48 protein-coding genes and 4 pseudogenes (3 of these 52 running past the window's edge) are annotated in these 57671 nt (G+C 60.5%); 33 read left to right on the top strand and 19 right to left on the bottom strand.

The annotated features are described in order from the left end of the window. The 13 genes from C5J22_RS02460 to C5J22_RS02400 form a co-directional block, all read left to right on the top strand. On the top strand, window positions 1–255 hold the 3' portion of the coding sequence (locus C5J22_RS02460) for a DUF2169 domain-containing protein (RefSeq protein ID WP_105437002.1). It extends 2964 nt beyond the left edge of the window; 255 of the gene's 3219 nt are visible here — the last part of the coding sequence; its start codon lies off the left edge, out of view; its stop codon occupies window positions 253–255. Further along, window positions 248–1363 (top strand): pentapeptide repeat-containing protein, encoded by a 1116-nt coding sequence (locus C5J22_RS02455; RefSeq protein WP_105437001.1) that lies wholly within the window; start codon window positions 248–250, stop codon window positions 1361–1363. Before C5J22_RS02460 ends, C5J22_RS02455 begins: the two co-directional genes overlap by 8 nt. Before the next feature lie 2 nt (window positions 1364–1365). Next, on the top strand, window positions 1366–1770 hold the full coding sequence (locus C5J22_RS30970; protein ID WP_172746000.1) for a PAAR-like domain-containing protein: 405 nt from the start codon (window positions 1366–1368) through the stop codon (window positions 1768–1770). Window positions 1771–1816: 46 nt separating this feature from the next. Next, window positions 1817–3343: a type VI secretion system Vgr family protein gene (locus C5J22_RS02445; RefSeq protein WP_105436999.1), complete on the top strand. Its 1527-nt coding sequence runs from the start codon at window positions 1817–1819 to the stop codon at window positions 3341–3343. A 33-nt stretch (window positions 3344–3376) separates the two neighbouring features. Next, entirely contained in the window at window positions 3377–4387 is a 1011-nt protein-coding gene (locus C5J22_RS02440; RefSeq protein WP_105436998.1) for a hypothetical protein, read from the top strand. Between the two features lie 56 nt (window positions 4388–4443). Beyond that, window positions 4444–5091 (top strand): DUF3540 domain-containing protein, encoded by a 648-nt coding sequence (locus tag C5J22_RS02435; protein ID WP_105436997.1) that lies wholly within the window; start codon window positions 4444–4446, stop codon window positions 5089–5091. A 16-nt stretch (window positions 5092–5107) separates the two neighbouring features. Continuing rightward, window positions 5108–7072, top strand: a complete 1965-nt coding sequence (locus C5J22_RS02430) for a lipopolysaccharide assembly protein LapB (protein ID WP_105436996.1) — start codon at window positions 5108–5110, stop codon at window positions 7070–7072. Window position 7073: 1 nt separating this feature from the next. After that, window positions 7074–7442 carry a hypothetical protein gene (locus C5J22_RS02425; protein ID WP_105436995.1) on the top strand — a complete coding sequence of 123 codons (369 nt, stop codon included), beginning with the start codon at window positions 7074–7076 and terminating at the stop codon, window positions 7440–7442. A gap of 140 nt (window positions 7443–7582) precedes the next feature. Beyond that, window positions 7583–8371: a hypothetical protein gene (locus C5J22_RS02420; RefSeq protein ID WP_172746490.1), complete on the top strand. Its 789-nt coding sequence runs from the start codon at window positions 7583–7585 to the stop codon at window positions 8369–8371. Next, a complete protein-coding gene (locus C5J22_RS02415; protein ID WP_172746489.1) occupies window positions 8361–10484 on the top strand; it encodes an MFS transporter in 2124 nt (707 codons plus the stop codon). The genes C5J22_RS02420 and C5J22_RS02415 overlap by 11 nt, the downstream gene beginning before the upstream one ends. A gap of 22 nt (window positions 10485–10506) precedes the next feature. Next, entirely contained in the window at window positions 10507–11541 is a 1035-nt protein-coding gene (locus tag C5J22_RS02410; protein WP_105436992.1) for an ABC transporter substrate-binding protein, read from the top strand. 36 nt (window positions 11542–11577) lie between these two features. Next, window positions 11578–13653 (top strand): hypothetical protein, encoded by a 2076-nt coding sequence (locus C5J22_RS02405; RefSeq protein WP_172746488.1) that lies wholly within the window; start codon window positions 11578–11580, stop codon window positions 13651–13653. Next, complete coding sequence (locus C5J22_RS02400; protein ID WP_105436990.1) at window positions 13653–15347, top strand: PP2C family protein-serine/threonine phosphatase; 1695 nt, start codon at window positions 13653–13655, stop codon at window positions 15345–15347. The genes C5J22_RS02405 and C5J22_RS02400 overlap by 1 nt, the downstream gene beginning before the upstream one ends. A gap of 782 nt (window positions 15348–16129) precedes the next feature. Here C5J22_RS02400 and C5J22_RS02395 read toward each other — a convergent pair. From C5J22_RS02395 to C5J22_RS02365, 7 genes and pseudogenes are all read right to left on the bottom strand, one after another. After that, window positions 16130–16602, bottom strand: a pseudogene (locus C5J22_RS02395) (transposase); the annotation flags it as partial. A 13-nt stretch (window positions 16603–16615) separates the two neighbouring features. Beyond that, on the bottom strand, window positions 16616–17500 hold the full coding sequence (gene purU, locus C5J22_RS02390) for a formyltetrahydrofolate deformylase (RefSeq protein WP_105436989.1): 885 nt from the start codon (window positions 17498–17500) through the stop codon (window positions 16616–16618). A 114-nt stretch (window positions 17501–17614) separates the two neighbouring features. Beyond that, complete coding sequence (locus C5J22_RS02385) at window positions 17615–18697, bottom strand: ABC transporter permease (protein WP_105436988.1); 1083 nt, start codon at window positions 18695–18697, stop codon at window positions 17615–17617. 21 nt (window positions 18698–18718) lie between these two features. Next, on the bottom strand, window positions 18719–20272 hold the full coding sequence (locus C5J22_RS02380) for a sugar ABC transporter ATP-binding protein (RefSeq protein WP_105436987.1): 1554 nt from the start codon (window positions 20270–20272) through the stop codon (window positions 18719–18721). Between the two features lie 63 nt (window positions 20273–20335). Beyond that, complete coding sequence (locus tag C5J22_RS02375; RefSeq protein ID WP_046635218.1) at window positions 20336–21259, bottom strand: sugar ABC transporter substrate-binding protein; 924 nt, start codon at window positions 21257–21259, stop codon at window positions 20336–20338. Between the two features lie 112 nt (window positions 21260–21371). Next, the gene (locus C5J22_RS02370; RefSeq protein WP_105436986.1) at window positions 21372–22184 is read right to left on the bottom strand and encodes a TIM barrel protein; all 813 of its coding nucleotides are present in this window, start codon (window positions 22182–22184) and stop codon (window positions 21372–21374) included. A gap of 155 nt (window positions 22185–22339) precedes the next feature. After that, window positions 22340–23371, bottom strand: coding sequence for a LacI family DNA-binding transcriptional regulator (locus tag C5J22_RS02365; protein ID WP_105436985.1), 1032 nt, complete (start codon window positions 23369–23371; stop codon window positions 22340–22342). Window positions 23372–23543: 172 nt separating this feature from the next. Between C5J22_RS02365 and C5J22_RS02360 the strand changes: the two genes are divergently transcribed. From C5J22_RS02360 to C5J22_RS31900, 6 genes are all read left to right on the top strand, one after another. Further along, a complete protein-coding gene (locus C5J22_RS02360; protein ID WP_105435518.1) occupies window positions 23544–24635 on the top strand; it encodes a fatty acid desaturase family protein in 1092 nt (363 codons plus the stop codon). Window positions 24636–24679: 44 nt separating this feature from the next. Beyond that, window positions 24680–24994 carry a MocE family 2Fe-2S type ferredoxin gene (locus tag C5J22_RS02355; protein ID WP_105402533.1) on the top strand — a complete coding sequence of 105 codons (315 nt, stop codon included), beginning with the start codon at window positions 24680–24682 and terminating at the stop codon, window positions 24992–24994. Window position 24995: 1 nt separating this feature from the next. Next, window positions 24996–26216 (top strand): NAD(P)/FAD-dependent oxidoreductase, encoded by a 1221-nt coding sequence (locus tag C5J22_RS02350; protein ID WP_105436984.1) that lies wholly within the window; start codon window positions 24996–24998, stop codon window positions 26214–26216. A gap of 25 nt (window positions 26217–26241) precedes the next feature. Next, complete coding sequence (locus tag C5J22_RS02345; protein ID WP_105436983.1) at window positions 26242–27036, top strand: 3-methyl-2-oxobutanoate hydroxymethyltransferase; 795 nt, start codon at window positions 26242–26244, stop codon at window positions 27034–27036. Window positions 27037–27468: 432 nt separating this feature from the next. Continuing rightward, the gene (locus C5J22_RS02340; protein ID WP_172746487.1) at window positions 27469–28083 is read left to right on the top strand and encodes a calcium-binding protein; all 615 of its coding nucleotides are present in this window, start codon (window positions 27469–27471) and stop codon (window positions 28081–28083) included. A gap of 120 nt (window positions 28084–28203) precedes the next feature. Beyond that, entirely contained in the window at window positions 28204–28326 is a 123-nt protein-coding gene (locus C5J22_RS31900; RefSeq protein ID WP_256386108.1) for a hypothetical protein, read from the top strand. A gap of 69 nt (window positions 28327–28395) precedes the next feature. Here C5J22_RS31900 and C5J22_RS31550 read toward each other — a convergent pair. The 5 genes and pseudogenes from C5J22_RS31550 to C5J22_RS02315 all read right to left on the bottom strand — a co-directional run. Then, window positions 28396–28677, bottom strand: a pseudogene (locus C5J22_RS31550) (ISL3 family transposase); the annotation flags it as partial. 734 nt (window positions 28678–29411) lie between these two features. Beyond that, complete coding sequence (locus C5J22_RS02330; RefSeq protein ID WP_105436980.1) at window positions 29412–30257, bottom strand: fumarylacetoacetate hydrolase family protein; 846 nt, start codon at window positions 30255–30257, stop codon at window positions 29412–29414. Window positions 30258–30312: 55 nt separating this feature from the next. Then, the gene (locus C5J22_RS02325) at window positions 30313–31818 is read right to left on the bottom strand and encodes a tripartite tricarboxylate transporter permease (RefSeq protein ID WP_105436979.1); all 1506 of its coding nucleotides are present in this window, start codon (window positions 31816–31818) and stop codon (window positions 30313–30315) included. A 4-nt stretch (window positions 31819–31822) separates the two neighbouring features. Next, window positions 31823–32272, bottom strand: a complete 450-nt coding sequence (locus C5J22_RS02320) for a tripartite tricarboxylate transporter TctB family protein (RefSeq protein WP_172746486.1) — start codon at window positions 32270–32272, stop codon at window positions 31823–31825. A 79-nt stretch (window positions 32273–32351) separates the two neighbouring features. Further along, the gene (locus C5J22_RS02315) at window positions 32352–33377 is read right to left on the bottom strand and encodes a tripartite tricarboxylate transporter substrate binding protein (RefSeq protein WP_172746485.1); all 1026 of its coding nucleotides are present in this window, start codon (window positions 33375–33377) and stop codon (window positions 32352–32354) included. A gap of 205 nt (window positions 33378–33582) precedes the next feature. On the opposite strand from C5J22_RS02315, the gene C5J22_RS02310 reads away from it, so the two are divergent. The 6 genes from C5J22_RS02310 (at window position 33583) to C5J22_RS02285 (ending at window position 40377) form a co-directional block, all read left to right on the top strand. Beyond that, window positions 33583–34620, top strand: a complete 1038-nt coding sequence (locus C5J22_RS02310; protein WP_105436976.1) for a LacI family DNA-binding transcriptional regulator — start codon at window positions 33583–33585, stop codon at window positions 34618–34620. A 159-nt stretch (window positions 34621–34779) separates the two neighbouring features. Next, on the top strand, window positions 34780–36894 hold the full coding sequence (locus tag C5J22_RS02305) for an acetate--CoA ligase family protein (RefSeq protein WP_172746484.1): 2115 nt from the start codon (window positions 34780–34782) through the stop codon (window positions 36892–36894). Between the two features lie 29 nt (window positions 36895–36923). Continuing rightward, a complete protein-coding gene (locus C5J22_RS02300) occupies window positions 36924–38066 on the top strand; it encodes a thiolase family protein (protein WP_105436974.1) in 1143 nt (380 codons plus the stop codon). After that, the gene (locus C5J22_RS02295) at window positions 38029–38493 is read left to right on the top strand and encodes a Zn-ribbon domain-containing OB-fold protein (protein WP_105436973.1); all 465 of its coding nucleotides are present in this window, start codon (window positions 38029–38031) and stop codon (window positions 38491–38493) included. Before C5J22_RS02300 ends, C5J22_RS02295 begins: the two co-directional genes overlap by 38 nt. Before the next feature lie 42 nt (window positions 38494–38535). Next, the gene (locus C5J22_RS02290; protein WP_105436972.1) at window positions 38536–39315 is read left to right on the top strand and encodes an enoyl-CoA hydratase-related protein; all 780 of its coding nucleotides are present in this window, start codon (window positions 38536–38538) and stop codon (window positions 39313–39315) included. A 72-nt stretch (window positions 39316–39387) separates the two neighbouring features. After that, window positions 39388–40377 (top strand): aldo/keto reductase, encoded by a 990-nt coding sequence (locus C5J22_RS02285; RefSeq protein ID WP_105436971.1) that lies wholly within the window; start codon window positions 39388–39390, stop codon window positions 40375–40377. On the opposite strand, the gene C5J22_RS02280 is transcribed toward C5J22_RS02285, so the two are convergent. Both C5J22_RS02280 and C5J22_RS32015 read right to left on the bottom strand, forming a co-directional pair. After that, window positions 40262–40903 carry a GMC family oxidoreductase N-terminal domain-containing protein gene (locus C5J22_RS02280; RefSeq protein WP_172746482.1) on the bottom strand — a complete coding sequence of 214 codons (642 nt, stop codon included), beginning with the start codon at window positions 40901–40903 and terminating at the stop codon, window positions 40262–40264. The genes C5J22_RS02285 and C5J22_RS02280 overlap by 116 nt on opposite strands. Continuing rightward, window positions 40884–41801 (bottom strand): annotated as a pseudogene (locus tag C5J22_RS32015) (NAD(P)-dependent oxidoreductase); the annotation flags it as partial. The gene C5J22_RS02280 and the pseudogene C5J22_RS32015, both read right to left, overlap by 20 nt. A gap of 131 nt (window positions 41802–41932) precedes the next feature. On the opposite strand from C5J22_RS32015, the gene C5J22_RS02270 reads away from it, so the two are divergent. From C5J22_RS02270 to C5J22_RS02260, 3 genes are all read left to right on the top strand, one after another. Then, window positions 41933–43429, top strand: coding sequence for an aldehyde dehydrogenase family protein (locus C5J22_RS02270; RefSeq protein WP_105436968.1), 1497 nt, complete (start codon window positions 41933–41935; stop codon window positions 43427–43429). A 144-nt stretch (window positions 43430–43573) separates the two neighbouring features. Then, complete coding sequence (locus C5J22_RS02265; protein ID WP_105436967.1) at window positions 43574–44536, top strand: tripartite tricarboxylate transporter substrate binding protein; 963 nt, start codon at window positions 43574–43576, stop codon at window positions 44534–44536. A gap of 66 nt (window positions 44537–44602) precedes the next feature. Then, window positions 44603–46204: a GMC family oxidoreductase gene (locus C5J22_RS02260; protein WP_105436966.1), complete on the top strand. Its 1602-nt coding sequence runs from the start codon at window positions 44603–44605 to the stop codon at window positions 46202–46204. A 236-nt stretch (window positions 46205–46440) separates the two neighbouring features. On the opposite strand, the gene C5J22_RS02255 is transcribed toward C5J22_RS02260, so the two are convergent. The 4 genes and pseudogenes from C5J22_RS02255 to C5J22_RS31545 all read right to left on the bottom strand — a co-directional run bounded on the left by C5J22_RS02255 (window position 46441) and on the right by C5J22_RS31545 (window position 48766). After that, complete coding sequence (locus C5J22_RS02255) at window positions 46441–47556, bottom strand: integrase core domain-containing protein (protein ID WP_105437187.1); 1116 nt, start codon at window positions 47554–47556, stop codon at window positions 46441–46443. After that, window positions 47557–48222: pseudogene (locus C5J22_RS02250) on the bottom strand (IS66 family transposase zinc-finger binding domain-containing protein); the annotation flags it as partial. Window positions 48223–48281: 59 nt separating this feature from the next. Continuing rightward, window positions 48282–48632, bottom strand: coding sequence for an IS66 family insertion sequence element accessory protein TnpB (gene tnpB, locus C5J22_RS02245; RefSeq protein ID WP_105436965.1), 351 nt, complete (start codon window positions 48630–48632; stop codon window positions 48282–48284). Further along, the gene (locus C5J22_RS31545; RefSeq protein ID WP_245440267.1) at window positions 48629–48766 is read right to left on the bottom strand and encodes a hypothetical protein; all 138 of its coding nucleotides are present in this window, start codon (window positions 48764–48766) and stop codon (window positions 48629–48631) included. The genes tnpB and C5J22_RS31545 overlap by 4 nt, the downstream gene beginning before the upstream one ends. Window positions 48767–49155: 389 nt before the next feature. Here C5J22_RS31545 and C5J22_RS30965 point away from each other — a divergent pair, with 389 nt between their 5' ends. Further along, entirely contained in the window at window positions 49156–49686 is a 531-nt protein-coding gene (locus tag C5J22_RS30965) for a hypothetical protein (protein ID WP_172746481.1), read from the top strand. Window positions 49687–50109: 423 nt separating this feature from the next. Here C5J22_RS30965 and C5J22_RS02225 read toward each other — a convergent pair whose 3' ends face one another. Beyond that, complete coding sequence (locus C5J22_RS02225) at window positions 50110–50844, bottom strand: IclR family transcriptional regulator (RefSeq protein WP_105436963.1); 735 nt, start codon at window positions 50842–50844, stop codon at window positions 50110–50112. A 297-nt stretch (window positions 50845–51141) separates the two neighbouring features. Here C5J22_RS02225 and C5J22_RS02220 point away from each other — a divergent pair, with 297 nt between their 5' ends. Beyond that, the gene (locus C5J22_RS02220) at window positions 51142–54999 is read left to right on the top strand and encodes a hydantoinase B/oxoprolinase family protein (RefSeq protein WP_105436962.1); all 3858 of its coding nucleotides are present in this window, start codon (window positions 51142–51144) and stop codon (window positions 54997–54999) included. 54 nt (window positions 55000–55053) lie between these two features. Then, the gene (locus tag C5J22_RS02215; RefSeq protein WP_105437186.1) at window positions 55054–56610 is read left to right on the top strand and encodes an ABC transporter substrate-binding protein; all 1557 of its coding nucleotides are present in this window, start codon (window positions 55054–55056) and stop codon (window positions 56608–56610) included. A 55-nt stretch (window positions 56611–56665) separates the two neighbouring features. After that, on the top strand, window positions 56666–57671 hold the 5' portion of the coding sequence (locus C5J22_RS02210; protein WP_007762107.1) for an ABC transporter permease. The gene runs 2 nt beyond the window's last position; 1006 of the gene's 1008 nt are visible here — the first part of the coding sequence; it begins with the start codon at window positions 56666–56668; its stop codon straddles the right edge of the window (only 1 of its three bases is visible, at window position 57671). Next, window positions 57670–57671, top strand: a 2-nt sliver of a protein-coding gene (locus C5J22_RS02205) for an ABC transporter permease (RefSeq protein WP_172746480.1). The gene runs 895 nt beyond the window's last position; only 2 of the gene's 897 nt are visible here; the start codon is cut by the window's right edge — 2 of its three bases fall inside, at window positions 57670–57671; its stop codon lies beyond the right edge, outside the window. Before C5J22_RS02210 ends, C5J22_RS02205 begins: the two co-directional genes overlap by 4 nt.

Below are 57671 nucleotides of genomic sequence, written 5' to 3'. Positions count from 1 at the left end.
TGCGACATGGTCGAATCCGATCTCCGGCTCGCCTCGTTCCGCGAAGGCCGGCTGGATCGTTCAAACCTGGCCGGCAGCGACCTGTTCGGCGCCAATCTTTATGCCGCATCGCTGGCGGGCTGCGATCTGACCCGCGCCTCGCTGCGCGGCGCCAATCTCTATTTCGCCAACCTGGCCGGAGCCAAGCTCGGCAGCTGCGATCTGACCGGTGCCAATCTCGGAAAAACGATCATGGAGAGCGCCACTGATGCCTGATATAGCCGAAATAATCACGCCGATCGGCCTGGACGAGCTCCTGGATTATCTCGCTCACAACCAGCCGGTGCTGATGCGCGACGGCCGGCAGATCGATTTCGCTACCATCGACCTGATGGGCGGAAAGTTCATCCATTGCGACTTCACCGAATGCAGTTTCGAGGGCGCCGATCTTGCCCGGGCAAGTTTCATCAAATGCCGGCTCGACCGGGCGATCTTCACTGACGCCGAATTGGTGGGGGCGAGCTTTCTCGACTGCAGCCTGATCGCCGCCGATTTCTGCGCTTGCGAATTGAGCGAGACGCAGTTCCTGACCGGCGATCTCCGTTCAGCCGGTTTCGAGAGAGCCGTCTTCGACCGGGCGATCTTCGCCAAGGCCGGCCTGCGGACGGGCAATTTCAAGGAGACGATGCTCGATCGCAGTTGCCTACTCGATTGCGATATCGAGGGAATGTCGCTGTCCGGAGCGTCGCTGAAGAGCATCACCGTCACCAAGGCGGCGCTGAACCGGGTCGATATTTCCGGCATTGTCATCGATACGGGTCTCTTCGCCGAGGCCGACCTTTCCGGCCTCGATCTGAGCCGCCAGGCCTGGCAGCGCTGCACATTCCACCAGGCCCGGTTCGTCGGCACGAATATGGCCGGCGCGCAGCTCGAAAACAGCGTGTTTTCCGAATGCGACTTTGCCGGAGCGTTGCTTGCGGGCGTCAAGGCGCGCGTGGCCGCCTTTCCGAAAAGCCGGCTGGACGGCGTCGATCTGTCCGGCAGTGATTTCACCATGGCAAATTTCTCAGAGGCCTCGTTGTCCGGCGCCGTTTTCGACGGCAGCCAGCTTTTCGCGGCCTATCTCGGCGAAACCGATTGCCGCGCCGCCCGGCTCGAGAAATGCGACTTGCGCCAGGCGGATCTGTCGCATGCCGACCTGACCGGCGCGAGCCTTTCCGCCTCCACCTTTGCCCATACGAAATTCCATGGCGCCCGCACGGAGGGCACGCTGTTTCTGGGAGCCGGCGGCAGCACCATCGGTACCGACCAGGACCGCATGATTGCAGAAGTCTACAGGCCGGATCGCGTCGCACTCGGCGACGAACCGGGAAGGGAGGGTTGACCATGCCTTTTGTAAATTCTCAAGGACCGATACCCGGCATGGATTTCTCCGTGCCGGACGTCTATCTGCAGCCCACGCCGGTCGGCCCGATCCCGGTGCCGTTCATGAGCATGGGCATGCGCGCCACGGAAATCCCGACCAATTTCCGTTTCCTGATCTGCTGCATGCCGTCCCACAACATGATGAATATCGCACCGGTGACGATCAGCGGGCCAGGCCCGGGCGTCGCCTCGGGCATGGTCTGCTCGAACAGCCGCAACGTGAAGGGTTCGGTCAAGCTGATCATCCAGGCCGCGCCGGCGACGCGGGCGTTGATGGATCCGACGGTTCAGAACGGCGTCTCGCCGAACTCGGTCGGCACCACCATCGTGCCTTCCCAGGTGCGCTTTCTCAATCCAAGCGGCTGAGGCTTTTGAACGCCGGTTACCCAATGAAGGCAAAGGTTCCAAGACGATGAACGCGACCGATACCGCACAGGAAATTTCGATAACGCTGCCGACGCTTGGCGAACGCGACGTCTTTGCCGACCGGGTACGAGGCCGCGAGGCATTGAGTGCTCCCTACGAGTTCGAAGTCGATGTCATCTCGGCCAAGGTTCTCAATATCCGCGACATGATCGGCCAGGCGGCTTCCTTGAAGATCCGCTGCCTCGACGAGACGGCCGAAGTGAAGGGCGTGGTGCTGAAGGCCGAAAGCCTCGATCCCACCCAGAACCGGCAATTCTGTTACCGTTTCGCGATCGGACCGTCCCTGGCGCTGATGCGGTTCAGTGCGCAGAACCAGGTCTATGGCACCGATCGCGATGTCACCGTCATCGAAATCATCGAGAACGAACTGAAGGATGCCGTCAAGGCCGGCTCGCGCACCGGAGGCAATCGCGCCGACCGCCGGATTGGCTACCGGATGCTCGCCGGCGGCGACTACCCGAAGCTCGACTTCGTGATGCAATACCGGGAAAACGACTTCGATTTCGTCTCGCGACTATGCGAAAAATTCGGCATCTTCTACGCCTTCGACCATGATGGCAGCCGCGAGGACGTGCTGTTTTGCGATCGCAACGTGCATTTTCGCCAGGTGTCCGGCCAGACCCTTTCGAGCGAACTGCCTTATCGCCACCGGTCCATGTCGATGGGCGAGGGCGGCTTTGCCATCCGCGCCTTCAATTCGAGCTACAGCGCCTCGACCGATCGGGTGGAACTGCGCGAATATTACGAGGTCACGCCGAGTGTCGATCTTGGCGTATCGTCGAAGGCTGCATTTTCCGGCCAGGGCGTGAGCGTGCTCTACGGCGAAAATTACCGCACCACAGGCGAGGGTCAGGCGCTTGCCCGCGTGCGTGCCGAGCAACTGGCAGCCGAACAGCTCGTCTTTCACGGCGAGAGCAATATTCCGTTGCTGCGCCCCGGCTTCTTCTTCAAGCTCACCGACCATCCCGACAGCGCCTTCGAGACGCTCTATGTCGTCACCGAGGTCGAACATCGGGTCACCGAGCCGACGCCGCTCGGCTTCACCGCGTCGGACAGACAAGCGGAACCCTATTCCAACCGCTTCACCTGCATTCCCTTCGAAGTGCCCTATCGGCCGAAGCTGTCGACGCGCAAGCCGGTCGTCGATGGCGTGCTGATCGCATTCATCGACGGCGATGAGAATTCCACCAAGGCGCAGATCGACGAATATGGGCGCTACCATGTGCGCATCGTCGACGAGGAGAGCGGCCTCTCCGGCGGCAAGGCCAGCCATCTCGTGCGCAAGGCCGAACCCTATGGCGGCGGCGATCAATACGGCTCCCACTCGACCCTGCTGGTCGGCACGGAAATCCTGCTCGCCTTCGTCAACGGCGATCCTGACCGTCCGATCATCCTGGGCGCACTGTCGAACGCCGAAAAGACCAATCCGGTGGTCGACAGCAATGCCAATGTGGCTCAGCGGACGCGAACGTCTACCGGGATTGTCTTCGAATTTTACGATGGTGGCGCATGAGCACCGGCCTGGCGATGATGGAAAGGAACGACCATGGCTATTAGCCCGACAAAAGCCGGCAAGATGAAAACCTCGGTCCAGGATAGCTCGGCCCACCTGTTCGTGCCGTATTCAGCCGGTCCAACCCGTTCGGTGGCGGACGATTCTCGCCAGCCGGGGGCATATCTGCGCCTCGGCGGATATTCGGGGATCGAATCCAATTCACTGGCCGATCCGAACACGCAAGGTTCGACCGACAGCACGGCTTCCTTCTATCCGCGCCAGCATATCACCGATGCCGGCGCCAATAAGGTCGAACATGCCGCCGGCGATTCCACGGCGGGCTACAAGGGCGGGATCATGCTTTCCTGCGACGGCCGCATGCTGATGCGGGCGGGCGAGAGGTTTTACCTGCATGCTGTGGCAGCCATGCATATCGATACCGAAAGCACGCTGACGGTATTTGCCAAGGAAGCCATTTCGGTGACATCGGACTCGACGATCACCATCAAGAGCAACAATGCGCAGGCAATCCTCATCAGTGCCGACGCGGGTGCAGGAGATGTCACGACCGAAGCGCAGAAAGAAACGCGCACGGTCGCCGGAAGTAGTTATGAGTATATCGATACGGACAAATACACTTACACCCAGGCCGATACCTATGCCTACAAGCTCGGCCACGCCGAATCGGTCACGCTCGGCGATTCCTTGAGCTTCTTCATGGGCGCGACTTACACTTTCAAGGTCTCGATCGAAATTACGATTGCCCTGGCGGCACTGATACTACTGTATGCCATGAAATTCGAGGTCGGGTTCCTAAAGATGGACTTCAACAAGTTCAAGCTGGAATACAAGGAAGGTGAATTTTCCTTCTCCAACTGGAACACCAAGGCCCGTAACATCTGGGTCAAAGCGGCCGTGGTTGATACGAATACGAATGCCGTCAAGAAAGACGATGTGGCCGTCGAATCCCAGACCAAGGGAGTGGAATCGAACAATAACGGCGTCGGTGTCGGAACCGGCGCCACCCAGGTCTGGATCAAGGGCGTGATCAATGCCCCGTAAGGCGGCGTGCGAGGGTAATCAGGCAGTTGTCGGGCGCGCGAAAGCGGGGAGAGGGTATGGAAGAGTTGATTGACATTCAGGCGAACCCGACCGTTCAGGCAGGGCGCCGCGGCGAGGCGGCGGCAGGCGGCGCGGCGCTGCAGCGTGCGAGGGTGCGGGCCTTTCTGACCGCGACGGAAGCGAGCGTCGAAACGGAGGCCGGCGAGAGCCTGATCGCCCGCCAGGCGGCGAGCTGCCTGCTGGCGCCGGTCATCGGCGATCTGGTGCTGACCCATGCCGATGGCTGCGAAGCCTTCATCCTGGCTGTGCTCGTTCGCCGCGCCGAACACGCTGCCGAGATATCCGTGCCGGATGCCGACCACATTACCATCAGGGCCTCGGCCAAACTCGACATCACGGCACCTCTTGTATCCCTCCATGCCGGCCGGCTGGAACTGGTCGCACGCGGTCTCGTGCAGATGGGCGAGAGCCTGACCACCAATTTCCGCCGCATCGCCGAGACCGTCGTCGACAAGGTCGTCGGCGCGCGCACCATCACGACAAGGGCCGAAAGCCGCATGACCGTCGTCAAGGATGTCGAAATGCTCGAGGCCGGCAGCCTGGTGCAGAATGTCGAAAGCGTTTCGAGTCAGAAAAGCGAGATCACGCTGATCACTGCGCGGCGTGACATGCGGCTCGACGGCGAACGCGTCAGCGTCGGATAAAGACAGGACGAATGCGATGATCCTCCTCGAACGTCGATTGGCGGCCGCAACGAAACACCGCGCCGAAGGGCGAGGCGAGAATGCCCTGACGATCTATCAGGAGATTCTCGATATCAGCCCTGCCAATGGCGAGGCCCTGAAGGGCCTGGGCGAGGTCCTGCTCGAACTGGGGCGGATCGAGGATGCGGCAAGGATTGCGGCGCGGGCGGTCACCCTGGCGCCAACCGACCTCGAAGTGCTGACGCTGCTTGCCATCACCGCGCGCGTAGCGGGCGATGACGCTGGCGAGGTTTTTGCGCTCGATCGGGCAGCGGCCGTCGATCCTCTGCATCCCGCGACGGCATGCATGCGGGCCGAGAAAGCCAAGACTTCAGGCGACATGCCGGGTAGCGAACGCATTCTCGTCGATGCGTTGCGGAGCCATCCCGAAGATGTGACATTGCTCTGTGCCCTGTCGCGGACTTACATGGCCGCCGGACTGATGGACGACGCGCTGGAACTGTCCTCGAAAGCGGTCAGGATCGATCCTAACTCCAGTGCGCACCTGATCCTGCTCGGTTCTCAGCTTTCCGCCGTCGGAGATCATGCGATGGCGCTCGAACAATTCGAGCAGGCCAGTCTTGTCGATCCCGCCAACATATTGCCGATGATCTTCATGGCCGATGCCCATGCTGCGCTCGGTCAAACGACCGAGGCATTGCGGATCGCCAGGCGAACGATCGGCCTGCGCCCCGAACAACTGGCTGCTTGGCGCGTCCATGCGCGGATACGCATCCAGCAGGGCGAGGTTGCCGAAGCGCTCGGCGAACTGGCCGAAGCCGCCCGCCGCCACAAGGACAAGGTCGAGGCGCTGATCGCCGTCAGCGACGCCTATCGTCAGGCCGGCGAACATGCGCAGGCGCTCCGTCTGCTGGAGCCGCTGAAGGCGCGGCACTCCGCATTCGAGCTGCCGCACAGGCAGGCCATTCTGGCGGTCATGCGCGAAAGCCGCCTGTCGCTCGGGATGATCGACGAGGCATCGTCGCTGATGCAGGAGCTCGGCATTCGCGGCGCAGGATCCGGCGCGATAACCCCCGGAGTGCAAGACCCTGACCTGCAAGACAAAATGCCGGTCGATGACGTCTCGATCGCGGAGCGCGCCCGGCTCGCGGCGATGCCGGTGTTGATCGGCGAGCATATGTCCATGCTGGAGGCCTTGCCGCTTCTGCGGTTTCGCACCACCGCCGATCCCGGTCGGTCACTATCCATCCTTGGGCCGGCTGCCTTTGCAGAGCTCGCCGCCCTGTTGCCCGGGACGAGTTTCCGGCCAGTCGAAAGCAGTCGCCCGGTCCCTGGCCTGGATGGGTTTCCCCTGCCGGCCATCCTGGCGCTGCCGGCGCAGATACGTGGCGACGTCGAGATGTCTGGCCCCTATCTCGTCGCTCCTGAGGACCGGCGAGCGATCTGGCGGGGAAGCCTCGCCGACCTGCCGCGGCCCTGGGTGGCGCTATCTTGGAATGCCGCGCGTCCCGGAATGCTGCTCAATGATCTCCTGCCGCTGTTTTCCGACTTTACGGGCAGCCTGATCAGCGTGGTCTGGGATGACAGCCGCCATCAGCTGGCCGAGGCGCCATTCATTGTCGACGCCGGCTCTCATTTCACCGATCTGGGGGATTTGGCTGCCCTTCTGGCCGAGGTCGACGCTTTGGTTGGGCCGGACGGCCTGGCGCTCCATGTCGCAGGCGCCATGCAAAGGCGCAGCGCGGTTTTGGTGCAGCCAAACACTCCCTGGTATTGGTGCGAGCGCGACGGGCGCTCCGTCTGGTACCCCTCGGTCAGCGTCGTGAAGAGCGGCACCATCGGCCATTGGGCAGAACGATACAGCGATCTGGAGGGAGGGTTGGCTGCCTTTTTGGCGGATCTTCCGGCCGATGGCGATCGACCAATGCCCGGTGTGCAAGCCGATAGGGCATTGTCAACCTCCATGGAAGGAGTGCTCTGAGATGGCGTCCTGGCGACCCTTCAGCCGCGAACCGGATGCGCTGCGTGCAGCGCTTTTGGATTATCTGCGAAACCGTGCGGCGCAGGTGTTTCTCGATGGCACGGCCTCGGCCCGCCCGCTCGGACGCGCGACGGCCGTCATGAGCGACGGCAGCAATCTCGCGATCGACCTGACCGTGACGCCCGAGCGTGCTGCGGCTTTTGCCAAGCGTGCGGCGCTTTATTTCGGCATCAGCGGCCAGGCAGCAAACCGCGATTCGGGTTACGAGGTCGGGGGGCAGATTGTTCTCGATCGCGAGACGCTTGCTTTCCTGTCGCTCGACATCACGGTCAACGCGGTTACGCCGGCGGGTCGAGCTTTCAATAGGTAAAAAATAGTATTCTTCACTGTCTCCGACCGATCGCGGCTCGCTTTCTTCTTCTTCGACGTGGTCATCAACTTACATAGTCATGGAAACGTCAACCGGCGGTGATATCGCTTGCGGTGGGGTTCTTCAGAGGGTGGCTGAATATGCGCATAGGATTGCGCGTCTATATCTACAGCATGTTCGTCATCGTCGCTGCTCTGTCTCTGCTTGGGCTCATGAGCATCGTCAAGTACGAGAACATTCTGACGGAGACGCTTGCCAAGCGATTGACGACCGTGACAGAGGACGCACGGGCCTCGGTCGAGAAGGCGGATGCCCTCGGTGTGTCGCTGAGAGCCTTGACGCAACAGGATGGCGGCCCGATCGACGTGGCGGCCGGCCTTTTGCCGAGCGACATGCGTATCGCCGTTGTCGATCCGCGTGGCGATCTCATTCGCCGGCCGGGGGAAACCGCGGCATTGCCGGTCTCGGTCGACGCGCTGGTCGATCGGATCGCTGCAAAACAGTCCGACTGGCATTTGCGGGAAAACGGCTATCTGGTAGCGGGCAGCAAGGTAGTCAATTCCTTCGGTGAGCCGGAGGGTGCGATCATCGCGGTGCAGTCCGATGCCGTCATCGAGAGCCGCAATGCGGCGATGTTGCGCGACCTCGTCAGCTTCTCGCTTCTGACCCTGATACCGACCGCGATCCTCGCGGCCTTCGTCGTGTATTTCAGCCTTCGCCCGCTCGGCCGCTCGATCCGTGCCATGCGCTCCGTGGTCGAGGAGCAGAATGCCGGTCATCTCAGCAAAGTGCAGGGGCCGCTTGCGCCGACGCTGCACTGGTTCGGGCGGATATTCGGCGATCTCGAGCTGCAACGCGGTCAAGCCCTTACCGCGCTGAATGAGATCGAGGCAATGGCAACGGCGGAGGGGCGTCGCGATGGCAGATGATAATGAGAGCATGGCCAGCAGCGAGCAGCTGGTCGATACCTCTGCGCAAAGGATTACACGCCATATCGGCATCTCGATCGGCCTTCTGGTGGTCATCGCCAGCTGCATCGTCTTTGTGCTGACGATCCAGGCTTTCCAGCGTGACCTGGAACACGATATCCGCGCGGCCGGCACCCAGATCGCCCACTCTCTCAGCAATTCGGTCGAGTTCGCTGCCGAACTTGGCATTCCCGTCAAGGACCTGCGCGGTGTCGATCAGCTGTTTCAGCTGACCATCGCCCAGAATGCCCAGATTCAAGCGCTGACACTTCTGGCGCCGGACGGCCACGTTCTGGCCCGCTCCGGGATCGAAACGGCCGCGGCCGCTGCCGCGCAGGAGGCAAACGGACGCGGCGACGGCCTGAGTGGCATCCTGTTCACCTCGTCTCAAAATGTTCTCGAAATCTTTTCGGCCAAGGCGCCGGTGCTGGAACAGCCGATCATGAAGAACGGCGTGATCTATGCGACGCTCCGGGTTGAAGTGGCGAAGGACTTCATCAACGGCCAGTTCCGCGACATCCTGTTCGACATGGTTGTGATCCTCATCGTCTCGCTGCTTGTCGCATTCGAGCTGATGACCGCCTTCATCCTGTTCCACATCGTCAGCCCGATAAGGCGGCTGATGTTCCTGGTGGTCAATGGCGCGCGCGGTCAGTTCGACACCTATATCGTGCCGAAGAACGACGACGAGATCGGCCAGATCACCCGGCGGGTGTCAGACGTAGTCATCAGTCTGCATCGGCGTTTCAGCACTCTTGTCTCGTCCATCTCGAGCGCCACTCCGACCCTGCGCAGCCAGCTCGAAAACGCCTCTTCGCGCTTCAGCCTGAGTGCCGAAGGACCGAAGCGGCTGTTCATCGGCAGTTTCGTCGATGTGCGCGTGCCGCTCTTCCTGTTCTCTTTCGCGGATGAATTGCAGAAATCCTGGCTTCCGCTTTATGCCCAAAGCCTGGCCGGACCGAATTCGTTCCTGTCCGAGGAAGTCGTCGTGGGCCTGCCGATCTCGGTCTACATGGGAACGATCGCGGTGGTGACGCCCTTCGCTTCGCGCTGGGCCGACCAATACGGTGCCCGCCTGATGTTCCTGATCGGTCTTTTCCCGGCCGTGCTCGGCTATATCATCTGCGCCATGGCGCCGGACGCGCTGTTCCTCGTGCTCGGCCGCGGCGTCACGGCGTTCGGTTACGCCGTCATCACTATCGCCTGCCAGGGTTATATCGCGGCGATCGCCACGAGCGAAAACCGTGGCCGGGCCATGGCGATGTTCGTCGGCGTATTGATGAGCGCGACGATGTGCGGCACGGCGATCGGCGGCGTCCTTGCCGATCGCGTCGGTTACCGTGCGGTCTTCTGGATTTCCGTGGGCCTTGCGCTCGCCGCCGGTATTCTGGCGCGCTCGATGCTGGTATCGGAACTCGCCACCGACAAATCGGCCCCGAAGATGAGCCTGCTGCGCGGCCTGCGGGCGCTGGGGCAGAACACGCGCTATGTCGCGATGATCCTGCTTGCGGCCATTCCGTCGAAGATCCTGCTGACCGGCTTCCTCTTCTACATGGTGCCGCTCTACCTCGCCACGCTAGGCTCCAACGAGGCGGAAATCGGCCGCGTCATGCTGCTCTATTCGCTGACAATCATCCTGTTCGGGGCGGCCAGCGGACGCGTTGTCGATTGGCTCGGCCGCACCGGCTTCATGCTGGCACTCGGCGGCATTATGTCGGCAGCCGGACTGGTGATCTTTTCCGGATGGCAGAATATCTGGTCGGTCGTGCTGATGGTTCTGGTCATGGGCCTTGGGCATTCGGTGACCAAGAGCCCGCAGATCGCCTATGCTCTGGAGATCGCGGAGGAGGAGGCCAATCGTATCGGCCGCACCACCGTGCTCGGCGTGCTACGCACCACGGAGCGGATCGGCAGCGTGCTGGGGCCGATGCTTGCGGCCTTCCTTGTCCTGCAGTTCGGTTTCCAGAAGGCAATCCTGGTGTTCGGCATCGGCACCGTTGTGACCTCGGCATTTTTCTATTTGATCATCGCCCGCGAAGGCGCGAGCGGGGCGAAGCCCGCTCTATCGAGCTGACGCGGGAAGGTTGGGGAACATCATGACACTGATCAGGCGGCTTATCGGCATCGGTGCGATGCTGGCTCTCTTGCTATCTTCTGCAAGTGCTGTCTTGGCGCAAACCGCTCCGAAGGATAAGCGCTTCACCATCTACATGGCGGCGTGGCGCGGCTGCGAAGACGCCTGCCAGGGCTTTGTCGACTATATCAAGGAAAGCGGCATGCCGGCGGATGTTCTCATCCGCGACGCGAAGACCGACAAGAACACGCTGGGCCAGTTCGTCAAGGAAGTGAAGACGACCCGCCCCGACCTGGTGATCGCCTGGGGAACCAACGTCGCGGCCCAGATGATCGGACCTTATGATGCGCCGGATCCGTCCAGGTTCATCGGCGATATTCCGAGCATCTTCATGATCGTCGCAGATCCGGTCGAAGCCAAGATCACCAGAGGCCAGGAAATCTCTGGTCGCGCTTACGTCACCGGCACCCGCAACCGCGTGTCGGAGAGCATCCAGCTCAAGGCGATGCTCGAATACCGGCCGTTCAAGCGTTTCGGCATCATCTACAATGAGAACGAGCTGAATTCGAAGGTCAATGCCGATGTCGTCAAGCGGGCCGCCGACGAGCTTGGCCTCGATCTTGTCATGCTGCCGATGCCGCTGCATAACGGTGTGCCGCTGCGCGAAGACATTCCGGGCCTGGTGCAGGAGGCCGCCGACCGCGGCGTCGAGTTCCTCTACATCGGCAGTTCGTCGTTCATCAGCGTCAACGCCGATATCTACACCGAGACCGCGGTGCAGCTCGGCATTCCTGTCGCGTCAAGCTACGAGACCTCTGTCACGGACAGTTCGGCGCTTCTCGCCATCGCCTCCAAATACAGCATGGTCGGCCGTCTTGCCGGTTACCAGGCCAAGCGGATCCTGATGGATCACGTCAAGGCCGACGACCTGCCGATCGCGGCGCTCGACCGGCACTCCTACATCATCAACATGAAGACCGCCGCCGCGCTGAAGCTTTACCCGCCGATGACGCTGCTGAGCTATGCCGAAATTGTCAATCAGCCGGGCAAAAACTGATCCATGGGCAGTGAAGCAGGACGCATAGACCTTGCCTTGTCGCGTCTTGCATTCTTGTTGCTGGCGGGTGCTCTGGCCGCAATGTCACTGCTGGTGCTCAATGATATCGGCACGCGGGCGATCGAGGCGCGCATCGGGCAGAGCCTCGATGCGATCGCCGATTCCGACCGCGCCAATGCCGAAGCCTCTTTGGATTTTGGTCTGCCGGTCAATGGGCCGGGTGGTGTCGAGGAATTACTCCAACCGCCGTCGGCGCTGGCGCAAGGGCCGGATGCGCTATCGCTTCGCCTCAAAAGGCTGCAGGCGGTCGATCCGGGCGACAATCCTGTCGTCGAAAGCTCCCGTTACCGTCTTGCCAGCGTCATGATCGCAGAACGCCCGGTTTCGGACAGCCATGGTGAGAGCATCGCACGTTTGCGCGTCAGCCGCTCGATGGCGGGTTTCGACAACGCGCTTGCCCTCCGCAACCAGGCGATTGTAGGCGTTCTTCTGGTCCCCGTTGTGCTTCTGGCAATCCTGCTCGTGTTTTCATCGCCGTGGCGCGCCATCGGCATGCCGGCGTCTGTTTTCGTGCTGGGCCTTCTCGCGTTGTTGTTGAGCTTCGGGTGGCAAGCTCTAGATATATCGAGGCAAGCAGCTGCCCTTGCCGTGGCGGATACAGCCGGCCACCTCAATCGCGCTCTAGCGCTCGGCATCCCGTTCGAGAAACTGGTCGGCATGCTCGACTATCTGAAGCAGCAGGTCGCCTCCAAACCCGCTATCGGGGCACTTGAAGTCAGCGATGCCAGCGGCGTCGCTTATGCGGTCGGGGCAGACCCGGTCGGATCGACATTGGCGGCCTGGCTTTCGGGACTAAAGCTGTCCGGGTTCGCCCATTTGGCGGTCGAGCAGGGCCTGGAGGGCGGCGTGCGGTTGAGGGCTTCGGTCAACATTCAGCCTATCCTGACAGAGGTTGCGGCGCTCGCCATGGTGGCGCTGGTTTTTCTCGTCAGCGGCGGTGCGCTGCTGCGGGCTCTCTGGTCGGGGGACGCACGATCGCCGGGCGAGGCGGCGCGGGTAACGCTGCCGCTCGGTCTCTTCTTCCTGCTCTTGTTTATCTGCTGGGGCGCTCCTTCTGCACTATCCGCCGCTCCGCCCTTCCTGCAGTTTACGGGTATTGCCGTGGCCTTCGCGATCGGACTTGGGCTGCAGGGGCGGCTAGGGAGATTGGGGCCGCTTGTCGCCGCCATCGTGGTTCTCGCCGGTTTTCTAGGGTTCTGGGTCGATGGCCTTGCCCTGATGGCGGCTGCGGCGCTCGCCTGTGGCCTGGGCTTTCAATGGAATGAGGATACGGCAAAACCTGTTCAACTTGCCGCCGCCCTGTTGGCGTCGGTCTGTCTCGCCGGCGCCGGCGCAATCGGCCTTGCCGCCGAACCACTGGTTGCCAAGGGGGGTGTTGCCCTGTTCATGATCCTCATTCTGGTTCTGGCGGCGGCCCGGGCATGGGTTGCAGGTTCGCGGCAGCCCCAGGCGGCACCCGGGTTCGCGGCGCGTGCGCTTATCGGCAACTGGATCTGGGGAAACTGGATCTGGATCTGCCTTTTCATCATGCAGGTCGCGGGTTTTGTGTTGCTGGCCCTTGCCGCGCGACAGATGCCGCTCTCTCTGTTCGGCAATGCCGGCGCGGCGCTCTATTTCCTAGCAACCGCCGTCCTTTATGCGGCCGGCGGGCTGTTCGCCAGTCTGGTCGGCACATGGCGCAAGGCTCGCTGGGTCCTTTATGAGTTGGCGGTGCTCGCCATCGTGCTGATCACCGCCGAGACCTATGCCGGCGACGGCCCGGTCTTTGCCAATACCGCGATTGCTGCGTTTCTGATGGGTGCGGTTGGACGCTGGACATCGCAACTGCCCTTCACCATGGGCGCCAGCCGCTTGCGGGGCGCCCGCATTTTTGCCTCAGAGTTGCTGGCCCTTGCCGTTGCAGGAGCGATTGCAGCGGAAATCGTGGTCCTGCGGCAGGCGGCGCTGCCGGCGACGCTCGTTTATCTGGTGATGCTGGCGCCGCTGGCATTCGCGACCATTGCCGGTCTCAGTGTCAGGCCGCGCCGCATGTTCAGCCGGAGCGCCGGCTGATGAATCTCCGCACACGCATTGCGCTTTTCGTCGGCGTGGCGACCCTGCTCCTGAGCCTGATCTTTGTCGCCCAGGTGGTGCTGAGCGTGCGTGTGACCGATCAGTCGGCGCGGCGAGACACTCGACTGCTGATCGAGGCAATGTGGCAGAGCTACGTCGCTGATGAAACTGCGGCGCAGGAGGCGATTGCCAACCGGATCCGCCGCGATGTCGAGATCCTCAACGCATTGTCGCGTGATATGCCCAACATGGTGGAGACGCGGATGGCGGATGCCGAAAGCGGCACCGAGCGCCAGATCGTCATCATCCTCGATCAGGCGCTGAAACGCTTCTACCACAATCCGACGCTTCGATTGCCGCCCGATTTCGCCGCTTCGCTGACCCGCATGGTGCGTGCCACGGATGCGGACGGTTTTGCCCGCCTGAACCTCGGCGGATCCGAGATGATCTACCGCACCAAGCTCGTGCCCTTGCGCTTCCGGTTCGGCATCGTCGGTTACGCCCTGGTGGCTGCTCCAGTCTCGCGCATCGTCGCCCGCTTCAACCAGGCCGTGGATCTCAATGCCCGGCTGGTTCCTCAAGCCGAGGCGGCGCAGATGGAGGAGGGGTGGCTATTCGCCTCGCAGACGATCACGATCCCCCTGAACGATGGTTTTGGCGACGGCCGGGCGCTCGGGTTTCTCGGCGTGTCCAACGACCGTACCGAGGAGCTTTATCGGACCCGTTGGCTGCAATGGCTTGTTGGCGGCCTTGTGGTCGTATTTGTCGGCCATGTGCTTGGCGGGTTGATGTGGATGGTACGTGGTGCGTTTAGGCCGCTCGATGCGGCGATCGAGGTGATCGATAAACTCACCCGTGGCGAGCAAGCGCCGCCACTCGATACCGACAAGGGCACGATCGAGATCCAGCGGCTTTCGGAAGCGGTCGAGGCGCTGCGTGCGGCCCATCTCGACCAGGAGGCGCTCAGGCAGCTTCAGGCCGAACTTTCGGTCGCCTCGGAATTGCAGCAGGCGCTGCTGCCGCGCGGGCCGCTGGTGCTCGACGGCGTCTCCTTCTATGGCCAGATGGTGCCGTCCCAGGAAGTGGCCGGAGATTATTTCGACTATTTCGTGATCGACGAAAACCGCGCCGGGTTCCTGATCGCGGACGTCTGCGGCAAGGGCACGCCGGCGGCGCTGTTCATGGCGATGTCGCGCACCATCGTGCGTTCGCTGGCGATGACCGGCCAACCGCCGGGCGACGTGCTGACCGAAGCCAACCGGGTGCTCGCCGAAACCAATGACAAGAACCTTTTCGTGACGCTTTTCTACGGCGTCGTCGATCGCGGCACCGGCCGGCTGAGTTATGCCAATGCCGGCCATGTGCCGCCGATCATGAAGACTATCGAGGGCGAGGTGTCCTATCTGCCGGCAACCGGCGACCTCGTGCTCGGCATGATCGGTGATATCACTTATGAAACGGTCGATATTGCGCTTGTCCGCGGCAGCCTGCTGGTTTGCTACACAGACGGAATTCCGGAAGCCTTCAACGCCGGCGACGAGCAGTTCGGCGACGAGCGCCTGTTGCGCATGATTGCCAAAAAAACTGAGCTCGGACCCGGCGCGCTGATCGACGAATACCGTCGCGCGGTGATCTCCTTTGCAGCCGGAAGGCCGCAATATGACGACATCACGCTGTGTATCTGTGCTTTCTGAAATAGGTCCCGCAGCCGGGGCCAACGCACTCGGCACCGCGAGTTTTCAGCGGAGGGCAATTCCGTTCAAGCAGCGACCAGATGTTTGATCTCGGGTTTTAATGGTGCATTGTTTTCTTGGAATGGAGGAAAGCACAGTGGACCAAATCTCACACGGGAGTGCCACGACGACAAAGGCAATCCGTCGAGCAATACAAAAATAGTAAGAGAGCCCGAGGGTGTCTTGGAAGCGCTACGGGCTCAACCAGAAAATTGTTGCGAAGTGGAGGAAACGGGCGTTGGTGCATGGATCTGGGATTGAGCGACTGACACTGCTTCAAAGGGGCAGAACAAGAACTGCTCTCACAGACACGCCGCCTTTATCAACGAAAGACAGTATCGGGCGCTGCCGCCTTCTCTATGCGGCGGCCCCGTGCGGTTGGGAGCGGCGGCTTGTGGTGGGCCTGCCGAAAAGCAGACTGAGCGCTTTTGTGACAACAGGGGCGTTGGTTCTGATCCCATATGTGGACGGCCCCCAGCTCGCAAGATGTTTTGAGATAATTTTGATCTGATCGCTTGCGTCCATATGTCCGGCCTGTTGTTGCGTTCGCACATGAACGCTGGCCAAGATGGTTTCCGCAACACAAGTCCCAAACATCAAGATGGCCTTTAACTGCCAATGGGATCAGCGGGGTATCCTGTGTCCCGGATCGATCGATCACACCATCTGCTCCTATCTTGCAAGTTCTGGCATCAGCAACACGTAGCGAAGATTAGGATGTCCCCGGTTCTTGCCCGCGATCTTCATGCGGCGCAACCCATCAGGACTGGCGCTGATTTTGCGCTGTATGTCTCCCTGGAGACCATGAGCTTCCAGGCCATGCGCGCCATCTTGTTGGCGAGTGCGACAGCTGCCAGTTTGGGCGGCTTGCGCTTAAGGAGTTCCATCAGCCACCGAGAGGCCTTACCAGATCGCCGCGCGTGCTGAATGACAGCGGTTGCTCCAACCACCAAGACTGCCCGCAGTGCTTCGTCGCCGGCTCGCGTGATACAACCGAGCCGCAGCTTGCCGCCGGTCGAGTGATCCTTTGGCGTCAACCCTATCCAAGCTGCAAACTGGCGGCCGGATCGGAATAGCTCCGGCGCCGGTGTTTTCATGATCAGGAGCGCCGCACCGATTGGGCCAATGCCGAGAGACGTACGCTGCGTTCGTCGTTGCGCTGCCATGCCTTTACCTTCGCCTCCACATCAGCAATCTTCTTTTCCAGTTGGGCGTATTAATGGTCACGTTTACCCCATACGCTCTGAGGCATAGGAACCAGGGCTTGCCGGGAAGACGACGGTGCGATGTCCGTTAATGAAGGTGCGGTGGTGGATATGGGCGTGGATGGCCCGCGCCAGCACCTGGCTTTCGACGTCGCGGCCGAGAGAGACATAGTCTTCCGGAGACTGCGCATGGGTGACGCGCACGGTGTCCTGCTCAATGATCGGGCCTTCGTCGAGATCGGCAGTGACGTAATGGGCCGTCGCGCCGATCAGCTTCACGCCACGTTCGAAAGCCTGCTTGTAGGGATTGGCGCCCTTGAACGACGGCAGGAAGGAATGGTGGATGTTGATGATCCGGCCGGACATCTTCTGGCACATCTGGTCGGACAGGATCTGCATGTAGCGGGCAAGCACGATGAGTTCGGTGCCGGTCTGCCTGACGAGGTCCATGATGCGCGCTTCGGCCTCAGGCTTGTTGGCCTCGGTCACTGGAATATGGTGGAAGGGGATATCGTGATTGACCACGACCCTCTGGTAGTCGAAGTGGTTGGAGACCACGCCGACGATCTCGATCGGTAGTGCGCCGATCTTCCAGCGGTAGAGCAGGTCGTTCAGGCAGTGGCCGAAGCGGGATACCATCAGCAGGACCTTCTCCCGCTTGGCGGCATCATGCAGGCTCCAGGTCATGCCGAAACGCTCGGCAATAGCGGGGAAGCCCTGTGCGAGCTTCGCTTCATTGGCCTCTTCCTCGGAGATGAAGGAGACGCGCATGAAGAACCGACAGGTGCCGAGGTCGTCGAACTGGGATGAATCCACGATGTTGCAGCCGTGATCGGCGAGATAGCCCGAGACTGCAGCGACGATGCCGCGGGTCGACGGACAGGAAATGGTCAAAACATAGGTCTTCATGGTCATCTCGTGAATGCCCTGTGACGGCGTCATCTGAATCGTAGGACGGGTGCATGGGGGGAGGCGGTGCAGGTTGTTCTGAACCAGCACCGCCTCGGCGCCTGGGGAGGTTCTTCAGGCGCGGGATTTCTTGCGTTGGCGGTGCACGTCGATGACGACTGCCGCGACGATGATCGCGCCCTTGACGATCTCCTGGTAATAGGCGCCGACCTTGAGGAAGGTGAAGCCGGAGGTCACCACACCGAGAATAATCGTACCGATTACCGTCCCGGTGATCCGGCCGACGCCGCCGGAGAGCGAAGCGCCGCCGATGACGGCCGCCGCGATGGCGTCGAGTTCGAAGGAGACGCCCATGTTCGGCTGGCCGGACTGGGCGCGGGCAGCAAGCATGACGCCGGCGAGGCCGGAGAGAAGGCCGGCGACCGCATAGACCTTGATCAGGTGCTTGCCGATGTCGATCCCGGAGACGCGTGCAGCCTGGCTGTTGGCGCCGATTGCATAGGTGAACTTGCCGTAGCGGGTATAGGACAATGCGACGTGGAAGATGATTGCCACGACGAAGAAGACGATGACCGTTCGCGGGACGGGAAAGCCCCAGAGACTGAAGCTCTGGCCGAGCCAGGCGAAGTTTTCGTTGAGCAAAGCGACGGGTTGGCCTTCGGTATACCATTTGGCCAGGCCGCGGACTGAAACCATCATGCCAAGAGTGGCAATGAAGGGCGGAATTCCTGTCTTGGCGATAAGAAGGCCGTTCAGATAACCCAGGAATGCGCCGAGCAGCACGCCGACCAGAAGCGGCCAGAGCGGGCTTGAATCGATGAACCAGTCCAGGCCGAAAGCCGCGTATTCCGGTTGCAGGAAAACGGCACGGGCATTCAGCGAGGTCTGGGCGAAGCTCGCAGCCACCATGGCGATAAACCCGACCATGGAGCCGGACGAGAGATCGACCCCGCCGGTGATGATGACCTGCGTCACGCCGACGGCGATGATCCCCGTGACGGCGACCTGCAGGACGATTATGGATAGGCGCTGCTTGTTCGCCAGAAAGCTTTCGCCCACGACGTACCAGCCGATCACTTCGAAAATAAGGGCGATCCCGATCAGGACTGCCAGTATGGAGAATTCCGGCGGAAGTCGCCGAATTTTCTTCAAGCCCGTCTTGGAGGTCTCCCCCAGTTCGTTGATGGCATCAGACATGATATCCTCCCGGCTGTGCCGTCAGCGCGACGCCAGCTCCATTATCTTGACTTGATCGGCTTCGGCCCTGTCCAGGATGCCTGTGACCCGCCCCTCATGCAGCACGACGATCCGGTCACTCATGCCGAGCACCTCCGGCATCTCCGACGAGATCATGATGATCGCCACACCCTGGCCCGCGAGCTGCGAGATCAGCCGGTGGATCTCGGCCTTGGCGCCGACATCTATGCCGCGGGTGGGTTCGTCGAGGATCAGGATCTTCGGATTGGTCATCAGCCAGCGACAGATCAGCACCTTCTGCTGGTTGCCACCCGACAGGTTGATGATCGGCTCCCGCATGTCGGGCGTGCGGACCCTGAGGCGGTTGGCCATGTCGGTGGCCGCCTTCCGCAGCTCTTCCTGCTGTACGAAACCGAGCTGCACATAGCGCTGTTGCAGCACCGCCATCTGCGCGTTTTCCTGTATGTCGAGCAGCAGGAAACATCCGGTCTCCTTTCGATCCTCCGTCAGAAACGCCATGCCATGCGCCATGGCGACGGACGGCGAGGAAACGGTCAATTGCTTGCCGAAAAGCTCGATCGTCCCGGAATTTGCAGGGGTCACGCCGAAGATTGTCTCCGCGACGTTGGACCGGCCCGAGCCGACGAGGCCGGCAAAGCCGAGGATCTCGCCGGCCCGGAGATCGAACGACACGTCGCGGAAGACGCGGTTCAGCGTTAGCCCTTTTACCGACAGCACGACGTCGCCGATCTGCGCCGATTCTTTTGGGAACATCTGGGTGATCTCGCGCCCGACCATCATGCGGATGATGTCTTCGCGGGTCACCTCCGAGGAATTGCAGGTCGCAACGTACTTGCCGTCGCGAAAGACGGAGAACTCGTCAGCGATCTCGAAGAGTTCGTTCATCTTGTGAGTGATGTAGATGATGCCCTTTCCTTCCTCGCGGAGGGAACGGATGATCCGGAAGAGGTGGTTCACCTCCCTCTCGGTGAGGGCCGATGTCGGTTCGTCCATGATGAGGACATCGGAATCGAAGGATACGGCCTTGGCGATCTCGACCATCTGGCGGTTGGCCACGCTGAGCTTGCCGACCTTGATTTCCGGATCGATTTCGATCCCGAGGCGCTCAAACAGCGCGTCCGTTCGACGGTTCATTTCGGCGTGGTCCACGATACCGAAACGCCCGAGCGGTTCACGACCGATCCAGATGTTTTCCGACACGGTCATGGGCGCCATCAGATTCAGTTCCTGATGGATCATCGCGATTCCGTTCTGAAGCGCGTCGAGCGGATTCTTGAGGCGGATGTCGACGCCACGCAGTTTGAATGAGCCGCTGTCGGGCGTGTAGATGCCCGCGAGGATCTTCATCAGCGTGGACTTGCCGGCGCCGTTCTCGCCCATGAGGGCATGCACCGTCCCGCGTTTCAGCTTCAGCTGCACGTTGTCCAGAGCAACGACACCTGGAAACTCCTTGCGCACGTCCTCGACTTCCAGAAGATATTTGCTGCCCGGGACAGCGCCGCTCCTGCGAACGGCCTCCATGGTCTGGGGACTGATGATGCGTTCAGCTGACATGGTGGTCCTCCTCCACGAGAGTGATCCGCTGCCTCGCAAGGCAGCGGATCGGCCCATCCTCGGTCAATTCTTCGTCGTGAACTTGGCCATGTTTTCAGGCGTCACGAGCTGGAACGGGATCCAGACCTTGGCGTCCACTTTCTCACCCTTGGCGAGCTTTATGGCAGCGGCGACCGCACCCGAGCCCTGGCCGAAGGCATCCTGGAAGACGGATACATCCAGATTGCCCGCCTTCATGTAGGCAAGTGCTTCCTGGGTGGCATCGATGCCCGCAACGACCACGTCCTTCATATTCCAGCCGGCGGATTTCATGGCGTTGATCGCGCCAATCGCCATGTTGTCGTTGTTGGCGATGACAGCCGCCGGCTTGTGGCCGGCCGCGATCCAGTTGGTCATCAGGTCCTGAGCCTTGACCGGATCCCACACGGCGGTCTGCTGGTCGAGGATCTTGATGCCCTTGCAGTCCGGCGTCGCGATCACGTCGTGGATGTCCTTCGTGCGCTGGACGGCAGCCTGGTTGGCAAGATCGCCGACCATGACAAGGATATCGCCCTTGCCGCCCAGGATGCGACATACTTCCTTGGTCTGCAGCGTGCCGGACTGAACTTCGTCGGAGGCGACGAATGCCCCCTTGGGGCCAAGCTTGTCGACGTCTGCCGGCATCCGGTTGACGTAGACGATCGGGATGCCGGCATCGTTCGCCAGCTTCGTCATCGGCGCCGTTGCCGTGGTGTCGACGGCATTGACGATGATCGCATCGACCTTCGAGGCGATGAAATTCTGGATCTGGGAAAGCTGCTTCTGAACGTCATCATCCGCGATTTCGATCTGGACCGGCTGTTTTGCATCGGCCGCAGACTTCTCGATACCCTTGCGCAGAACCGTCAGGAACGTGTCGGAATTGGCCATGGACACGCCAATATTGCCTGCATAGGCACTCGATGCCATCAGAACGCCGAGCACGGCACCCGCCAAAAATTTCTTCATCTCTTCCTCCTCTGAAACGGTGCCCGGCAAACACCTCAAAAAGCCGGTCGCCTCCTCCCCGAAGGCAATCTCACGAACCGATCCGGTCACTCCCGCCGGATCGGTGAAGACGTCAAAGTCTGTCCCGGATCAGCTCCATGCTATTGCGGATCATCGCTTGCGGATCGCTCGATGCGTGAACGGGTGACGCGAACGGTTCGAACGAGAACGGGCCGGGATAACCAGCGTCGGCGAGCGCACGGATTTGACCGATATTGTCCAGCCGGTCTCGTGCCGTCACCATCACGCGATGCGGGTCGCGCATGGCGTCGATGCTGACGTCCTGGTCATCGACGCCGGAAATGTGCACCAGCCCCGTCAAATCCGGAAATATATCCGGCTCGCCAGCCAGCACGTGGTGGAAAGTGTCATGAACCAGCTTGAAGCTCTCGCGGCCATCGATCGCGGCAATCGCTTCCGCTGCTTCTTTCTTGGAGCGAAGCGAGCAAATCTGGAAACCGAGCGGCTCCACGAGGCCGATGAGGTTGTTGTCCCGCAGGATAGGTTTCAGTGCCTTGAGCGCAACGCGCAAATTCCCCTGACGCTCTCCCTCCAGCCTGCCGCTTCCATCGTTGACGGGCACGAGAACCAAAGCTTTTGCGCCGCAGGCAGCAGCATAGGCGGCCAGTTCCCTGGCTTCCGCTTCCCGCTCCGGCGTCCATTCGTTGAAGCGCTGCAGGGCATTGATCGAAATGATTTCGGTTCCGTGCGCCTTTGCCAGGTCTCCGACCGTCTCAGGTGAAGTCCCGTCGAGAATGGCATTACCCGCAAGATCGTTGCGGATTTCGAATTCCCGGACACCGAGCGATACGCCCAGTTCGAAAAAAGCGCCGAGCGGCATGTGTGGCGCAACCATGTGGTTGAGCGCGAAGGTAAGCGCGGCCATGAGTTCTCCCGAAGTTTGGCGGCCGGCTTTCCTCCTCCGTCCCGCTGAACGAGGTCATCAGGTTTCGTGGCGTTGGTCAAAGAAGAAATAGCAATATTCTATCTCATTTATGAAAGAATTTGCGGATTCTGATGATGGATTTCCATCATTGCGGCTCAGATGTTTTCCGGCACGCAGATTTCGAGCGGCAGGAAAGTCTGGCCTGGCGCCGTCGCGGGGCCGGTATCCACCGCCTCGACCATCAGCTGGACGAGTTCGCGGCACAGATTGGCAAGCGGTGTCGCAATCGCCATGGTCACGATCTCATCGGCCAGCGCTGCGCGGGAAATTGGCGTCAGTTCGTTGACGACGATAACATGCTTGCCGCCGAGCTTTTCTTCCCGGATGGCGGAAATGGCGCCTTCCATTCCGCCACCGGCAACATAGAAACCCACAAGATCCGGATGGCGGTGCAACAGATCCAGCGTTGCCTCGTGGGTGATTTCCACCGTTTCCAGGTTAACCAGCGTGTCGAGAACCTCGAAGTCGGGGGCGTGTTCGCGGAAGTAGGACCGAAAGCCGATCTCGCGCAATTCGTGACCGTGAAAGCGGTGACTGCCGACGAAAACAGCCACTTTCCCAGGTTTTTTTGCAGCCCTCGTGATCATCCAGGCTGCCGTCCGGCCGGCCTTGCGGTTGTTGAGCCCGACATAGCCCTCGCGGATGCCGGAGGCGAAATCGGACAGGAGTGAGAATACCGGGATGCCCTTTGCCTTCAGTTCTTCCGCTGCCACCGTCAGGGCCGGATAGTCCGGGGATGTCATGGCGACCGCCTGATTCCTGACGCCTACCTCTCTCAGCTTGTCGGCCAATTCGCTCGGTGTCTGGTTGGCGCAGAATTCGATCTGCGCCACGCCGCGAATGCCGGGATGATTCTGGACGGCGATCTCGAGTTCCCGCTTGAAGCTCTGGTAGAAATGGTGGTTGGGCTTCTGCAGGATGAAGCCCAGCCGGTATTGCGGCAGCCCCTCGAACACTCGCTGCCGCAGCAATCCTACGGCATGGAAGCCAATCTCGTTTGCCGCGTCATAGACGCGCCGCGCCGTGTCCTCGCGCACCTTGTGCCGCCCGTTCAGCACGCGGTCCACGGTTGCGACGCTCACTCCCGCAGTCTTGGCCAGATCCGCGATCGTCGGTCTTGATCCCATCTGTTCCTCCCTCAAGTGAGAGGTTTCTATCATGGAATAAATCAAGAATGATAGCTTTTGATAGAATATATCATGCGTGGATTGTGATCCGTCAGAACAACGATAATCCTCAAGATCAGATTCCATGCGGCGCCTTTGATGGCGACCGCATCGAAACCGATGGAGGAGATCTATGGCGAGGACAGCGGCAAAGCGTGACTACAGCCTGCTTGGGCGCGATGCGCAGGCAGCGGTGGCCAATGGGCTCGCGGCGGCGCAGTGGTATCATACCGAGGTTCCGCGCAAGCAGATGAAGGAATTGATGAAGCGGGAGGATGGGCCAGCCCTCCGGGACACGGCGATCTGGCTTGGCTGTATGGTCGTCTTTGCAGCGCTTGGCATCTATTTCTGGGGCAGCCTCTGGGCGATCCCTTTCTTCCTCGCCTACGGCGTGTTCTACGGGTCCGCCTCGGACAGCCGCTGGCATGAATGCGGTCATGGCACGGCATTCAAGACGATGTGGATGAACAACTTTGTCTACCAGATCGCCTGTTTCATGATCATGCGCAATCCGGTGACCTGGCGCTGGAGCCATACCCGGCACCACACCGATACGGTCATTGTCGGCCGGGATCCGGAAATCGCGGTGATGCGTCCGCCGGATCTCCTGCGGCTGATCCTCAATTTGTTCGGCCTGCTGGATGCCTGGCATGCGGTGATCGACATGGTCCGAAACGCGTTTGGCGTCATCAGCGCCGAAGAGAAGATCATCATTCCGGAGACGGAGCAGCCGAAGGCGATCCGCGTCGCGCGCATCTGGCTCGCGATCTATGTGGCGACCGTTGCGCTCGCGATCGCCCTGAATTCGATCCTGCCGCTGATGCTGATCGGCATGCCGCGCCTTTATGGTGCCTGGCACCATGTCATGACCGGCCTGTTGCAGCATGGCGGCCTTGCCGACAACGTCACCGACCACCGGCTAAACAGCCGCACGGTCTACATGAACCCGATCAGCCGCTTCATCTACTGGAACATGAACTATCACGTGGAGCATCACATGTTCCCGATGGTGCCCTATCACGCGCTGCCGAAGCTGCACCAGACGATCAAGGACGATCTGCCGGCACCCAATCCGTCGATCCTCGACGGTTATCGCGAGATGATCCCTGCCTTCCTGCGCCAGCTCCGAAACGAGGATTATTTCCTGAAGCGCGAGTTGCCGCCGACGGCAAAGCCCTATCGCGAAGACTTCCACAGCGACGCAATGGCGCCAGCGGCGGAGTGACGCCGGCATCCGACAAAATAAGCTATAAAGGGGAGGAGAGCCCGATGAGCACCTGGATCGACGTCTGCGACAAGGACGAGATCGACGAAGAGGATGTCATCCGCTTCGATCACGCCGGCAAGAGCTACGCCGTCTATCGCAGCCCGGAAGACAGTTTCCACGCGACCGACGGACATTGCACGCACGAGAATGTCCATCTGGCCGATGGTCTGGTGATGGACGATATCATCGAATGTCCGAAGCACAACGGCCGCTTCAACTACAAGACCGGCCAAGCCAAGGGCGCGCCCGTCTGCGTCAACCTCAAGACTTATGCGGTCAAGGTCGATGGTGGCCGCGTCTTCATCCAGGTCGGCTGAGATGGGTGACAAAGGCATGGTGATCGTCGGCGCCGGCGAAGCGGGCGTGCGCGCGGCCTTTGCCCTGCGGGAGCGGGGTTACCAGGGGACCGTCACGCTGATCGGCGACGAACCGCATCTCCCTTACGAACGTCCGCCCCTGTCGAAGGGGGGCGAGGAAGCCGGGACCGTCCGGGCGATCGTCGCAAGCGAACGTTTTGCCGAGGCGGGGATCACCTTCCTGCGAGGGCAGCGGGCTATCTCGCTCGACCTGGCACGCCATGCGCTGCGACTGGAAGCGGGCGAAATACTGTCCTACGAACGGCTGCTGCTCGCAACCGGCGCCGCGCCGCGCCGGTTTCCAGGCCTTGCCACGAGCGATCGTATCCATGTGCTGCGGACCGTCGAGGACGCGTCCGCCATTCGTCGCCACATGCGGGAGGATGGCTGCGTGGCCATTCTCGGCGGCGGCTTCATCGGGCTCGAACTGGCCGCGATGGGCCGGAAACTCGGGACGGCCGTCACCTTGTTTGAAGCGCAACCGCGCGTGTTGATGCGCGGTGTTCCCGAAAAGCTTGCGCTCGCCTTGCAGGCACGGCACGCGGCAGAAGGCGTGGAACTCCTCTGCGGCGTGGGGATCGAGACCATCGCCGATGGCGAGAGCGGCGTTACCATCGGGTTCGCCGATGGTCGCCGGATCGAGGTCGATGCGGTCGTGGTCGGGATCGGTGCCCAACCCAACACCCGTCTTGCCGCAGAAGCAGGGCTTGCGATCGACAACGGCATAGCCGTCGATCGCCATCTGGCGACCAGCGATCCGCACATTTTCGCAGCCGGCGACTGCTGCTCCTTTCCCGTCATCGCCTATGGCGGTCGGCGCGTGAGGCTTGAATCCTGGCGCAACGCGCAGGAACAGGGCAGCGTCGCGGCGGCCAACATGCTGGGAGAGGCCGCATCCTTCGATGCGGTGCCCTGGTTCTGGTCGGACCAATACGACCTGACGCTGCAGGTAGCCGGCCTGTCCGACGGCGCGACATCGACCGTCGGCCGGACGCTGTCTCCGGAGGCCGAAATCCTGTTTCACCTCGACGCGGACGGGCGATTGCTGGCAGCCAGCGGGCTTGGCCCCGGCGGTGCCGTTGCCCGCGACATTCGGCTGGCCGAGATGCTGATCGCCAGGGGCGCGCACCCCGATCCCGCTGCACTCGGCGATCCTTCCGTCAAGCTGAAATCCCTTCTGTGAGCGCCTGGCGCCAAAGGATGAACCGATGAAATCCAACCGTCCCACCGTTGCCGATATCCTGGCGCTCAAGGGCAAGCGCCAGCTCAGCATGCTTCGTGTCGTCACGCTCGAGGAGGCGGAAGCCGCCGACAGGGCCGGGATCGAAATGGTCTCCGTGCCGCCGGCACTCCTCGGGCCTGCGTTCCGCGAGGTGGCGCCAAGCGTCTTTGCCGTGCCGGGGCTCGAATACGGCGACTTCGTCACCACGGAGGAATATCTGCGAGCGGCCTTCAAAGCGATGCGGGCCGGGGGAGACGCTGTCTATTGCGCGGCAAGCCTCCGGATCATCCGAGTGCTCAGGGATGAGGGGATTCCGGTCTGCAGCCATGTCGGTCTCATTCCCTCGAAGGCAACATGGACCGGTGGCTTCAAGGCGGTCGGCAAGACCGCCGACAGCGCGATGGCGATCTGGAATGCCGTCAAGGCCCTTGAGGAGGCTGGTGCCTTCGCCGCCGAGATCGAGGTGGTTCCCGCCGAAGTTGCCTCGCTGATCAGCGCCCGGACGTCTCTCTTCATGATCTCGATGGGGGCGGGGGCCGATTGCGACGCGCAATATCTTTTTGCCGATGACGTGCTCGGACTGAACCGCGGGCACGTGCCTCGACATGCAAAGACCTATCGCAACTTTGCCGCAGAGTTCGACCGCCTGCAGCACGAGCGCATCGCAGCCTTCCGGGAATTCCGCCAGGACATCGAGAGCGGAGCCTATCCGGCGGAGCCGCACAATGTCGGTGTGGCGGGTGAGGAACTTGCCCGTTTCCGCGATATGATCAACGGCTGATCTAGCCACAAGCGATCAACCATGACAGTGAACTTTGCTCTTGTGGGCGCCGGCCGCATCGGTCGGGTGCATGCTGAACCGCGCCGGATTTGCCGGAGGCCATTTCGTTTGGGTGTTCTGCTTCGTGATCCAGCACCATTCGAATGGCGCTCACGGACTTCGGGAGAGAATTTGTTCGTTGTCTTGCTCATATAGGCTCCAATCTCTCAGAAGCCTCCGGCATATCGATCGGCTCGTTGAACTTGGACGAGCTTGCTTGGGCATTCATCCTGCAAAGAGAAGCCTGGGAAAGCAACCGATCGCTTTCCGAGCGAAGCCCGCAGGCCATCGCGCCCGACATTGCCGCACACCTTCTGTCAGGATCGCTCCTCAACGACGGAGATGTACAAGGCGTGTCGGATTCCAGAGCACTTCTCCAGGGAAATCGGCCGGTTGTTCGCCGAAAACGTCCTTCTCGCTCTTCCGACATTGGCCGTGAGACCGCCAAGGCGCGACGCCACGGGGCAATGTCTCGCAACGGTTCGCTCCGGCCGCATCGATACCTTGACCGGGGGGACCGGCAGCGACTGGCTAGAAGGTGCGGGAGGCAATGACACGATCTATGGAGGAGATGGAAGCGACACCATCTTCGGCGATGTGTCCACCGACGTGAGTGCTGCTGTAGGATCAACAGGCGGCTCTCAGGCGGATACTATTTACGGTGGAGTTGGAAACGATTCGATCACTTCCGCGGCAAACGATATCGGCACCGAGATTTACGGGGAAGCTGGGATCGATATCCTTACCGTTACTCAAGGCGCCGCCTTTGGTGGCTCCGAAAGTGATACGATCAATGTTCGCTGTGCCGGGATTGGACTTGGTGGGAGCGGCAATGACATTCTTAACGGCGAAAATGGTGAGCGCGCAAAGCAGGGGACACCGGTAGAGAACACGACAGCCTTCGACCATGGCCATTGGAAAGTCCGGCAGGCAACGCCCGAAGAAATGGCAGAATTCATCGGGGTTCAGGCAGCTTACGAGAAGTCTGTAACTGATCGGAAAGCTTAGGAAAAAGAAATAACCAATCAGGAGAGCCACGAAGCTTACCTGAGTAATGTTGCTGACATGGACCTCGGTGCCGCCCGAAGGGAAGTTAACGTCGTAAAGGTCTACATGGAGAGCGGAATCTTGGACGGTCTGCATATCAACGCCTTCAATGGCGACCAAAAAACATCGTCGCTTCAGGAATATCTATCTTGGGTCTACCAGCGGATCGAAGCACTCGAGGAATCGGCGCGGGCCGCCTCGTGATACTTGGGCTCACGGCTGCTATTGCCAGCCGTCGTTTGGCAGTTAAGCAGGTTCTTCCTCGTTTTACGTGGTGCTGAGGGAGACCTTGCTGTAGGAGAGGCCCTGGTCGCGCAAAGCATGGTGCATAGCAAAGAGCCCCCGGTGAGCTTCTTGTGGGCGAGACGGGCGCCGGCGATGTGTCGCAGCGTCGACGATTGCGTCCTCCGACAGGAGGGATCTGCCGGTGGCACGCTCGGAAAGGCTGATCTATTCCTCGACGGCCGAGCGAAGGTTCTTTATCAGATGAAACCGGGGACCTGCTTGGCCTGTTATCCGCCTTCGCGGACGGCCCTGAGTATAAAGGCCGCAGCGGATCGGTCCATACTTCGGGGGATTCCTTCACCACCGTTGACCTTGGCGCTGCCACCGACAAGGCATTCTCGTTCGGCTGAACCGACGACTGTGAGCGGATCGAGCAATTGTTGAACGAAGTCGAACAAACACGATAGTTTCTGAAGTGTCGACGGTTCGATTCCGTTCAAGGCGAAGGAGCACGCACGCGGAAAATGGCCTCTTTGATAACGTACGCTATCGCGCGAACTACGATCGAATGCTCACAGTCGCACCGATGGTGAGTCTCGTACTTCCTGAAAATTGTGCAAAAGAATGCGCCGCCACCGAGGCGGCCTGCGAGCACCGTAGTGAGACATTCTCAAAAAGCAGGTAACCACACGATCAAGCACATTTTTCTCGCACCCGGGCGACAGCCGCTAGGGTCTACATACCAAGGCACAGGACCTTAGTCCGCATTGACTAGTTGTAGCTAGTCCTAGTTCCTCGATCTTCGCGACAAGCGTTGGCGAGCCGGCGGCCGGAGGAGTGTGCGAATTTTTCCGGAAACTGCCCCTTGGATCTCAAAGACAATCTGATGGCGAGGGGTATCAGGGGTCCGATGGAAGCAATGCGCGCCTGCCGTCAAGCGTCCACCGAGCTTAGTGAAAGCTCCAACCCCGTTCAGATTTAGACCTTACGGCCATATGGCCTTGGTTCCATGTCCATATCTTTTCTCACCCAATCCCGGCGCTATGTCTAATTGGCCTGCAACCCTACGCGTTGGTAACCCGGTTTCTCAGGGTGCCAACAGTGCCTATTTCAACTTCAACGAGGTCGCCTTCCCGCATATAGATAGGCGGCTCACGGCGGTCTCCGACTCCGCCCGGCGTGCCGGTAACGATCACGTCGCCCGGCGACAGCGGAGTGAATGTCGAGCAATAGGCGATCAGCTTCTCGATCGGAAAGATGAGATTTGCCAAATGTGAATCCTGCATCACGGTTCCATTCAGCCGAAGCTGGATCGGCAGCAATCGATAATCGCCTACCTCGTCCGGCGTGACCAAAGCCGGGCCAAACCCGCCGGTAGCGGGGAAGTTCTTGCCGGGAGTGAACTGACTGGTGTGCCGCTGCCAGTCGCGCACGGACCCGTCGTTATAGCAGGCGTAACCGGCGACATAATCCATAGCAATTCCCTCGGAAATATTGCGGCCGTGTCTGCCTATGATGATGGCAAGCTCCGCTTCGTAGTCGAAGCGCTCCGAAAAAGAAGGCTTGAGCATTGGTTGATCGTGGCCGACTTGCGAATCCGCAAAACGGGTAAAGATCGTCGGATACTCAGAGTCGGGCCGCTTCGTTTCCTTGCGGTGATCGTCGTAATTGAGGCCCACACAGATGATCTTGTCCGGATCGGGAATCACGGGGAGCAGTTTAAGGTCGTGGAGCGGCAGCTGCGGTGCTTGCCCCAGTCGATCATGCGCCTGGCCCAGCAATCCACTTGCAAGCGCGTGTTTGAGGGTCGTCACCTGAGGCGCCAGACGACCGGTAAGGTCGAATACAATTTCGTCGGACAAAACGCCGAAGCCGTCTTGCCCTTGGTACTCGAAGCTCACAAATTTCATGCAGATCTCACATTGAATAGGGTTGATGGTTTCGAGAACGTTCGGCGCCGCGGCCTCAAGTCTCTTCGGCAAATGCGGCGTTGCGTCCACGCCGGATTTGCGGAAGAAGGACAATCACACAGATGATCGCAGCGGCGCTCAGCATGACGACGGATAGAGGGCTTTGATAGAAAATCGCCACGTCGCCATTCGAAAGAAGCAGCGCCCGGCGGAAATGCTCCTCCATAAGCGGACCGAGAATAAACCCGAGAAGGAGGGGCGCCGCTTCGGCGCGCATTCGCCACAACAGGCACCCCAGCAGCGTGAAGCCCGCTGCGAAATAGATCGGCAGTACCCGGTTTCCGATACTGTAGAGACCGACGCAACATACCGTCAGGATGATCGGAAACAGGATCCAGTAATTCACGCGGATGAGCCGCACCCAGAGAGGAATGAGGGGCAGGTTCAGCACGACCAGAATTGCATTGCCGATCCACATGGAGGCAATCAGACCCCAGAAAATATCCGGGTTGGAAACCATTACGAACGGACCAGGCGCAATATTATGCACCATAAGCGCTCCGATCATCAGCGCCATCACGCCGTTGCTGGGTATGCCAAGCGTCAGCATGGGAATGAAGGAGGTCTGTGCTCCCGCGTTGTTGGCGGCTTCCGGGCCTGCTAACCCCGCCACTGCGCCATGGCCAAACTCCTCAGGGTGTCGTGACAGGCGCTTTTCCATGGCATAGGATGCGAAAGAGGAAATCATCGCACCACCGCCAGGCAGAAGCCCGAGAACCGAGCCAACCATCGTGCCTCGCAAAACGGGAAACGCTGCCTGCTTTGCCTCCTTTCGGCTCATCCAGAGATTGCCAAGCGTCGGAGACGTTACCTCCCGGGCGGTATCGTTGCGGATATTCGTGACGATGTCGGTGAACGCGAACAACCCCATCGCGACCGCAACGAATTCGATTCCCTCCGTTAGCGAAAAGGAGCCGAAGGTAAAGCGGTAGGTGCCGCTGTTTACGTCAGCGCCGACGAGACCCAGGATCAGGCCGGTTAGCACCATTGCAACGCCTTTGATGAAAGACCCGTGCGCCAGCAGTGTCGCGGCAGTCAATCCAAGTACCATCATGGCGAAATATTCGACAGGTCCGAACAGAAAGGCCACTTCGGCAAGGATGGGAGAAAAACCCGCAATCAAAAGCGTTGCGATTGTGCCGGCAAAGAAGGACCCGATCGCGGCTATCGCGAGGGCTGCGCCGGCGCGTCCCTTGCGCGCCATCTGGTGTCCGTCGAGACACGATACGATCGCCGAAGATTCGCCCGGCAGATTGACGAGGATAGCGGTCGTCGAGCCACCATATTGGGCGCCGTAATAGATACCCGCGATCATGATCAGGCCGGTGACCGGCTCCAGCGAATAGGTGAGCGGTAGAAGCATTGCTATCGTGGCAAGTGGCCCCAACCCCGGCAATATGCCGATCGCTGTTCCAACGAGCACACCGATAAAGCAGAAGGTGAGATTGTTGAGCGACAGCGCAGCGTCAAAACCGATGCCAAGATTGTTGAACAGGTCCATTGAATCAAACCGCGATCATGGGCAAAGATATGCCGAGGAAATACACGAAGACGACGTAGCAGAAGATCAGCAGACCGGCGCTGAGCGCAGCAGCCCGTTTCCAAGTAAAATGTTCGGACGCTCGCAAAGCAATCACAACCTGCGCAGTGACTGCAACGGCTAGTCCCGCCGTTAGAACCAGGAATGCGAAGATGAGCAGCGAGGCAGTGATCAAGATTGCTGGCCAAAGCGGCAGATTTCTTGCAGTTTCGCCATTCCCCAGCAGGCCCTTGACGAAGATGATAAGGCCGATGAATGTGAGCAGAATGCCGAGCATGAACGGGAAGAAGCCCGGGCCCATCGCGGCGATTGTCCCCATCTGATATTGTAGCGACAAACCGGCCGTCAGCCCCCCAAAAAGGGTAAAGAACAGACCTGCCTCTATATCGGCTTTCCCGTTGGACGTTGAAAACACCTGACCAACCTCCCGGTGTCGTGATGATCTGCCTCGTCTGATCCGGCGTTTGCGGATCAGACGAGATGGGATTGGGGGGTTACTCGGGCTTCAGCCCGATGCTCTCGATGATGGACTTGCTCTTTTCCATCTCTTTGGCGAGATAGGTCTTTGCCTCCGCAGAGGTGCTGGCGACCGATGTGATGTTCTGGGCTGCCAGCCGGTCCTTGACGTCCTGCTGGGCGAAGATTGCCTTGAGCTCAGCGTTGAGCTTTTCGGTGACGGCGGGAGGTGTCCCGGCGGGTGCAATCAGCCCAAGCCAGTTCAGGTATTCGAAGCCTGGAACAGCATCTGCGATCGGCGGGATTCTTTCAGTGCCCAAAGGCTCGGTACCCGTGTGAGCGAAAGCTTTCATCTTCCCGCTTTCCACAAACGGGCGTACCGTCTCATACCCGGAAAACACCATGTCGACAAAACCACCCGCCACGTTGTTGAGACTTTCACCCGCTCCCTTGAACGGGATGTCGCGGATCTGGATGCCGGCGCTCTTGTTGAGAAGCCCAAGAGCCAGTTGCGCGCCCGCGCCTCGGCCCGATGTCCCGGCCGTCAGCTTGCCGGGGTTGGCCTTTGCGTAGGCGATAAGCTCCTGCATGGAATTGAACGGCAGATTGGCACGAACTCCCAAAACAAAAGGATAAGAAGTCAGGATCGATACCGGCACGAAGGTTTCGGTCTGGTATGGCAGCTTGGAATACAAAAACGGATTGTTGGCGATAGCGGCTGTGACGACCAGCAATGTCTGGCCATCCGGCGGCGCCTGGGCGAGCAACGCGGTGCCGATGACGGAATTGCTTCCTGCGTGGTTTTCCTTGACGATCGGTTGCCCTAGTTTTTGAGAGAGCTTGTCCGAGAATGCGGCCGCAACGGCGTCGGTGCCGCCGCCAGGAGCATAGGGAATGATAAGCTTGATCGGTTTGGTCGGATAAGGTGCGCCCTGGGCGGCTACATTTTCGATTGCCAGACCCGAGAAAGCGGCCATGGTCGCTACGAGCGCCAAAGTTCGAATAACCTGTCCCATTCGTCTCCTCCTTGAATGATCTCTTATTCTGTGAGCCGACAGCAACAAGGCCTCGTCACCTCCAGACGAAGTCCCGTGCTCAAAAATTGGCTTGGCGGTTACGCCTGCCGATGCCCGAAAGAAAGAGTAGCGGATGAAGACAACGTTGTCTATGCTATTTTGACCGTCCCGGTGGCTTGGTGTAGAGACGCTTCACGGCTTGTGGTTGCGACGCTGTTCAAGTGCGTGACCAGTAGCATCGATAGAGACGAGAATGACTATGGACCAGCGAGACGTAAAAAACCCGACACTGGTTGACGTGGCAAAGAAAGCGGGCGTTTCTCTCAGCACCGCGGCGCGCGTCTTGCGCAATTCCGATTATGCCGTTGATGCCAGGCTCAAGGAAAAGGTGAACGTAGCCGCCAAAGCCGTGGGATATGTCCCCAATCTTGTGGCTCGGCGATTGCGTGGAGGCAGGCAGGGTGTGGTCGGACTGGTGATTGGAGACATGCTCGATGCTCACTATGGCATGATCGCTGAAAGCGTAACGAAGCGAGCGGAGACCGCCCACTCCACCTTTGCCATCGTCTGCAACATGCAACGCGATCCGTTGCTGGAGATCAAATACCTGCGCAAGCTTCTCGAATACCGCGTCGACGGCATCATCATTGCTGGCGGCGGCTTCGATCAGTGGACCCATCACGGGGAACTCGTGGAGACGGTCGAGGAGTTGAAGCGCTCGGGTACGGTCGTCGTCTCGCTCATGCCGAGGAACATACAAGTACCTGTCTTTGCAGCAGATAGTGAGGCGATCGGAATTTCCAAGGCAAAGTTCATCGTCGAGAACGGGCACAAGAAAATCGGCATCCTGCTTGGTCCGGCGCGCAACGATATGACGAAGCAGCGCATGCAGGCAATGACGAGCTATCTGTCGGGTCACATGGTGGATTATGCGATTGCCAATATCGATTCCACCCCTGAAGCCGGTGCACGCGGTGCCGCCGAAATGCTTTTACGAAACCCGGATTTCACGGCGCTGATCTGTGGCTCCGATGCGATCGCATTTGGAGCAATCAGTCATCTTCGATCAGAGGGAATTGAAATCCCCGCGCGGATCTCTGTCATGGGCCTCGGCAATACGCGGCTAGCGACGCTATCCACGCCGCGGCTGACGACGGTTGAAATGAATTTCAACCGCGCAGGCGAAGCAGCACTGGACTTCATCATGTCGGACAATGCGTCATCGTCCCCCTCGAGCGGGGAAGTCATTGGTCATTCGATCGTCGTCGGAGAAACCTTCGCATCTCTTTAATATGGCGGTTATGCCGATACGCCAGATGTGTTTTACGGTCTCAGCACCATCGCAATAATCGTGACATTGACAGGTCAAATTTCTCCGGTTAGTGAAAAGACAACGTTGTCTAAAGCGGTATTTCCCTAAATGGCCTCGAATACGAATAGGACGTCGGTTATGGGCGTGCTGCCATCTCCAAAAGTCATCGCCGTCGCGGGTGCTTCAGACCTTGAACGTGGCAACTATTATGGCGCCCGGGTGCTCGCCAATCTCGTCGAAGGTGGCGCGCGGGCGACCGTCTATCCAGTCAACCCGCGACTGGCCGGCACGACCCTGCTGGGTCTTCCCGTTTACGGGTCACTTTCGGATCTGCCGTCGATCCCCGACATGGTGTTTGTGGTGACGCCGATCAAGTTCGTCATTCCCACGCTGGAAGAGGCCGCCAAGCTCGGCGTGCACAGTTGTGTTGTCGTGACGGCGGAAAGCGGCAGCGAGAACGAGCGTCTCATATTCCGCACACGGATTTCGCAACTGGCCAAGGTTTCCCGGATGCGGATTATCGGCCCGAATTCAATGGGTGTTTTGAACGGCAATCTCAGCCTGAATGGAAGCTTCGCATCGGGAACGCGCAGCGGTCGCGTTCCTGCGGGCGGGATTGCTTGCCTTTCACAGAGCGGGGCGACAATTTCAGCCATGTTGCAGTGGTTCGGCGAGACATCGGTCGGGTTTTCCTGGCTGGTCAGCACCGGCGACGAAAGCGCGACCGGCATCGAAGAACTGATGCAGGCCATGGTGGACGATCCGAGCGTGCATTCAATTATGCTGTTTTTGGAAGGCATCGGAGATGGTGCCGCGTTCAGGCGCGCGGCGCTGTCGGCGCGGCTGGGCGGAAAACCCGTCACCATGCTACAGGTCGGCAGATCCGTCAAAGGGCGCGAGGCGGTCCAATCCCATACCGGCCGGGTGGCAGGCGCGCGAGAGGTGTTTGCTGCAATCGCGCAGGAAACCGGCATCATCGAGACGGACAGTTTCGTCGAGTTCTTCAGTGTCGGTCGCACCATGGCACAACGGGCGCGGCGTCGCGACCATCTGCCGCGCAACCGGCGTGCGGCGGTCGTCACAGTGTCGGGCGGTGCTGCGTCGCTAAGCGCTGATCATATTGAGGCGATCGGCTGGGATCTGGCGCAATTTTCGCCAGCGATGGTCGCGGCGATGGCTGAGTCGACTGGACAGGCCGGCATTCATAATCCGGCAGATATCGGCGGGGTCTGGCGCAACCCGGAAAAGGTGAGGCGCGCAATAAACACCATCGCTCAAGACGCCAGCATCGACACGATCTTTCTGTCGCTGGGCGCCGGCGGCGTCTTCGCGGAGGCGGTTGCGCGCGCGATCGTGGTGGCTGCCGGGGAAGTTGCGCAGGACGTGTTCGTCGCCTGGGTAGGAATTTCCGCAGAAGTCCAGGCGATCTTCGATAAAGCCGGCATTCCCGCGTTCGGTGATTTTCCGCTGGCGGCCCGCGCCGCGGAGGCCTGTGCAAAGTTTTCGCAGAGCTATGCGGATAAGGACGGGGCGGTCGACCTGATAAGCCTGCTGGATGGAGCGCCGGTCAACGCATCGGCCGTGCCAGCGGATGGGACTCAGTCCATCTGGACCGTTACAGAAACGCTTGAGAACCTGAGGCTGGCAGGCCTGCCATGTGCGGCATTCGACGTCGTTCCGGCGCTTAATACCGCCGAAATCGGCGCCCGTGCCGAGCAGATCGGCTTTCCGGTTGCCCTCAAGCTCAGTTCGCCGGATATGAACCACAAGTCGGATGACGGTGGTGTCGCCATCCGACTTGGGGACAAGGCGGTGGTCGAGGCTGCTGCCGAAACGTTCAAGGAAATCGCTGCGCGGAAGAAGCTCACCGCGACGTCAGTGCTGATCCAGAAGATGTCGCAGGGTATGGAAATCCTGGTCGGGATCAAGCGCGACCCGTCTTTCGGACTAGTGCTTGTCGTTGGTCTCGGCGGCACGCTGGCGGAACTGCATGCGGAGATCGCAGCCGTTGTTCTACCTACGACACCGACCATGCTACGCAGGCTTTTGTCGCGAAACGCTCGTTTGAACATGCTCCTCGACGGCTATCGCGGCCAGCCCGCTGCCGACCGGGACGCGCTGGTGGCATTCCTTGCAGATTTCGCCGACTGGGCCCTCGGCAAGGGAGAGCCGCTTGCGGAAGTTGATCTCAATCCGGTGATGGTCTCGGGTGGGCTCATATCGATCGTCGATGCCCGCGCCGTGTGGAACTAGCCAATATAAATGACACGTGGAGGAAGTTTGTGGTCGGCATTAGGAACGAGGCCCGCATAATCGGGGTGGGCAATACCGAATACCGCAAGAAGATCGATCGTCCTGCCGAAGTGCTGGCGATTGAGGCTGTGCTGGCGGCAGCTGCCGATGCCGGGATCGATGCCCGGCAGATCGACGGGATCATACCCTATCCCGGCCATGTGGGCGATGATGTTATCCAAGCGGAGCTTTCGCTCAATCCGCGTTTCCGGGCGACGATCGACATGGGCGGCTGCGGTGCGGTGTCGGCACTTCGGCTCGCGTCGATGGCGGTTCTCAGCGGCGCAGCCGATCATGTATTGCTGTTTCGCGGATTAAGGGGGAGTTCCGGGACCCGCAAGGCGGATCGGCCGTCTTTCTTGCCTGGCCAGCCGTTCCGTCGGCATCTCGAACATGTGTACGGCATGAACACCCCGGCCCAGCGTTATGCGGTCCTCTGCCAGCGCTACAAGCACGAATACGGGCTCGATCGACGCACGCTTGGCGAGATCGCCCTGGCCGCCCGCGCCCACGCAAACCTCAACCCGAACGCCCAGATGCACGGCCGCGAACTGACGATGGACGAGTATCTGGCGGGGCGGATGATTGCCGATCCCTATACGCTGTTCGATTGCTGCCTGGAAACGGACGGAGCAAGCGCCGTGATCGTCTCGGCGCGCAACGAGGTGCGGGATATTCGCATCCTGTCGGTTGCCGAAGCGCAGGGCGTCTCGCCCGACGATACGTCGAACCGCGATCCCTTCCTCGATATCGGACTGACACAAGCGGCAGATCGGGTCTGGAACGATCTGGGTATGGGACCTGGGGATATGGACGCCGCAATGATCTATGACTGCTTTACTTTCGAGGTACTGCATCAGATCGAAGAGGCCGGTTTTGCCGCGCACGGGGAGGCGGCCGCGCTGATTGCCGATGGAGGCATTCGTCTGGGTGGCAGGTTGCCGATCAACACGCATGGAGGGATGTTGTCGGAAGGCCATCAGGCCGGCCTCAACCACGTGATCGAATCGGTACGCCAGTTGCGGGGGGAATGCGGTAGCCGTCAGGTCGAGAATGCCCGGCTCATCGCGGTAACGGGATGGGGACAACTTGGCGATGGAAGCTTCGCCGTTCTGGGAGGAAAAAATGTTTGATCTCGATCAGATTCCGATGCCGGATCTTTCTGATCCGAATTTTGCTCCCTTCTGGGAAGGCACACATAATCACCAATTGAAGATCCAGAAATGTGGCGCTTGCGAAACCCATCGCTGGCCGCCGCGCATCAACTGCCGGACCTGCCGGTCGAGCGATGTCGAGTGGGTGGCTGTCGAACCGCGCGGGACGCTGTTCACCTACACGATCGTCGGCCGCCCGACCGCGAGGGGATTTTCCTCCACGCCGTACACGGTCGGTTTTGTTGCGCTCGACGCGGTTCCGAACGTGCGTATCATCGGCAACGTCGTTGATGTCGATCCGTCTGCGGTGGCGATCGGTATGTCTCTCACCGGTCGCTTCGTCGCGGCCGGCCCCAACGAGGAGATGACGCTGATCCATTGGTCGCCGACGTCGATCGGCGCCTGATCATTGCGAGTGCCTGAACGTTGATGACTGGGAGGACAGAACATGGACGGACTGCTTTACTGCAAAGTCGAGGATCGGGGACGGATCCGTGTCGTGACCATCAATCGGCCGGAGGTGGCGAACGCGCTCAACCGCGAGGCAAGCCACGAAATGGAGGCTGTGTGGAACGACTTTGCTGCCAATGACGATCTGTGGATCGGCATCGTGACGGGGGAGGGCGATCGCGCCTTCTCGGCTGGCAATGACCTCAAGGCCCAGGCCGCTGGCAAGCGGGGGCCGCGCCCACATACGGGCTTCGGAGGGCTGGCGATGCGCTGCGATCTGACAAAGCCAATCATCGCCGCTGTCAACGGGCTGGCGGTCGGTGGAGGCTTCGAACTGGCTCTGGCTTGCGATCTGGTGATTGCTTCTGAAAATGCTTATTTCAGCTTGCCGGAGGGAAAGGTCGGCATGATGGCATCCGGCGGGGGCGTCCAGCGCCTTCCGCGCATCATCCCGCAAAAAGAGGCGCTTGGCATCATTCTCACCGGCCGTCGCGTGACGGCGCAAGAGGGCCGGCGTCTCGGGTTTGTCAACGAGGTCGTGCCGCCCTCGAAAGCGCTCGAGGCGGCGATAGTCTGGGCAAACCAGATCCTGGAACTCGCTCCCCTTTCGGTCAGAGCCGCCAAGGAAGCCGTCTACGGCAGTCTCGACAAGCCGACCCTGGAAGATGCATTGCGGGCGAGTTATCCGATCCATTCCACACTCGCCGAGACCGAGGATTTCATCGAGGGCCCGAAGGCGTTCAGTGAAAAACGCAAGCCGGTCTGGAAGAACCGCTGACGCGAAGAGGGTTACTGCGCGCTCACCCTATTGTGACATTGGGCCAATTCTTTTTGGTCAGGAGACGGTAACATGGATACAGCGATCCTCGGCCGGACGGGTCTGAAAGTCAGCGTGGCAGCGCTTGGGGCGGGGGGCAGCAGCAGGCTGGGCCTGCGCACCGGAGCCAGCGAAATGGAAGCAGTCGATCTGGTTCGCGCGGCGATCGATCGAGGTATCAATTTCATCGACACCGCACCTGCCTATGGCACGGAAAGCGTGGTTGGGCAGGCCATTCGCAATTGCCGCGACAAGATCATCGTCTCGACCAAAGTCAAAGCAACTCTGCCCGGCACAAGCTATGAAGGTGCCGACTTCGTCAAGCGCGGCGACATCACCAGAAGCGTGGAAAAAAGTCTCCGGGTTCTCGGGACGGACCATATAGATCTCATCCATCTCCATGGTGTGCGCCCTCATCATTACGAGTTCTGCTTGACTGAGTTACTGCCTGAACTGCTGCAAGTTCGTGACGCCGGGAAAGTCCGCTTTCTCGGCATTACTGAAGCCTTTGATACAGATCCTTCCCGTCAGGTCATGCAACGCGCGATTGGCGATGGGGTTTGGGACGTGATTATGCTGGGCCATAATTTCGTCAATCAATCAGCGATGCAACATCTGTTACCTCGCGCCGCGGAAACCAATCTCGGTGTGATGGCAATGTACGCAGTCCGCGGAGCACTTGCTCGAAAAGACCGGCTTGACAATCTTGTCGCCAGGCTGATCAGGATCGGTGAAATTGATCCCCAAGCCGTCGTCACTGACGATCTGTGCGATCTTCTTCTCGAGCCGAGCATATCGGGTTCGTTGACAGAAACTGCCTACCGCTTTTGTCGTCACAGTTCAGGTGTCGACGTCGTCCTGACCGGCACCGGAAACCTCGAGCATCTTGACGACAATATTGCAGCCATCAACGGGAAGCCATTGCCGGAGCACATCGTTGAGCGATTATCACTGGTTTTCGGCAACGTTCGATCTGCAACCGGAGACATAGAGGTGGCATCCGTCTCGCAGATGCCGCAATAGCTCGCTTGAGCAATATGCCGCAGTTCTGGGCCGCGGCGATGAAGGGATCCGTCAGGGGATGCCGGTAGGTCGGCAGCGTCACGTTCTGTGGCCCGAGCCCACCACGCAGGGAGTTGTCTGAAAGATCGGAATTTTCGAGGCGCTGAAACAGCGGCAGCACGCTCTGCCGATCCCAGCCGTCGTTGCCCAGTGCGCACCAGCGATCGAAATCCACCGGTGCGCCTCGCGCGAAAATCAGACCGTTGATGGCGGACGAGCCGCCGAGCACCCTGCCGCGGGCGATCTGGTCGACACGGCCATTGCGGGTCGGGTCCGGCTCCGTCTTGAAGCGATAGTCGTAGCACGGATGGCCGAGGGTTTTCAGCACGGCAGCCGGTATCTTCGTCAGGCGCAGGGTGTCCTTCGTACCGGCATCGACAAGTGCGACCTTCAACCCGCTGACCTCGCTCAACCGCCCTGCGGCGACGCATCCGGCGCTGCCGGCCCCGACGACGATGATGTCGACCTCATGCGTCTCGTCGGTCATTGTCCTCTCCCACCTCGGATGCCCAGAAGGCATAAGCCTTAGTGTGATCGCCATGGCCGCCGATCGCATCGCGTGCCTCGACCATGCGGTCGAGAACTGCATGCGTCAGCGTCGCCTTCACGGCTTTGGCGTCGGCAAGGTCAACGGCGATCTTTATATCCTTGGTGAAGAGGTCGAGCGCGAAATTGCGGCTCTCGTTTCCCGCGATGATGCGGCGGATGGATGTTTCCGTGGCGAAGCTGCGTGCGGTTGAGACGTTGAAAACGTCCACCATCATAGCAGGATCCAGCCCGTACTGCCGGCCGATGATCAGCGCCTCGCAGGCGCCGACATAGGCTGCAGCCGAGACGTAGTTGTTCATCGCCTTCATCACATGGCCAGAACCGAGTTTGCCAAGCCGGAATATCTGCTTGCCTAGATGGGAAAGCACGGTTGCAGCACGATCGACCGCCGCTTCGCTATCGCCACCCATCATGAAGACCAGATTGGCATCGCGTGCGCCCATCCAGCCGCCGGAGACCGGCGCATCGATCAAAAGGAGGTCGTGGCGTGCAAGATCGGCCCCCAGTTCGCGCGTGCTTTTCGGTGGCGAAGACGTCGTGTCGATGACGAGGCTGCCGGGCCTAAGGCCTGTGAGGAGACTTTTTTCGCCGCCTTCGTTCAGCACCGCGCGCACGACGGCACCGGTCGGCACCATGGTCAGGATGACCGACGCTGGAGCGAGGTCGGCCGGCGTCTCGGCGGCCGCCGTTCCATTCTCCCGGGCAAAGGCTGCTCGTTTTTCCGGGTCTATATCATAGGCGAGAACTTCGTATCCGGCTTTCACCAGATGCCTGGCCATATGCGAGCCCATGTTGCCGAGCCCGATGAATCCGATAATGCGATCTGCCACGTTTTCCTCCCGTCGCGATGATCCGTCAGCCTGTCGGGATTTTTACGATGATGGATTGCATTTGTCCATAATGAATACTAAGGTCGCCTGATACTCGCATAGGAGCACCCCGGATGGAGTGGCGAGGAGGAGGAAGCATGAGCGTCAACGTTTCGATGGCGATGATCCCTGCTGCCGTAAGCGAATTCATGCGCGGCCCTCACAGGTTGCTGATCGACGGCAAGTGGGTTCCTGCCGCGTCGCACAGGACTTTTCCCACCCACAACCCCGCCGATGGTAGCCTGCTATCGGACATCGCCGCGGCTGAGGCAGTCGATGTCGATCTGGCTGTAACGGCGGCGCGCCGCGCCTTCGACGATGGCCCCTGGTCGCGGATGGCGCCAGCGGCGCGGGCGAAGCTCATCTGGAAGCTTGCGGACGCGCTGGAAGCACAGGCCGAGGAGTTCGCATTCATCGAGACGCTGGACAACGGCAAGCCGCTGAACGATGCGAAAGTGGTTGATCTGCCGCACTCGATCGAGGTCCTGCGTTATTTCGCGGGTTGGTGCACCAAGCTGAACGGTGAATCCATCTCGATTTCCAACCCCGGCACCTGGCATGCCTATACGACACGGGAGCCTGTCGGCGTCGTCGGATCGATCACACCCTGGAATGCGCCGTTGATGATGGCGGTGTCCAAGATTGCGCCTGCGCTTGCGGCTGGGTGCACCGTCGTCCTGAAGCCGGCCGAACAGACGCCCTTGACGGCCTTGAAGCTCGGCCAGTTAATCCTCGATGTCGGTTTTCCGGATGGCGTCGTCAATATCCTGACCGGCTTCGGCGAGACCGCAGGCGCGGCCATGACGGCGCATCCGGGTATTGACAAGGTGACGTTCACCGGTTCGACGGAGGTCGGGCGCCTCATCGTCAGGGCCGCCGCCGCCGACTTTAAGCGCGTTACGCTCGAACTTGGCGGCAAGACGCCTGTCATCGTTTTTCCGGACGCCGATATCGACCGGGCGATCGAGGGCGCAGCCCGATCGATCTTTTCCAACGCCGGCCAGATCTGCAATGCAGGCTCCAGGCTTTATGCACATCGGGACGTTTTCGAGAGATTGGTGGACGGCGTGTCGCGGCGGGCAAGCGAAATTCGTGTCGGCGCCGGTCTTGCGGCTTCGACGCAGATGGGCCCGGTCGTTTCGCAGGAGCAACTCGAGCGGATTTCCGGGTTTATCGCGTCAGGCCAGAACCAGGGCGCGGAAATCCGCGCCGGCGGCGGCCGGATCGGCAGCGAGGGCTATTTCATTCAGCCGACGGTTCTGACGGGAACGCGGCCGGACATGGATGTCGTGCAGCAGGAAATCTTCGGACCGGTACTCTGCGCCATGTCCTATGACGAAGCCGACCTCGACCGCATTGCGCGCGAGGCGAACGCGACGAATTACGGACTCGGTGCGGTCCTCTGGACCCAAAACCTTTCGACTGCACACAAAATGGCGAGGAAACTCAAGGCCGGCACGGTTCGCGTCAATGGCGGTGGGCTGGACCCGGCCTTGCCCTTCGGCGGCTTCAAGCAATCGGGCTGGGGTCGGGAACTTGGGCGCGAAGGCATCGAAGGCTATACGGAGTTGAAGTCGGTGGCCATGGCGCTCTGAGCGACGAGGCTTGGGCGCATGCGCGCGGGGGCATGAAGCCCCTCGGGATCGGTACGGCGGAGGAGGTCGTGCCGGTGAACTGCAATGAGACTGCAGTGACTGTGGCATGTCGGTCTTACGGCCGACAAAAGGGAGGAGAGGACGATGTTTCGCAGAACTTTCATGGCGCTGGCGTTCGCCGCGGCAATGCCGCTTGGAGCCCAGGCGCAGGACTATCCAAGCAAGGACATTCGCATCATCTGCACTTTTCCGGCGGGAAGCGGCGCGGATATTCTCGTCCGCTTCATGGCCGAAAAGATCAAGGCTCAGGCTCCAGGCACCACGATTATTGTGGAAAACAAACCGGGCGCCGCCGGCAGCATCGGCACCCAATTCGTGGCGCGCTCGGCGGCCGACGGCCATACAATCCTGATGGATGCGGGCACCACGATCGCCTCTATCATGTCGCGTTTCAAGCAGCCGCCGATCGACGTCGCCAAGGACCTGCAGATGGTCGCGACCATCAATCGCCAGGCATTCATGATCGTGGTCGATGCCAGGAGCGACATCAAGACGCTGGAGCAACTGACGGAGAAGCTGAAGGCCGAGGGCGCCAAGGCGTCCTATGCGGCGGCTGCCAATTCCGGCATGGTTCTCGGGGAACTCTACAAGCAGGCCGCAAAACTCGACACTGTTCAGGTGAAATACGAATCCGCTGCGGCGTCGCTGAACGATCTCCTGTCCGGCCGGCTGCTGTTCGGAGCGCTGGACCCGGTCTTCTCGCTGGCACAACAGCGCGAAGGTCGCCTGCGCGTGCTCGCCGTTGCCAGCGCCGAACGACTGGCATCCATTCCCGACATTCCGACGTTGAAGGAAAAAGGGCTGCCGATCGATGTGACCACCTGGTTCTCGGCAGCCGTTCCTTCTGGCACGCCGAAATCCGTCGTGGACAAGATCAACAGCTGGTTCAATAGCGCTTTGAAGCAGCCCGATACGATCAAGTTCCTCAACGGTTCCGGCGGCGATCCATGGGCGAACTCTCCCGAAACCACCCAGCAGATGCTGATCAAGGCGATCGACGAGTGGCGTGAATTCATCCGCATCGCCAATATTCCCCCGGCCGGCTGACCGGCCTTGCGCCTGGCTCCCGCCCTCGGCGCGGGAGCCGATTCCTCGAAGCGCCGGAACACAAGCATGACCGCCACCTATGATTATATCATTGTCGGCGCGGGCTCGGCAGGCTGCGTGCTTGCCAACCGGCTCACCGAAGACGGCACGACACGTGTTCTGCTGATCGAGGCGGGAAGGCGAGCTCGCCATCCCTGGCTTCAGATGCCGATCGCCTTTTACATGATGTCGTTCAACAAGCGATATACGTGGCAGTTCCAGACCGAGCCGGAGCCGGGCCTGAACGGTCGTCGTATCCTCCTGCGCCGCGGCCGTGCGCTGGGCGGGACCTCGATGATCAATGGGATGATCTTCGCCCGCGGCAATCCACGCGATTACGATATCTGGCGCCAGAGCGGCGCCGAGGGATGGAGCTATCGGGATGTGCTCCCCTATTTCAAGCGGCTCGAAAACAGTTGGCGCGGAGCAGGCGAATTCCACGGCGCTGAAGGCCCCGTCAAGGTCTGCCAGACCCGACACCCCCAGATGCTCTATGACGCCTTGCGCGACGCCGCGGTCACGCATGGTCTTCCCGAACGGGACGATTACAACGGCGCGGATACGGAAGGTATCAGCAAGATCGAGCTCGCGGTCGGCGACGGCGTACGCCAGAGCACCGCCAAGACCTATCTCCTGCCGGCCCTTTCCCGTGCCAACCTGACGGTCGAGACCGCGGCCGCCTTGCGCCGGGTCCTGATCGAAAATGGCCGCGCGATCGGTATCGAATACAAGCGGGACGGCGTGCTTCGGAAAGCCTGGGCGGACCGCGAAGTGATACTGTCTGCGGGACCCTACAAGTCGCCACAAATGCTGATGCTGTCGGGCATAGGGCCGGCAGACCATCTGCGGGAGTTCGGCATAGACGCCATCCACGATCTGCCGGGCGTTGGACAGAATCTTTCCGAGCATCCAAACATGCTGGCGATCTTCAAGGCAAAGAGTCGGGGCACGTTCCTTGAGCAGCTCCGGCTCGACCGTGCGGTCGTCTCAGGCGCGCGCTGGCATCTCTTTCGCAACGGCCCATTTACCAACAACGGGGCTGCCGCGGTAATCTTCGCCAGGACCGAGCCGCATATCGACCGTCCGGATGTGCAGCTGGTCTGCTCTTCGGTAGCCAATGACGCAAAACTCTGGTTCCCGGGTCTCACCCCGCCTGCCATCCATTCTTTCACGGCGCGTGTCGGAATCCTCTATCCACGTTCGCGAGGCTGGGTAAAGCTCGGATCCGCAGACCCTGAGGCCTCCCCTCGCATTCAGTTCAATCTCCTTACCGATCGTATCGACATGGACAATATGATCAAGGCTATGCGGCTGACGCGCGAGATCTATAATTCTGGTCAACAAAAGAATCTGATCGAAGACGAGATGTTTCCAGGCAGGGATGTGAAGACGGACGGCGACCTCGAAGCTGTTATCCGCAGGACGGCACTGGTACGCCAGCACGCGTTGGGAACCTGCGCCATGGGCGTCATGCCGGAGAGCGTGGTCGACTCCGAACTCAAGGTTCACGGCGTTGAAGGGCTGCGCGTCGTCGATGCCTCGGTTATGCCGGAAGAGCCAGGCGGAAACACCAACATCCCGACGATCATGATCGCCGAAAAAGCCTCTGATATGATCCGCAGTCCTTGAGCCAGCGGTGCGCAAAACTCCAGCTACCAGTGGCGCGTCTTGTCGCGGCTCGGGGTCGGGAAGACACCCGCCAGCGGATACCCGACGGCAGAGAAATAGTCTCAGCACTGATGTGGCAGGAACCTCTTCATAGAACCTACCTGCGGGGGGCGAAACGACCTACTGACGGTTAGGAATGGTTCAAGGCGAGCATGCTTCAGAATGCCCGACCCGGAGACATAGGTAACAGCTTGTCCCTAACACATGGGTAACAACCTCGTGCCGAACGGGTTGTCGATGGTTTGCAAGGTCCTCTGCTCCAGGTCGATATATCCCAGATCATAATGCATGAAGCTGACGAGCCAAATGCCGTCGTCGACTTCCTTGATTCCGAGCTTCTGTCCGGCCAGCACGGTCGAGATGTTGATCTTCTTGCGATAGATGCAGATGCGGCCGCAATTGGTCACCAGCGCATCTCGATCATGGAAGGGGTAGTCGATCTCCGGCAGGCCCTGACAGCGGCGTGACGAAGCGACGTAGAGATCTGCCGGCACCTTCATGTTGAGCGCCTCGTGCGGCCGCTCCTGATTGAATTCACTGACGAAAGCGTCGAAGCGGGCCTGCTGCTGGAGAATGTTTCTGCCAGGTGGTTTGGTCGCCTCCTTCTTCAGCGTCAGGTGCATGCGCTCATGCCGGCCGTTCTGTTGGGGACGGCCCGGCCTGATGCGCTCCAGCGTGATCCCGAGCCTCAGCCACCACACCGATAGCTTCGACAGATTGTAGAGCCCGTTTGGGCTGGCGAACGGCAAGCCGTTGTCGCTGCGGATCGCCGTCGGCAGACCACATTCGGCAAACAGCCGCCGGAATGCATCGAAGACAGTCCGCTCTCGCGTCGATTCGAAGGCTTCGCAGCAAAGAAGATAACGTGACGCCTGGTCGGTGACCGTCAGCGGGTAACAGTATCGGCCATTGCCGAGCTTGAATTCGCCCTTGAAGTCGGCACACCACAGATCGTTCGGCAGCAATGCCTGTGACAGGGTTGTCCCCTCGGCCCGAAAGCGTTGGCGTTTACGCGCATGGGCGACCAGGCCGTGCCGATCGAGAACGGCATGCACCGTGCTCTTCGACGGCACGCGCACGTCGCCGGCCAGGCGCTTCACCAGCAGTTCTCGGATCTTCCTGGCACCCCAGTGCGGCTTGTTCTTCTTGCGCGAGACGATCATCGCCTCGACCGGCTCAGGCAACTGGTTGGCATAGCGCACCGGCCGCCGCGATCGGTCGGTCAGCGCCTCCAGGCCGTCATCCTTGTAGCGGTTGAAGATCTTGTAGCCGGTCTTGCGCGAGATGCCGAATGCACGGCACACATCGCTCATGAGATCGGCGCCCTCCCTGGTGTAGCGCTCGGCCTGGCGGTTCAATGGTTGATGTTGGCCGAACTTCTCGAACAAGATCGTCGCCAGCCGGTTCGGTCCCGCCCATCCGCGTGGTGTCGCATGGAAGAGAGCCGGTGGCTGGCTGATCTTCTCGCAATCCCGGCAGGTGAACTTCTCTCGCACCCGTCTGGATCACCTTCCACTGGCGCGGATCGCCTCCAATGTCTCGGTGATGTCTTCGCCCATCTTCACGATCCGGGCCGAGCCGCAGCAAGTGCAGGTCGAAGGGGCCTCGATGACCAGGCGCTCACGTGGCAAGTGCTCGGGAAACGGCTTGCGGCCCGGCCGGCGGCGCTCGAAGGCAGAGACTTGCGCAATCTTTGCTGCCATGCGTTCCGCCGCGATCTCGTCCTCGGTGACGTCGGCCTCGAATTCTTCGAGCTGCAATTCCAACTGGTCGATCAGCCGGGCACGCCGTTCCGAACTCCGGCCGTACTGCTCGCGGCGCATTTTGGCGATCTCGAGCTTGAGGTGCCGGATCATCGCCTCGGAGGTCGTCACGACGGCGCGCACCTGCGCAAGGTCGGCCTCGGCAGACGCGGCACGCTCCTCAGATGCCGCAAGCGCGGCGCGCAGTCTGGCTATCTCCGAAGCAGCATCGTCCACGGCCGAAAGCTACCATGCAGCATGTCGAAAGCCCAACAAAAACAGAGCAATGTAGGCGATCAGCCTGCTTTCGACGGTCGCTGCGTCCAACGAGGATTGCGCCAGTCAATCCCTTCCAGAAGGTAGCCGAGCTGCGCCGACGATACAGGCACAGCGGAACCATTCTGGCTGACCGGCCAGATGAACTTTCCAGCTTCCAGCCGCTTCAGGTAAAGCGACATGCCGACGCCGTCATGCCAGAGCATCTTGATAAGATCACCCTTGCGCCCCCGGAAGCAGAAGACTTCGCCACCATGAGGATCGCGGCCAAGACCTTGCTGCACGTTCAGCGCCAGGCTGTTCATGCCGCAACGCATGTCTGTCACCCCACCCGCAATCCACACCTTAACCCCGGCTGGAAAGGCGATCATGGCGCATCCAAAACCGGCAGCAAACGGGCAAGGATGGTCGGATCAAGCGAAGCCGGGATCATCAGGCGTCGGCCGTTCGGCAGGCCGATCTCGATCGTCTTGTCGTCTTCAGGCCGGGGCGGTGCAGTCGTCATGTCGCCAAGATGCCGCCGCCGCCGACGAGATCAAAAGCGGCACGAAGCCCGTTGTCGCGGAAATGCGCAGAAGGCCACTGCGGTACTCCCCACGCCAACGGGTCAACAATGACCGCGACAGTCCCATATCGCCGCGCCGTCGCAGAACCCTGACGAAAACCCTGCAGGCTCTCCTCGACGATCCGGATCTTCTCCTCGTCCGACCAATCCCGCCGGCGACCAAGATCATCGGCGGACAAAACTTCGATGGGGGAAATGATTGTAGTGCATGACATAAGCCATGGACTTAAAGCCAATCAGCCAATCAGGGCAGGCGGCCTTCGGCGGAAGGATACAGCCTTCGGGCAAGCTACCACAGGTAGAAAGACTGAAATTTGGCTGGAGTGTAAATGATGGAAATTAATTCGGGCATGCCCTACCCTAAGGTCTCATCAACTCAATCCTCCCGCAGCCGACAGGTTGGGTCGCCAGAAGAAGCGGCCAATCGCATTCCCCGTTACTCCCCGGAAGAAATGCAATCTCTTTCCGAGCGATTGATGAAAGGAACGCCAGTAGAGGATGTAATCATTCTCGATAAAAGCCAATATACGTTCCGCGACGCAACGCCGGAGGAAATGGCGGCTTTCACTGCTGGCCAGGCAGCCTATGCAAAATCAAAGGCGGATCAAGCGGCATGGGAAAAGGAGATCTCCAACATCGAAAGCAACGAGGTCTATTTCAGCAATGTCGCGGTTATGAATCTCGATGCAGCACGTAACGAGGCGAATGTCGTTAAAATCTTCATGGAAAACGGTATGTTGGACGGTCGCCATGTGAACGCGTTTAACGGCGATCAGAAGGCGTCGTCTCCGCAGGAATATTTGTCCTGGATCTATCAGCGGATTGAAGCCCTGGAGGCGCAGACGCCAAAAGCAGAATGACGCGTTTGGGACTGTCATGGTTTGCACTCGCATTGACGCGGTGAAACAGTGCCGACCGTCGAGCTCTATTGGGGCGCTCATCGTGCCGGCCATTCGGTGTCGTTCTTTGCTTTATCTTGCGGAGGCTGAGCTTCCCGTCGATCGGCATGGCCTTCAGGGTGGTGTTGAAGCCGTGGCCGTCATCATGCGACCAGGCGGCGCCGATCTTGGTCCAGAAGGCGTTGTCAAGGCCAAGGTTTCCTCCTTGGACAGTCGCCGCTGCGGCCACATTTCAATCACTGTTGTCAGACCCTCGGCAGTTGCCCTGCCAAAATGAGCGCGGCGAGATTTTAGTTAGAAATCAATGCGTGGTCCGCTAAACCATGCGTCGACAGTTCGAATTGGTTCAAGAGCAGAGATGCGACTTCAAATAGGCACCCGCAATTATTTGTGGCGCATGAGGTTGGTCTTCATCGTTGTCAGCAGACCGGTGATCTTGTCCTGCAGCTCGGGCGTGGCCATGATCGTCGGATAAGATATCGCGACCCCGATGACTTCGCCCGTGCCGGGATCGCGAAAGGCGACGCCTTCCGATGAAACGCCGTCGTATGAATCATTGGTGGAATGCGAGCGCCCGGTCTCGTGGATGATGCGGATGCGTTCCAGCAGCTCCCCATGGTTCTGTGGTGCGCGCGGCGTCACGAAGGGCAGTTGATCCGGAACGCGCAGCTTCCACTCTTCCTCGTCCAGCAGCGAGAGCATGGCACGGCCGTTGGAAGTGGCATGCGGCCATGCGCGGTATCCTGGCGTCGAGGTGATCGCCAGCGGGCTCGAACCGCGCACCATGCGCAGCACGACGAGCTGCGGCCCGTCGAAGACGGTGACATAGGCGGTGTGCCCGCCAACCGAGCATACCTCCTCCAGTTCGGTATTCACCAGATCCAGAAAGTTATGATTCGAACGGCAGATCTGGCCGAGCTCGAAAAGCCGGATGCCGGGCGTGTAGAGCCGCGTTACCGCGTCGAAATCGAGGACACCGCTTTCGCGCAAAGTCTTCATCACGCGGGACGCGTTGGATTTCGGACAGCCGGTCCGGCGTGCCACTTCCGCTTGTGACAGCGAAGGCTCGGAAAGCGAGAAGCAACCGAGAATGGCGATGGCGTCTTCGAGAGAGCTCATATTTCGTCCTAAGGGCGCAAATCGGAGCTTAATATTCCCATTATTGGAACTCATTGTCAAATATGAAACTAGTACTGGACTCCCGGGAAAATGCCGCCTACTAATATGTCAAAACAATTCATGCTTAAAAAAGCGGCGGAACAGGCAGGCATCAGATTAATCCCCTTTGGCGAGGGGCGTGTTTACCCATTCCCGCGCTGGGCGTTCAGAACCCGAGATGAACCTTACGCGCCATCGACGTGATGGCATCGACCGGGCCGTGGCATGCCGTCGGCCATCGTTATGGGGAATATGCGAATGCAAGAGACTTCCAGGAATTTCCGCGCCGGCGTCGATATCGGTGGCACCTTCACCGACTTCATCCTGTTCGACGAAAAGGCATCCTCCATCCGTCTACACAAGTGCCTGACGACGCCGAAAGATCCGTCGCAGGGCGCGCTCGGCGGCCTGGCGGAACTGGTCGCTGCAGCGGAAATCTCGGTTGCCGACCTTGCGGAAATCGTCCACGGCACGACGCTCGTCACCAATGCGGTCATCGAACGCAAGGGCGCGCCGGTCGGCCTGATCACGACAGAAGGTTTTCGCGATGTTCTCGAAATCGGCACCGAGCAGCGCTACGACATCTACGACCTGTTCCTGACTTTTCCGGACCCGCTGGTCAGCCGCTCGCGCCGCATCGAGATTTCGGAACGCATCGGCGCCGATGGCGGCGTGATCAAGCCGCTTGATGAGGTCTCCGTCCTGCGCGCCGTCAAGAAGCTGGTCGCCGAACGCGTCGAGGCGATCGCTGTGTGCCTGATGCATTCCTACCGCAATCCTGCCCACGAACAGCGGGTGCGCGAAATCATCAAGCAGCATTACCCCGACATTTCGGTCTCGATCTCTTCGGAAGTCGTCGCGGAAATCTCCGAATATCCCCGCTTCGTCACCACCTGCGCCAATGCCTATGTGCAGCCGCTGATGGATCGCTACCTGCGCCGTTTCGAGCAGGAACTTGCAGCCCGCGGCTTCACCGGCGCCTTTCGTTTGATGCATTCGGCCGGTGGTCTCGTCTCGGTCGACGAGGCACGCGAATTCCCGATCCGCCTGCTCGAATCCGGCCCGGCCGGTGGTGCGCTCGCCACCGCATGGTTCGGCAAGGCAGCTGGGCAGGAAAACGTCATCGCCTTCGACATGGGCGGCACGACGGCGAAGGCCTGCATGATCGAAAACGGCATGGCGCATATCGCCTCCTATATGGAAGCCGGCCGGGTGCGACGCTTCAAGAACGGTTCCGGCCTGCCGGTCAAGGCGCCGGTCGTCGACATGATCGAAATCGGTGCCGGCGGCGGCTCGATCGCTGCGATCGACGAAGTCGGCCTGCTGCAGGTCGGTCCGCATTCGGCGGGCGCTTCTCCGGGACCTGCCTGCTACGGCGCCGGCGGTACCAAGCCGACGGTGACGGATGCGAGCGTCGCACTCGGTTACTATGACCCCGCCTTCTTCCTTGGCGGACGCATGACGCTCGACCTGGACGCTGCCGAAAAGGCGCTGAAGACGATCGCCGAGCCGCTCGACATCTCGACCGTCGAAGCTGCCTGGGGCGTTCATCAGGTGGTCGGGGAAAACATGGCGAGTGCCACCCGCATCCATCTGGTCGAAAAGGGCAAGGATCCGCGCGGTTATTCGATGATCGGTTTCGGTGGCGCCGGCCCGGCCTTTGCCGCCCGCGTTGCCCGCATTCTCGGCGTCACGGAAGTCATCATCCCGCAGGCGAGCGGCGCGGCCTCCGCTTTCGGCTTCCTCACGGCACCGCTCTCGTTCGATCTTGTCCGCTCGCGACCGATGGCGCTTTCTGCCGATCTCGACACCGCGGCTCTAAATTCCGCCTTCGGCGAACTGGCGGAAGAAGGCAAGGCTAAGCTTCTCGCTGCCGGCGCCAAGGCCGAAGACGTCGTCTTCGAACGCACCGCCGACATGCGATTGGTTGGCCAGCTGCACGAAATCAACGTGCCGATCCCGGCCGGCGAGTTGGACGGGAATGCCTATTCGACCATCCGTAGATCCTTCGAGCAAGTCTATGCGGCTCGCTACACCCGCGTCCCGACGGAAGCCGAGCTGGAGATCCTCTCGTTCCGCCTGCGCGCCAGCGGTGCGACACCACAGCTTTCCATAAAGCAGGCTGATATTGCTGCATCCGGCGACACCGCGCTCAAGGGAAGCCGCAAATGCTACTTTGGCGAAGGGTTCGTTGATGCCGGCATCTACGATCGCTACAAACTGACGTCAGGCATGACTGTCCAGGGTCCGGCGGTCATCGAAGAGCGTGAATCCACCACGATCGTGCCACCCGGTGACATACTCACGGTCGATAGTGCCGGCAACCTTCGTATCAAGATCGCCACAGTCGGCAAGGGCATCGAGCTTGTCACGCCGCAGATGAGCAAGGCGGAGGCGATCGAAAAGATCGAATCCGATCCGATCGCGCTCGAGATTATGTGGAGCCGCCTTGTTACCGTGGCGGAAGAAATGTGGCACACGGTCTGCCGCACGGCCTACTCCCTGATCATCTCGGAATCCCAGGATTTCGGCTGCTCGATCCTTGATGCCTCCGGCGAAACGCTGGCGCATTCGGCCCGCGTCATGCCGGTCTTCAACCTGACCCTGCCGATGGTCGTCAAGGCCGCACTCGAGCGTTATCCGATCGATACGCTCGAACCAGGTGACGTGCTGGTTTGCAACGACCCGTGGCTTTGCGCCGGTCACCTGTTCGACATCGCCGTGATGACCCCTGTCTTCAAGGACGGCAAGGCCGTCGCTGTCATGGGCACGGTCGGCCATGTCGGCGATATCGGCGGCACCCGCAACGGTATGAAGGCGACGGAAGTCTACGAGGAAGGCCTGCAGATCCCCCCGATGAAGCTGATCAAGGCGGGTGTCGAGAACGAAGACCTCTTCCGCCTGATGGCGGAGAATATCCGCGACTCCCATCAGGTGCTTGGCGACGTCCGCTCGCTGGTCGCCGCCAATGACACCGGCGCCCGCCGCATGGTGGCGTTCATGGACGAATACGGCCTGTCCGATCTCAAGGCGCTCGCCGAGGTCGTGCAGTCCCGCTCCGAAAAGGCGATGCGAGACGCGATCCGCACCATCCCAAACGGCGTCCACACCTCGACCATCTCCTACAACCCGCTCGGCACGCATATGACCGTGCCGGTCAAGGTGACGATCAAGGACGACGAGATCGAACTGGATTTCGAAGGCGCTCCGCCCGAAGTGCCGCTCGGCGGCATCAACTGCACGCTGAGCTACACGACCGCGCATTCGACCTATCCACTGAAGTGCATGTTGACACCTGCGGTGCGCGGCAATGCCGGCTGCTACCGTCCGCTGACGGTCAAGGCGCCGAAGGGCTCGGTGATGAACTGCAACAAGCCCGCCCCGGTTAGCCTGCGCACCCGCACCGGCTGGTACACCTCGCCGAACATCTTCCGGGCGCTGTCGAAGGCGGCCCCCGAAAAGGTCATCGCCCATACCGGTCTGCCGAGCCTCTTGACCGTCTACGGCAAGACCACGGACGGCAAGATCTTCTACGACCATCTGCTTTCCGGCGGCGGGCAGGGCGGCAGCTCGGCCAAGGACGGCAAGTCGTCCGTTCTGTGGCCGACGTCTGCGGCAACGTCCTCGATCGAGATGCTGGAGAGCCGCTCGCCAGTCGTGGTCCTCGAAAAGGGCTTCGTGCGGGATTCCGGCGGCGTCGGCGAGTTCCGCGGCGGCCTTGGCGCCCGTATCCGGCTCGCCAAGCGTTATGACGACGGCACCTCTGTCACCGTGTTCGTCTCGCCGGAAGGTGTCAACGCACCGATCACTGGCCTGTTCGGTGGTCAGAACGGCCTGCTCTCACACGGCTATGTCCGTGATGAGGAAGGCAATGTGTTGGAAGACGTCGGCACCGGCGGCCTCTTCGTCGTCGATCGTACCGATCGCGTGGTCGAACTGCAGCTCGGCGGCGGCGCAGGCTTTGGCGATCCGGCCAACCGCTCGGTCGAGCTGATCGAGGACGACGTCCGGGAAGACTATATCAGCGCCGAAACGGCCGAGAGCACTTACGGCCTCAGCGAGCGCAAAAAGGAATTGGCGGCATCCGCACGCCTTTCGCCGGCAGCGAGCCGGTAATACTGGCTCACTTTCAGTCGACACGAGCGACGCAGATATAAAAGGGGAATGGACATGCTCACCTTGAATAAACGCCAATTTCTGATCGGTGCTGCGGGGATGACCGCTGCTGCGACACTGCCGCGCCTTGCCAATTCGGCCGGCAAGAACATCATGGTCCTGGCCAGCACGGTCGATATCCCGAATTTCGACCCGCATGTGGCAACCGGCTATGCGCCGCAATGGCTGTTCCGCAATACCTACGACCCTCTCGTGCGCGTCGTCGCCAATCCGCCTGTTCCGGCGCCGGGCCTCGCCAAGAGCTGGAAGCAGTCGGAAGACGGCCTGACCTACACGTTCGAAATCGACAGCAATGCCAAGTTTCATGACGGCACGCCGGTCACCGCGAATGACGTCGAATATTCCTTCGCCCGCCTGCTGCGCCTCGCCAAGGGTCCGGCCTGGATGGTCTCGGGCATTCTCGACCAGAACAGCGTCAAGGCGACCAGTGAGATGACGGTGACGATGACGCTGAAGAAGCCGTTCGCGCCGCTTCTCTCCGTCCTGCCGTGGATGTTCATCGTCAATTCCAAGGTCGTCGAAGCCAACAAGGGCACCGATGACGGCCAGGCCTATCTGCTTGCCAACATGGCCGGTTCCGGCGCTTTCAAGATGGGCCGCGTCAAGCGGGGTGATCTCTACGAACTGATCCGCGTTGACAACGACTGGCACAAGGGCGGCAATCTCAACGGCGCGATCTGGAAGATCGTCCGCGAGGCCTCGACCGCCCGCCTGATGCTCCAGCGGGGTGAGGTGCATTTCGCACTTGATATGTTCGCGGAAGACATGGACGCCATCAAGGACATGGCCAAGGTCGTGCGCATCATGGAGCCCGACTACCGCACCTTCACCATCAAGATGAACACGGCCAAGGGGCCGCTTGCGGACAAGAACCTCCGCAAGGCGGTGTCCTATGCGTTCAACTATAAGGGCATGCTGGATGCGGCCGGCCCGGCGCAGCTGATGAAGAGCCCGCTGCCGGTCGGCATCTTCGGTTTCGACCCGGACCAGAAGGGCTATGACCAGGATATCGCTAAGGCGAAGGAATATCTCGCCAAGTCCAACTATAAGGACGGCGGCATCACGCTGTCCATCCACCATGCAGCCGGCTACGAGAACCAGCGCCGCTGGTGCCTGATCATGCTGGAATCGCTGAAGGCGCTCAACATCAACCTCGACATCCGCGCCATGACCTGGCCGGACACGGTTGCCATGGCCCGTTCGCCGGAAACCATGGTCGATTTCTACTCGATCTTCCAGTCGCCGAATTATGCCGATCCGGACAATACCGCGTTTGCCGCCTATCATTCATCGCGCAATGGCCAGTGGCAGAACCCGGTCTACAAGAACCCCGCGGTCGACAAGCTGATCGAAGACGCCCGTGCCGAAGTGGACAAGACGAAGCGCGCCGAACTCTATAAGAAGTTCCAGGCCGTGATCGTCGAGGATGCGCCTGACATCATCGGCATTCTTGAACTTCGCAAGTTTGCAATGCGCGACAACGTGAAGGACTATGTCTTCAGCCCGGTGGCCGCCAATACGATGGAAATCTGGCCGCTGTCGATCGCCTGACCCCTTGCCGCCGGCGGGTTTCCGATACGGATGCCCGCCGCTCCGGAGTTTGCGAATGCTGCTTTATATTCTGCGCAGGCTCGTCCTGCTCGTGCCGATCCTGCTCGGCCTGACCCTGTTGCTTTTCATCGTGGCGCGTATCCTGCCCGGGGATCCGGTCGGCCTTGCCGCCGGCCCGAATGCGACACCGGAACTGATCGCGCAGATGAAGCGGGAATTCGGTCTGGATCAGCCTTTGCCGCTGCAATACTGGAACTACTTGACCGGTCTGGTCTCCGGCGACTGGGGCATGTCGGTCTTCACCCGGCGCCCGGTCTTTGCGGATATCCTGGAATACCTGCCGGCGACGATCGAGCTTGTCTTCGCATCGCTCTTCATTGCGGTCGTTGTCGGCATTCCGCTCGGGCTGCTGACCGCCGTCTACAAGAACGGACCACTCGACTACGCGACCCGCACGGTGGCTCTCGGCGGCATCGCCATGCCGCGCTTCTTCCTCGGCCTTCTCTTGCAGATGGCATTTGCCGCCTGGCTGGACATTCTGCCGCTATCAGGCCGCTATCCGCTGATCGAAAGCCCGCCCGACCATGTTACCGGCCTTTATACGATCGACGCGCTGATCGCCGGTGATTGGTCTGCCTTCCAGATCGCGCTGTCGCATCTGGCGCTGCCGGCGATCGCCATGGCGCTTTCCCCGCTCGCGACCATCATGCGGATGATGCGCTCCTCGACCATCGAGGTGTTGCAGCAGGATTATGTCATGACCGAGCGGGCGCTTGGTCTCTCCAACCGGCTGATCCTCTTCAAATACGTCCTCAAGAACGCCATGACCTCGACACTGACAGTGATCGGTCTCTACGTCTCCTGGCTGCTTGGCGGCACGGTGCTGGTCGAGACCGTCTTCGACTGGCCGGGCCTTGGGCTTTATGCCACGCAGGCGATCCTCACCCAGGATTTCATGCCGGTAATCGGCGTGACGCTTGTCATCGCCATTATCTATCTCGTCGCCATGCTTGTCGTCGACCTCCTTTACGGCGTCTTCAACCCGAAGGTACGCTACGCAT

It is taken from the genome of Neorhizobium sp. T25_13, assembly GCF_002968675.1.
GTDB classification, from domain to species: domain Bacteria; phylum Pseudomonadota; class Alphaproteobacteria; order Rhizobiales; family Rhizobiaceae; genus Neorhizobium; species Neorhizobium tomejilense.
The sequence above is the reverse complement of the archived record's forward strand: the minus strand, read 5'-3'. Positions and strand labels throughout refer to the sequence as shown.

Excerpts from the sequence above, each read along its gene's own strand:
- C5J22_RS02455 (WP_105437001.1), top strand. The coding sequence starts at position 248 with ATGCCTGATATAGCCGAAATAATCACGCCGATCGGCCTGGACGAGCTC.
- C5J22_RS30970 (WP_172746000.1), top strand. The coding sequence starts at position 1,366 with ATGCCTTTTGTAAATTCTCAAGGACCGATACCCGGCATGGATTTCTCC.
- C5J22_RS02445 (WP_105436999.1), top strand. The coding sequence starts at position 1,817 with ATGAACGCGACCGATACCGCACAGGAAATTTCGATAACGCTGCCGACG.
- C5J22_RS02440 (WP_105436998.1), top strand. The coding sequence starts at position 3,377 with ATGGCTATTAGCCCGACAAAAGCCGGCAAGATGAAAACCTCGGTCCAG.
- C5J22_RS02435 (WP_105436997.1), top strand. The coding sequence starts at position 4,444 with ATGGAAGAGTTGATTGACATTCAGGCGAACCCGACCGTTCAGGCAGGG.
- C5J22_RS02430 (WP_105436996.1), top strand. The coding sequence starts at position 5,108 with ATGATCCTCCTCGAACGTCGATTGGCGGCCGCAACGAAACACCGCGCC.
- C5J22_RS02425 (WP_105436995.1), top strand. The coding sequence starts at position 7,074 with ATGGCGTCCTGGCGACCCTTCAGCCGCGAACCGGATGCGCTGCGTGCA.
- C5J22_RS02420 (WP_172746490.1), top strand. The coding sequence starts at position 7,583 with ATGCGCATAGGATTGCGCGTCTATATCTACAGCATGTTCGTCATCGTC.
- C5J22_RS02415 (WP_172746489.1), top strand. The coding sequence starts at position 8,361 with ATGGCAGATGATAATGAGAGCATGGCCAGCAGCGAGCAGCTGGTCGAT.
- C5J22_RS02410 (WP_105436992.1), top strand. The coding sequence starts at position 10,507 with ATGACACTGATCAGGCGGCTTATCGGCATCGGTGCGATGCTGGCTCTC.
- C5J22_RS02400 (WP_105436990.1), top strand. The coding sequence starts at position 13,653 with ATGAATCTCCGCACACGCATTGCGCTTTTCGTCGGCGTGGCGACCCTG.
- purU (WP_105436989.1), bottom strand. The coding sequence starts at position 17,500 with ATGAAGACCTATGTTTTGACCATTTCCTGTCCGTCGACCCGCGGCATC.
- C5J22_RS02385 (WP_105436988.1), bottom strand. The coding sequence starts at position 18,697 with ATGTCTGATGCCATCAACGAACTGGGGGAGACCTCCAAGACGGGCTTG.
- C5J22_RS02380 (WP_105436987.1), bottom strand. The coding sequence starts at position 20,272 with ATGTCAGCTGAACGCATCATCAGTCCCCAGACCATGGAGGCCGTTCGC.
- C5J22_RS02375 (WP_046635218.1), bottom strand. The coding sequence starts at position 21,259 with ATGAAGAAATTTTTGGCGGGTGCCGTGCTCGGCGTTCTGATGGCATCG.
- C5J22_RS02370 (WP_105436986.1), bottom strand. The coding sequence starts at position 22,184 with ATGGCCGCGCTTACCTTCGCGCTCAACCACATGGTTGCGCCACACATG.
- C5J22_RS02365 (WP_105436985.1), bottom strand. The coding sequence starts at position 23,371 with ATGGGATCAAGACCGACGATCGCGGATCTGGCCAAGACTGCGGGAGTG.
- C5J22_RS02360 (WP_105435518.1), top strand. The coding sequence starts at position 23,544 with ATGGCGAGGACAGCGGCAAAGCGTGACTACAGCCTGCTTGGGCGCGAT.
- C5J22_RS02355 (WP_105402533.1), top strand. The coding sequence starts at position 24,680 with ATGAGCACCTGGATCGACGTCTGCGACAAGGACGAGATCGACGAAGAG.
- C5J22_RS02350 (WP_105436984.1), top strand. The coding sequence starts at position 24,996 with ATGGGTGACAAAGGCATGGTGATCGTCGGCGCCGGCGAAGCGGGCGTG.
- C5J22_RS02345 (WP_105436983.1), top strand. The coding sequence starts at position 26,242 with ATGAAATCCAACCGTCCCACCGTTGCCGATATCCTGGCGCTCAAGGGC.
- C5J22_RS02330 (WP_105436980.1), bottom strand. The coding sequence starts at position 30,257 with ATGAAATTTGTGAGCTTCGAGTACCAAGGGCAAGACGGCTTCGGCGTT.
- C5J22_RS02325 (WP_105436979.1), bottom strand. The coding sequence starts at position 31,818 with ATGGACCTGTTCAACAATCTTGGCATCGGTTTTGACGCTGCGCTGTCG.
- C5J22_RS02310 (WP_105436976.1), top strand. The coding sequence starts at position 33,583 with ATGACTATGGACCAGCGAGACGTAAAAAACCCGACACTGGTTGACGTG.
- C5J22_RS02305 (WP_172746484.1), top strand. The coding sequence starts at position 34,780 with ATGGGCGTGCTGCCATCTCCAAAAGTCATCGCCGTCGCGGGTGCTTCA.
- C5J22_RS02295 (WP_105436973.1), top strand. The coding sequence starts at position 38,029 with ATGGAAGCTTCGCCGTTCTGGGAGGAAAAAATGTTTGATCTCGATCAG.
- C5J22_RS02290 (WP_105436972.1), top strand. The coding sequence starts at position 38,536 with ATGGACGGACTGCTTTACTGCAAAGTCGAGGATCGGGGACGGATCCGT.
- C5J22_RS02285 (WP_105436971.1), top strand. The coding sequence starts at position 39,388 with ATGGATACAGCGATCCTCGGCCGGACGGGTCTGAAAGTCAGCGTGGCA.
- C5J22_RS02280 (WP_172746482.1), bottom strand. The coding sequence starts at position 40,903 with ATGACCGACGAGACGCATGAGGTCGACATCATCGTCGTCGGGGCCGGC.
- C5J22_RS02270 (WP_105436968.1), top strand. The coding sequence starts at position 41,933 with ATGAGCGTCAACGTTTCGATGGCGATGATCCCTGCTGCCGTAAGCGAA.
- C5J22_RS02265 (WP_105436967.1), top strand. The coding sequence starts at position 43,574 with ATGTTTCGCAGAACTTTCATGGCGCTGGCGTTCGCCGCGGCAATGCCG.
- C5J22_RS02260 (WP_105436966.1), top strand. The coding sequence starts at position 44,603 with ATGACCGCCACCTATGATTATATCATTGTCGGCGCGGGCTCGGCAGGC.
- C5J22_RS02255 (WP_105437187.1), bottom strand. The coding sequence starts at position 47,556 with ATGAGCGATGTGTGCCGTGCATTCGGCATCTCGCGCAAGACCGGCTAC.
- tnpB (WP_105436965.1), bottom strand. The coding sequence starts at position 48,632 with ATGATCGCCTTTCCAGCCGGGGTTAAGGTGTGGATTGCGGGTGGGGTG.
- C5J22_RS31545 (WP_245440267.1), bottom strand. The coding sequence starts at position 48,766 with ATGACGACTGCACCGCCCCGGCCTGAAGACGACAAGACGATCGAGATC.
- C5J22_RS30965 (WP_172746481.1), top strand. The coding sequence starts at position 49,156 with ATGATGGAAATTAATTCGGGCATGCCCTACCCTAAGGTCTCATCAACT.
- C5J22_RS02225 (WP_105436963.1), bottom strand. The coding sequence starts at position 50,844 with ATGAGCTCTCTCGAAGACGCCATCGCCATTCTCGGTTGCTTCTCGCTT.
- C5J22_RS02220 (WP_105436962.1), top strand. The coding sequence starts at position 51,142 with ATGCAAGAGACTTCCAGGAATTTCCGCGCCGGCGTCGATATCGGTGGC.
- C5J22_RS02215 (WP_105437186.1), top strand. The coding sequence starts at position 55,054 with ATGCTCACCTTGAATAAACGCCAATTTCTGATCGGTGCTGCGGGGATG.